This window comes from Pseudidiomarina atlantica, assembly GCF_000753735.1.
In the GTDB taxonomy this organism is placed as follows: Bacteria; Pseudomonadota; Gammaproteobacteria; order Enterobacterales; family Alteromonadaceae; genus Pseudidiomarina; species Pseudidiomarina atlantica.
In genome coordinates this window covers 57672-115342 of sequence record NZ_JPIN01000005.1, presented here as the reverse complement: position 1 = coordinate 115342, position 57671 = coordinate 57672, and the positions used below count along the sequence as shown (strand labels likewise).

The 57671-nt window shown below is 51.2% G+C and carries 57 protein-coding genes, 1 other RNA gene and 1 riboswitch (2 of these 59 cut by a window edge); of the genes, 16 read left to right on the top strand and 42 right to left on the bottom strand.

All coding sequences use genetic code 11. The features are described 5' to 3' along the window. The 7 genes from IDAT_RS05110 to ampD form a co-directional block, all read right to left on the bottom strand. On the bottom strand, positions 1-49 hold the 5' end (the start) of the coding sequence (locus IDAT_RS05110) for an encapsulin-associated ferritin-like protein (RefSeq protein ID WP_034731402.1). The gene continues 236 nt to the left of window position 1, outside the view; the window shows 49 of its 285 coding nt (coding positions 1-49); the start codon lies at positions 47-49; the stop codon falls past the left edge of the window. A 213-nt stretch (positions 50-262) separates the two neighbouring features. Beyond that, positions 263-1690 carry a dihydrolipoyl dehydrogenase gene (lpdA, locus tag IDAT_RS05105; protein WP_034731399.1) on the bottom strand — a complete coding sequence of 476 codons (1428 nt, stop codon included), beginning with the start codon at positions 1688-1690 and terminating at the stop codon, positions 263-265. Positions 1691-1779: 89 nt separating this feature from the next. After that, positions 1780-3549: a dihydrolipoyllysine-residue acetyltransferase gene (gene aceF / locus IDAT_RS05100; RefSeq protein ID WP_034731396.1), complete on the bottom strand. Its 1770-nt coding sequence runs from the start codon at positions 3547-3549 to the stop codon at positions 1780-1782. A 21-nt stretch (positions 3550-3570) separates the two neighbouring features. Then, positions 3571-6240, bottom strand: a complete 2670-nt coding sequence (aceE, locus tag IDAT_RS05095; RefSeq protein ID WP_034731394.1) for a pyruvate dehydrogenase (acetyl-transferring), homodimeric type — start codon at positions 6238-6240, stop codon at positions 3571-3573. 9 nt (positions 6241-6249) lie between these two features. Next, entirely contained in the window at positions 6250-7005 is a 756-nt protein-coding gene (gene pdhR / locus IDAT_RS05090) for a pyruvate dehydrogenase complex transcriptional repressor PdhR (protein WP_034731392.1), read from the bottom strand. 146 nt (positions 7006-7151) lie between these two features. Then, positions 7152-7988, bottom strand: coding sequence for a regulatory signaling modulator protein AmpE (gene ampE / locus IDAT_RS05085; protein ID WP_034731389.1), 837 nt, complete (start codon positions 7986-7988; stop codon positions 7152-7154). Beyond that, positions 7989-8540: a 1,6-anhydro-N-acetylmuramyl-L-alanine amidase AmpD gene (gene ampD, locus IDAT_RS05080; RefSeq protein ID WP_034731822.1), complete on the bottom strand. Its 552-nt coding sequence runs from the start codon at positions 8538-8540 to the stop codon at positions 7989-7991. 100 nt (positions 8541-8640) lie between these two features. Between ampD and nadC the strand changes: the two genes are divergently transcribed. From nadC to zapD, 7 genes are all read left to right on the top strand, one after another. Then, positions 8641-9507, top strand: coding sequence for a carboxylating nicotinate-nucleotide diphosphorylase (gene nadC, locus IDAT_RS05075; protein ID WP_034731386.1), 867 nt, complete (start codon positions 8641-8643; stop codon positions 9505-9507). Positions 9508-9598: 91 nt separating this feature from the next. Then, positions 9599-9708, top strand: a riboswitch (cyclic di-GMP riboswitch). Between the two features lie 169 nt (positions 9709-9877). Next, positions 9878-10360, top strand: a complete 483-nt coding sequence (locus IDAT_RS05070; protein ID WP_034731384.1) for a pilin — start codon at positions 9878-9880, stop codon at positions 10358-10360. 93 nt (positions 10361-10453) lie between these two features. Further along, complete coding sequence (gene pilB / locus IDAT_RS05065) at positions 10454-12163, top strand: type IV-A pilus assembly ATPase PilB (RefSeq protein WP_034731819.1); 1710 nt, start codon at positions 10454-10456, stop codon at positions 12161-12163. Positions 12164-12174: 11 nt separating this feature from the next. Continuing rightward, entirely contained in the window at positions 12175-13410 is a 1236-nt protein-coding gene (locus IDAT_RS05060) for a type II secretion system F family protein (protein WP_034731383.1), read from the top strand. Position 13411: 1 nt separating this feature from the next. Further along, positions 13412-14299, top strand: coding sequence for a prepilin peptidase (locus tag IDAT_RS05055; RefSeq protein ID WP_034731377.1), 888 nt, complete (start codon positions 13412-13414; stop codon positions 14297-14299). Next, complete coding sequence (gene coaE / locus IDAT_RS05050) at positions 14299-14922, top strand: dephospho-CoA kinase (RefSeq protein ID WP_034731375.1); 624 nt, start codon at positions 14299-14301, stop codon at positions 14920-14922. The genes IDAT_RS05055 and coaE overlap by 1 nt, the downstream gene beginning before the upstream one ends. Position 14923: 1 nt before the next feature. Then, on the top strand, positions 14924-15766 hold the full coding sequence (gene zapD, locus IDAT_RS05045; protein WP_051986594.1) for a cell division protein ZapD: 843 nt from the start codon (positions 14924-14926) through the stop codon (positions 15764-15766). 3 nt (positions 15767-15769) lie between these two features. On the opposite strand, the gene mutT is transcribed toward zapD, so the two are convergent. Genes mutT through IDAT_RS05030 form a run of 3 tightly spaced genes read right to left on the bottom strand, consistent with a single transcriptional unit; the run spans position 15770 to position 19836 of the window. After that, positions 15770-16168: an 8-oxo-dGTP diphosphatase MutT gene (gene mutT, locus IDAT_RS05040; RefSeq protein WP_034731372.1), complete on the bottom strand. Its 399-nt coding sequence runs from the start codon at positions 16166-16168 to the stop codon at positions 15770-15772. Continuing rightward, the gene (gene secA, locus IDAT_RS05035; RefSeq protein ID WP_034731370.1) at positions 16152-18866 is read right to left on the bottom strand and encodes a preprotein translocase subunit SecA; all 2715 of its coding nucleotides are present in this window, start codon (positions 18864-18866) and stop codon (positions 16152-16154) included. Before secA ends, mutT begins: the two co-directional genes overlap by 17 nt. Positions 18867-18903: 37 nt before the next feature. Next, positions 18904-19836 carry a M23 family metallopeptidase gene (locus IDAT_RS05030; protein ID WP_034731368.1) on the bottom strand — a complete coding sequence of 311 codons (933 nt, stop codon included), beginning with the start codon at positions 19834-19836 and terminating at the stop codon, positions 18904-18906. 68 nt (positions 19837-19904) lie between these two features. On the opposite strand from IDAT_RS05030, the gene IDAT_RS05025 reads away from it, so the two are divergent. Next, positions 19905-20378: a DciA family protein gene (locus tag IDAT_RS05025; RefSeq protein WP_034731357.1), complete on the top strand. Its 474-nt coding sequence runs from the start codon at positions 19905-19907 to the stop codon at positions 20376-20378. Positions 20379-20389: 11 nt separating this feature from the next. On the opposite strand, the gene lpxC is transcribed toward IDAT_RS05025, so the two are convergent. The 16 genes from lpxC to mraZ form a co-directional block, all read right to left on the bottom strand. After that, entirely contained in the window at positions 20390-21304 is a 915-nt protein-coding gene (lpxC, locus tag IDAT_RS05020) for a UDP-3-O-acyl-N-acetylglucosamine deacetylase (RefSeq protein ID WP_034731354.1), read from the bottom strand. A gap of 133 nt (positions 21305-21437) precedes the next feature. Beyond that, positions 21438-22652 carry a cell division protein FtsZ gene (gene ftsZ / locus IDAT_RS05015; protein WP_034731352.1) on the bottom strand — a complete coding sequence of 405 codons (1215 nt, stop codon included), beginning with the start codon at positions 22650-22652 and terminating at the stop codon, positions 21438-21440. A gap of 64 nt (positions 22653-22716) precedes the next feature. Then, the gene (gene ftsA / locus IDAT_RS05010; RefSeq protein WP_034731349.1) at positions 22717-23949 is read right to left on the bottom strand and encodes a cell division protein FtsA; all 1233 of its coding nucleotides are present in this window, start codon (positions 23947-23949) and stop codon (positions 22717-22719) included. Positions 23950-23954: 5 nt separating this feature from the next. Beyond that, the gene (locus tag IDAT_RS05005; RefSeq protein ID WP_034731346.1) at positions 23955-24725 is read right to left on the bottom strand and encodes a cell division protein FtsQ/DivIB; all 771 of its coding nucleotides are present in this window, start codon (positions 24723-24725) and stop codon (positions 23955-23957) included. 3 nt (positions 24726-24728) lie between these two features. Then, positions 24729-25643 carry a D-alanine--D-alanine ligase gene (locus IDAT_RS05000; RefSeq protein ID WP_034731344.1) on the bottom strand — a complete coding sequence of 305 codons (915 nt, stop codon included), beginning with the start codon at positions 25641-25643 and terminating at the stop codon, positions 24729-24731. Next, complete coding sequence (murC, locus tag IDAT_RS04995; protein WP_034731814.1) at positions 25640-27121, bottom strand: UDP-N-acetylmuramate--L-alanine ligase; 1482 nt, start codon at positions 27119-27121, stop codon at positions 25640-25642. The genes IDAT_RS05000 and murC overlap by 4 nt, the downstream gene beginning before the upstream one ends. A gap of 11 nt (positions 27122-27132) precedes the next feature. Next, a complete protein-coding gene (gene murG, locus IDAT_RS04990; protein ID WP_034731342.1) occupies positions 27133-28197 on the bottom strand; it encodes an undecaprenyldiphospho-muramoylpentapeptide beta-N-acetylglucosaminyltransferase in 1065 nt (354 codons plus the stop codon). Then, positions 28194-29447, bottom strand: a complete 1254-nt coding sequence (ftsW, locus tag IDAT_RS04985; RefSeq protein ID WP_034731340.1) for a cell division protein FtsW — start codon at positions 29445-29447, stop codon at positions 28194-28196. The genes murG and ftsW overlap by 4 nt, the downstream gene beginning before the upstream one ends. Beyond that, entirely contained in the window at positions 29440-30813 is a 1374-nt protein-coding gene (gene murD, locus IDAT_RS04980) for a UDP-N-acetylmuramoyl-L-alanine--D-glutamate ligase (protein ID WP_034731338.1), read from the bottom strand. Before murD ends, ftsW begins: the two co-directional genes overlap by 8 nt. 21 nt (positions 30814-30834) lie before the next feature. After that, positions 30835-31917 carry a phospho-N-acetylmuramoyl-pentapeptide-transferase gene (gene mraY, locus IDAT_RS04975; protein ID WP_034731337.1) on the bottom strand — a complete coding sequence of 361 codons (1083 nt, stop codon included), beginning with the start codon at positions 31915-31917 and terminating at the stop codon, positions 30835-30837. Continuing rightward, entirely contained in the window at positions 31911-33347 is a 1437-nt protein-coding gene (locus IDAT_RS04970; RefSeq protein WP_034731334.1) for a UDP-N-acetylmuramoyl-tripeptide--D-alanyl-D-alanine ligase, read from the bottom strand. Before IDAT_RS04970 ends, mraY begins: the two co-directional genes overlap by 7 nt. Continuing rightward, positions 33340-34842: a UDP-N-acetylmuramoyl-L-alanyl-D-glutamate--2,6-diaminopimelate ligase gene (gene murE / locus IDAT_RS04965; protein WP_244441603.1), complete on the bottom strand. Its 1503-nt coding sequence runs from the start codon at positions 34840-34842 to the stop codon at positions 33340-33342. The genes IDAT_RS04970 and murE overlap by 8 nt, the downstream gene beginning before the upstream one ends. Continuing rightward, complete coding sequence (locus IDAT_RS04960) at positions 34839-36587, bottom strand: peptidoglycan D,D-transpeptidase FtsI family protein (protein ID WP_034731332.1); 1749 nt, start codon at positions 36585-36587, stop codon at positions 34839-34841. The genes murE and IDAT_RS04960 overlap by 4 nt, the downstream gene beginning before the upstream one ends. Beyond that, entirely contained in the window at positions 36578-36895 is a 318-nt protein-coding gene (ftsL, locus tag IDAT_RS04955; protein WP_034731329.1) for a cell division protein FtsL, read from the bottom strand. Before ftsL ends, IDAT_RS04960 begins: the two co-directional genes overlap by 10 nt. Continuing rightward, on the bottom strand, positions 36885-37835 hold the full coding sequence (gene rsmH / locus IDAT_RS04950) for a 16S rRNA (cytosine(1402)-N(4))-methyltransferase RsmH (protein ID WP_211250585.1): 951 nt from the start codon (positions 37833-37835) through the stop codon (positions 36885-36887). Before rsmH ends, ftsL begins: the two co-directional genes overlap by 11 nt. Next, positions 37832-38290: a division/cell wall cluster transcriptional repressor MraZ gene (gene mraZ, locus IDAT_RS04945; RefSeq protein ID WP_034731323.1), complete on the bottom strand. Its 459-nt coding sequence runs from the start codon at positions 38288-38290 to the stop codon at positions 37832-37834. The genes rsmH and mraZ overlap by 4 nt, the downstream gene beginning before the upstream one ends. A gap of 173 nt (positions 38291-38463) precedes the next feature. Here mraZ and IDAT_RS04940 point away from each other — a divergent pair, with 173 nt between their 5' ends. Further along, positions 38464-40716, top strand: a complete 2253-nt coding sequence (locus IDAT_RS04940) for a putative bifunctional diguanylate cyclase/phosphodiesterase (protein ID WP_162178388.1) — start codon at positions 38464-38466, stop codon at positions 40714-40716. Here the strand turns inward: IDAT_RS04940 and rnpB are convergent. After that, an RNA gene (rnpB, locus tag IDAT_RS12995) (RNase P RNA component class A) lies at positions 40715-41072 on the bottom strand. The genes IDAT_RS04940 and rnpB overlap by 2 nt on opposite strands. A 10-nt stretch (positions 41073-41082) precedes the next feature. After that, a complete protein-coding gene (gene rsmI, locus IDAT_RS04935) occupies positions 41083-41937 on the bottom strand; it encodes a 16S rRNA (cytidine(1402)-2'-O)-methyltransferase (RefSeq protein WP_034731321.1) in 855 nt (284 codons plus the stop codon). A 95-nt stretch (positions 41938-42032) separates the two neighbouring features. On the opposite strand from rsmI, the gene IDAT_RS04930 reads away from it, so the two are divergent. The 4 genes from IDAT_RS04930 to dolP are packed head-to-tail and all read left to right on the top strand — an operon-like array spanning position 42033 to position 45375. Continuing rightward, complete coding sequence (locus IDAT_RS04930; RefSeq protein WP_034731318.1) at positions 42033-43847, top strand: penicillin-binding protein activator; 1815 nt, start codon at positions 42033-42035, stop codon at positions 43845-43847. 29 nt (positions 43848-43876) lie between these two features. Then, positions 43877-44227: a YraN family protein gene (locus IDAT_RS04925; protein WP_034731315.1), complete on the top strand. Its 351-nt coding sequence runs from the start codon at positions 43877-43879 to the stop codon at positions 44225-44227. 9 nt (positions 44228-44236) lie between these two features. After that, on the top strand, positions 44237-44809 hold the full coding sequence (locus IDAT_RS04920) for an SIS domain-containing protein (RefSeq protein ID WP_034731312.1): 573 nt from the start codon (positions 44237-44239) through the stop codon (positions 44807-44809). Then, a complete protein-coding gene (gene dolP / locus IDAT_RS04915) occupies positions 44809-45375 on the top strand; it encodes a division/outer membrane stress-associated lipid-binding lipoprotein (RefSeq protein WP_034731310.1) in 567 nt (188 codons plus the stop codon). Before IDAT_RS04920 ends, dolP begins: the two co-directional genes overlap by 1 nt. A 92-nt stretch (positions 45376-45467) precedes the next feature. Here dolP and IDAT_RS04910 read toward each other — a convergent pair whose 3' ends face one another. The 8 genes from IDAT_RS04910 to zapE form a co-directional block, all read right to left on the bottom strand. Continuing rightward, complete coding sequence (locus tag IDAT_RS04910) at positions 45468-45875, bottom strand: ClpXP protease specificity-enhancing factor (protein WP_034731807.1); 408 nt, start codon at positions 45873-45875, stop codon at positions 45468-45470. A gap of 5 nt (positions 45876-45880) precedes the next feature. Then, a complete protein-coding gene (sspA, locus tag IDAT_RS04905) occupies positions 45881-46510 on the bottom strand; it encodes a stringent starvation protein SspA (protein ID WP_034731804.1) in 630 nt (209 codons plus the stop codon). Between the two features lie 14 nt (positions 46511-46524). Next, positions 46525-47271 (bottom strand): cytochrome c1, encoded by a 747-nt coding sequence (locus IDAT_RS04900; protein ID WP_034731308.1) that lies wholly within the window; start codon positions 47269-47271, stop codon positions 46525-46527. Next, positions 47271-48533 carry a cytochrome b gene (locus tag IDAT_RS04895; protein ID WP_034731305.1) on the bottom strand — a complete coding sequence of 421 codons (1263 nt, stop codon included), beginning with the start codon at positions 48531-48533 and terminating at the stop codon, positions 47271-47273. The genes IDAT_RS04900 and IDAT_RS04895 overlap by 1 nt, the downstream gene beginning before the upstream one ends. After that, a complete protein-coding gene (gene petA / locus IDAT_RS04890; protein WP_034731303.1) occupies positions 48533-49123 on the bottom strand; it encodes a ubiquinol-cytochrome c reductase iron-sulfur subunit in 591 nt (196 codons plus the stop codon). Before petA ends, IDAT_RS04895 begins: the two co-directional genes overlap by 1 nt. A 218-nt stretch (positions 49124-49341) precedes the next feature. Beyond that, on the bottom strand, positions 49342-49734 hold the full coding sequence (gene rpsI / locus IDAT_RS04885; protein WP_034731302.1) for a 30S ribosomal protein S9: 393 nt from the start codon (positions 49732-49734) through the stop codon (positions 49342-49344). A 17-nt stretch (positions 49735-49751) separates the two neighbouring features. Continuing rightward, the gene (rplM, locus tag IDAT_RS04880) at positions 49752-50180 is read right to left on the bottom strand and encodes a 50S ribosomal protein L13 (protein WP_034731300.1); all 429 of its coding nucleotides are present in this window, start codon (positions 50178-50180) and stop codon (positions 49752-49754) included. Positions 50181-50406: 226 nt separating this feature from the next. After that, a complete protein-coding gene (gene zapE, locus IDAT_RS04875) occupies positions 50407-51510 on the bottom strand; it encodes a cell division protein ZapE (protein ID WP_034731797.1) in 1104 nt (367 codons plus the stop codon). Between the two features lie 93 nt (positions 51511-51603). Between zapE and IDAT_RS04870 the strand changes: the two genes are divergently transcribed. The 3 genes from IDAT_RS04870 (at position 51604) to IDAT_RS04860 (ending at position 54660) form a co-directional block, all read left to right on the top strand. Then, positions 51604-52041, top strand: coding sequence for a Z-ring associated ZapG family protein (locus IDAT_RS04870; RefSeq protein WP_034731298.1), 438 nt, complete (start codon positions 51604-51606; stop codon positions 52039-52041). Positions 52042-52124: 83 nt separating this feature from the next. After that, positions 52125-53471, top strand: coding sequence for a DegQ family serine endoprotease (locus tag IDAT_RS04865; RefSeq protein WP_034731296.1), 1347 nt, complete (start codon positions 52125-52127; stop codon positions 53469-53471). 127 nt (positions 53472-53598) lie between these two features. Further along, the gene (locus IDAT_RS04860) at positions 53599-54660 is read left to right on the top strand and encodes a trypsin-like peptidase domain-containing protein (protein ID WP_034731292.1); all 1062 of its coding nucleotides are present in this window, start codon (positions 53599-53601) and stop codon (positions 54658-54660) included. A gap of 9 nt (positions 54661-54669) precedes the next feature. On the opposite strand, the gene murA is transcribed toward IDAT_RS04860, so the two are convergent. The 6 genes in view from murA to mlaE are tightly spaced (at most 16 nt apart) and all read right to left on the bottom strand, a layout consistent with a single transcriptional unit that may run on beyond the window. Next, positions 54670-55926, bottom strand: coding sequence for a UDP-N-acetylglucosamine 1-carboxyvinyltransferase (gene murA, locus IDAT_RS04855; RefSeq protein WP_034731290.1), 1257 nt, complete (start codon positions 55924-55926; stop codon positions 54670-54672). Positions 55927-55941: 15 nt separating this feature from the next. Further along, the gene (locus IDAT_RS04850; RefSeq protein WP_034731285.1) at positions 55942-56199 is read right to left on the bottom strand and encodes a BolA family protein; all 258 of its coding nucleotides are present in this window, start codon (positions 56197-56199) and stop codon (positions 55942-55944) included. Positions 56200-56215: 16 nt separating this feature from the next. Next, on the bottom strand, positions 56216-56515 hold the full coding sequence (locus IDAT_RS04845) for an STAS domain-containing protein (protein WP_051986590.1): 300 nt from the start codon (positions 56513-56515) through the stop codon (positions 56216-56218). Between the two features lie 3 nt (positions 56516-56518). Continuing rightward, positions 56519-57178 carry an MlaC/ttg2D family ABC transporter substrate-binding protein gene (locus IDAT_RS04840; RefSeq protein ID WP_034731284.1) on the bottom strand — a complete coding sequence of 220 codons (660 nt, stop codon included), beginning with the start codon at positions 57176-57178 and terminating at the stop codon, positions 56519-56521. 11 nt (positions 57179-57189) lie between these two features. Next, on the bottom strand, positions 57190-57657 hold the full coding sequence (gene mlaD, locus IDAT_RS04835; protein WP_034731282.1) for an outer membrane lipid asymmetry maintenance protein MlaD: 468 nt from the start codon (positions 57655-57657) through the stop codon (positions 57190-57192). 6 nt (positions 57658-57663) lie between these two features. After that, on the bottom strand, positions 57664-57671 hold the end of the coding sequence (gene mlaE, locus IDAT_RS04830; protein WP_034731280.1) for a lipid asymmetry maintenance ABC transporter permease subunit MlaE. Its footprint extends 769 nt past the window's final position; 8 of the gene's 777 nt are visible here — the last part of the coding sequence; the start codon falls outside the window, past its right edge; it ends in the stop codon at positions 57664-57666.

The window sequence follows — 57671 nt, the reverse complement described above, 5'->3', positions numbered from 1 at the left end:
TATCGTCCGACAGCAGTTCGTAGGGTTCATGATAACCTTCGTTTGCCATAACACGCTCCTTTTTGGGTAAAAAGTTTGTCGTTGAGTGCTTCTTTACCTTACGGGATGCGGCGTACTTGTACAACTCAAATGCGCTGTCTCATATCGATTTGATTGGGTGATTGGTCGCAAACAAAAACACCGCGAGGCCGAGGCGCTCGCGGTGTTTTGTTATTCGACCATCGAAGGTGATGGTGATTTAGACCCTTGGCAGAACCACGGGCTACTTTTTCTTGGCTTTTTTGTTCGGTAAGTCGGTGATCGAGCCTTCGAACACTTCTGCCGCCAAGCCTACTGATTCATGCAGGGTTGGGTGGGCGTGGATAGTGAGCGCGATGTCTTCGGCGTCACAACCCATTTCGATGGCCAAACAGATTTCGCCGAGCAACTCACCGGCGTTTGAACCTACGGTCGCACCACCGATGATACGGTTGTTTTTATCGAACAGCAGCTTGGTCATACCGTCAGTTGCGCCCTGCGCGATCGCACGGCCAGAGGCTGACCATGGGAAGACGGCTGCTTCGTACTCGATACCTTGCTCTTTCGCTTCTTTTTCGGTCAAACCAGCCCATGCTACTTCTGGGTCGGTGTAAGCGATTGAAGGAATCACTTTCGGATCGAAGTAGTGTTTCTTACCAGCGATAACTTCAGCGGCAACGTGGCCTTCGTGCACAGCTTTGTGCGCCAGCATCGGCTGACCTACTAAGTCACCGATGGCGAAGATATTCTTCACGTTGGTGCGCATTTGCTTATCAACTTCAATGAAACCGCGGTCGGTAACTTTTACGCCGGCTTTGTCTGCGCCAACTTTAGCACCGTTTGGTGCACGGCCAACGGCAACGAGCACGGCGTCGTACTTGACTGGCTTATCTGGCGCGTTGTCACCTTCGAAGGTCACGTAAATACCGTCTTTCTTCGCTTCAACTTTGGCGGCTTTGGTGTTCAACATGATGTTGTCGAACTTGCCTTTGATGCTCTTCATGAACGGCTTGATGATGTCTTTATCGGCTGGTGGGATGAGCTGGTCGGTCATCTCAACCACGTCGATTTTCGAGCCTAATGCGCTGTACACACAGCCCATTTCTAGACCGATGATACCGCCACCTAAAACGAGCATGCGGTCAGGTACGAAACGCAGTTCAAGGGCTGCAGTTGAGTCCCAAATGCGCTCGTCATCATGCGGTACGAATGGCAATTTAATTGACTGTGAGCCAACTGCGATAATCGCGTGTTCAAAATTGATAACCGTTTCGTTACCGTCGCTGTCTTTGACTTTCAACTGTTTGTCGCTGGCAAATTCGCCGTTACCCGTTACGACTTTGACTTTGCGCATTTTCGACATTTGGCCCAAGCCGCCGGTCAATTGACCGATGACTTTTTCTTTATGCTTGCGAATTTTGTCGAGGTCGATTTTTGGCTCGCCGAAAGCCACACCTTCGTCGGCCATATGCTTCGCATCTTCGATGTGCTTGGCAAGGTGCAATAACGCTTTTGATGGAATACAACCCACGTTCAAGCATACCCCACCAAGGGTGCTGTAACGCTCAACTAAGACGGTTTCTAAACCTAAGTCAGCGGCACGGAAGGCTGCTGAGTAACCACCAGGGCCAGCACCGAGTACGACTACTTGGGCATTGATTTCTTTGCTCATGACGACCTCTTACTTTCGTAGAATCTTTGAGAATTCGGTTAAAATTCGCGCGGGGCGGATTATAACAGCCCCGGCGCGATTTGTTTAATTTAAAGAACCAGTTTGCGAATATCTGACAACAGGTTGCACAGATACACACTAAAGCGTGCAGCAACCGCACCGTCAATGACACGATGGTCGTACGACAGGCTGGTCGGTAGCATCAAGCGTGGCTCAAAGTCTTTACCGTTCCATTTCGGTTTCATTTCACTTTTCGACACACCCAAAATCGCGACATCTGGCGCATTCACAATCGGCGTGAAGGCGGTACCGCCAATGCCACCAAGACTAGAAATTGAGAAACAACCGCCTTGCATATCTTGTGCTTTTAACTTGCTGTCGCGCGCACGCGTGCTAACGTCTACCAGCTCTTCCGAAAGTTCGTAAATGCCTTTCTTGTCGACATCGCGAATCACTGGCACTACAAGGCCTCCAGGAGTATCGACGGCAATCCCGATATGAATGTATTTTTTCATGATCAGGTGCTCGCCGTCTTCGTGCAGTGACGAATTAAACACTGGGTATTCTTGTAGTGCTTTGGCGACGGCCTTCATGATGAACACCAACGGGGTGATCTTCACGCCATCTTTTTTCTTGGCTTGTAGTTCGTTTTCTTGCTTACGGAACTGCTCAAGCTCAGTGATATCCGCTTCGTCGAATTGCGTCACATGTGGGATGGTGACCCAGTTGCGATGCAGGTTTGGACCCGAAATTTTCTGAATGCGGGTCAACGGCACTTCTTCGATTTCGCCAAACTTGCTGAAGTCGACTTTCGGTGGCGCAATCACTTGCAAGCCACCACCGCCTTGTGCGGTACCGGCTGACGCGGTCGCTTTCGGGCGTGACAGTTCGTACTTGACGAATTCTTGCACGTCTTCTTTAAGGATGCGGTCTTTGCGGCCTGAGCCTTTGACTTGGTTCAGATCAACGCCGAATTCACGGGCCAATCGACGCACCGCTGGTGATGCATAGGCGAGGCCTTCAGCTTTGCCTTTGCGATCCAATGGGTGATCGGGCACCGGTGGTGCTTTGCGATCGCCGCTGGCGGTAGGACGACCGCTATCGGTGGACTGTGCATCCTCCTGGGCTGACCCGGACGGGGCTGCCCGTTCTGCATCGTCGCCAGACGATGCATCGGCGTCTGCCGACGAAGATGACGAGGCTCCCTCCGACGAGGTGATTTCCAGTTCGATGACCAACGAGCCTTCTTTAACTTTATCACCGGTTTTCACGGCCACGGATTTAACCGTACCAGCTTCTGGCGATGGTACATCCATGGTGGCTTTGTCGGTTTCGAGGGTGATCAAGCCATCTTCTTTGGCGATGCTGTCGCCTTCGCTAACAAGTACATCGATGACGTCGACTTCACCATCGGTGCCGATGTCTGGCACGTGAACTTCGATGGTTTTGGTCTCTGCGCCGGATTTGGTATCGGTGTCGTCTGCCTGTTGCCCCGTACTAGAAGTACGGGCTACGTCATCAGACGATGCGTCGGCGTCAGCCGACGAATCAGTGTCAGTGTCAGAATCGTCATCGGCGTCAGCATCATCGGCCGCGTTATCGTCGTCAGACGATGCGTCGCCCGCGGCTTCGAGCATGGCGATAAGGTCGCCTTCGCTGATTTTGTCGCCGACGCTGACTTTGATCTCGCTGACTTTGCCGGCAAATGGCGCAGGAATATCCATCGAGGCTTTGTCGCTCTCGACGGTGATGAGGCCGTCTTCGGCCTCAACGCTGTCACCCTTGCTGACAAGAATTTCAATGACTTCGACTTCGTCACCGCCAACGTCGGGTGCGAGTACTTCTTTTAAATCTGCCATAGTGGTCTCCGCTCCCGTTGCTTATGCGTACAGTGGATTGACTTTGTCGGTGTCGATACCAAAGTCTTTAATCGCTTGCGCAACAACTTTAGTGTCGATATCACCGGCTTTCGCCAATTCCGCGAGGGCCGCAACAACAATGTACTCAGCGTTCACTTCGAAGTGACGACGCAAGTTTTCACGGCTGTCTGAACGACCGAAACCGTCAGTACCTAGCACACGATACGGTGTTGGTACCCAAGCGCGAATTTGGTCCGCGTACAGTTTCATATAATCGGTAGCCGCAATAGTTGGGCCTTTGGCTTTTTCCAACAACTTGGTGACGTAAGCCACTTTCGCTTTCTTAGTTGGATTCAGCATATTGTAACGGTCGACATCGAGACCTTCACGCGCCAGCTCGTTGAACGAGGTTGCGCTAAATACCGTGGCGTTGACGTCATACTTGTCAGCCAAAATTTCAGCGGCTTGACGCACTTGCTGCAAGATGGTGCCTGAACCCAAGAGTTGCACTTCGCCCACTGCTTTCTTGGCTTTATGCGTTTCCAGCTCATACATACCTTTGACGATGCCTTCTTCGACACCTTCTGGCATTTCTGGCTGCTGGTAGTTTTCGTTCATCACCGTCAAGTAGTAGAACACGTTTTCTTGTTCACCGAACATGCGACGCATACCGTCTTGCACGATAACCGCAACTTCGTAACCGAACGTTGGGTCATAGGTCACACAGTTTGGCACCGTGTTGAACAAGATGTGGCTGCTACCGTCTTGGTGCTGCAGACCTTCGCCGTTCAAGGTAGTACGACCAGCGGTACCGCCGACCAAGAAGCCACGGGCTTGACTATCGCCAGCTGCCCAAACCAAATCGCCCACACGTTGGAAACCGAACATCGAGTAGTAGATGTAAAACGGAATCATCGGCTCGTTGTTGGTCGAGTAGCTGGTCGCTGCCGCCACCCACGATGCCATGGCACCTAGCTCATTGATACCTTCTTGCAAGACCTGACCTTGCTTGTCTTCGCGGTAGTAAGCTACTTGGTCAGCATCTTGTGGTTCGTACTTCTGGCCTTGGCTCGAGTAAATACCCACTTGACGGAACAAGCCTTCCATACCAAAGGTACGGGCTTCGTCAGGAATGATCGGCACGATACGCTTGCCGATTTTCTTGTCTTTCAACAAGGCGGTCAGTACGCGTACAAACGCCATAGTGGTCGAGATTTGACGGTCACCAGAGCCTTTCAATACCGCATCGAAGGCTTTCAATGGGGGGACTTCGATTTCGACATCGGTGTTGGCGCGGCGCACTGGCATATAGCCTTTGAGTGCTTCACGGCGCTCGCGCATGTACTTCATTTCCGGACTATCGTCTGGGAATTTGTACAACGGGATGTCTTCCAACTCGCTGTCTTTAATTGGAATGTTGAAACGGTCACGGAAATGCTTGATGGCGTCCATGTCCATTTTCTTCACTTGGTGCGCGATGTTTTTACCTTCACCGGCCGCACCCATGCCATAGCCTTTCACGGTTTTTGCCAAAATCACCTGTGGGCGACCTTTGGTGTTCACCGCTTTGTGATAGGCCGCGTAAACTTTCACCGGATCGTGGCCACCACGGTTCAAACGCCAGATGTCTTCGTCTGACAAGTTGGCCACCATGGCTTTGGTTTCTTCAGTTTTACCGAAGAAGTGTTCACGGGTGTAAGCGCCACCTTTCGCTTTGTAGTTTTGGTACTCACCATCGACACTGTCTTGCATGATTTGCGCCAGCTTGCCTTCGGTGTCCGCGTACAACAGCGGATCCCAGTAGCGCCCCCAAATCACTTTGATGACTTCCCAGCCAGCGCCACGGAAAGTGCCTTCGAGCTCTTGAATGATCTTGCCGTTACCGCGTACTGGGCCGTCCAAACGCTGCAAGTTACAGTTGACGATAAAGGTCAGGTTGTCGAGACCTTCACGAGTCGCCAAGCTGATAGCGCCGAGTGTTTCTGGCTCATCAACTTCGCCATCGCCCAAGAATGCATAAACGCGCTGGTTCGAGCAGTCTTTAATGCCGCGGTCGGTCAAATACTTCAAATAACGGGCTTGATAGATGGCCTGAATCGGACCTAAGCCCATAGATACCGTTGGGAATTGCCAAAAATCTGGCATCAATTTCGGGTGCGGGTACGAGCTCACACCTTTGCCGTCAACTTCTTGACGGAAGTTATTCAGTTGCTCTTCGCTAATGCGGCCTTCAAGGTAAGCGCGAGCATAAATACCTGGTGACGCGTGACCTTGAATAAACAGGAAGTCACCACCGTCTTGCTCATTAGGCGCACGGAAGAAGTGATTAAAGCCAATGTCGTACAACATGGCTGATGAAGCGAAACTCGAGATGTGGCCGCCGAGCTCCAATTCTTTTTTCGACGCCCGCAACACCATTGCCAACGCGTTCCAGCGGATGGCGGCACGGATGCGCGCTTCCATGCTCTGGTCGCCAGGCATGGTCGGCTCTTGACTGGCCGGAATGGTGTTCAAGTAAGCAGTGGTCGCCGCATACGGCAAATAAGCGCCGCTACGACGTGCTTTCTCAATCAATGATTCCAACAGGAAATGGCCACGCTCAGGACCATCTTCTTCTAACACGACTTCGAGGGCGTCGAGCCACTCGCGTGTTTCCTGTGGATCAAGGTCGTCTTTCAAATGGTCAGTCATACTTTATCCTTACCCAGTTTGCGTTCGACGTAATGACCGCTGTAACCGCGACTGTTCACGGTTCGAAGCCAATAACGCTTGTTCAATAAAGGCTAGCAGCTGATGACACATTTCGCGTGCCTGATCAGGGTCGCCGGCCTCGATAGCAGCGACTACCTGCTGCCGATGTTCATGTAATTGCTGCATGACCCCAGGCTTGTGCGCGAGGTCTTGCAGGTTTTGCAGAATATTTTTCATTAACAGTGGCTGCATACAGCGCACTAGATGTAACAGGATCACATTATGCGATGCCTCGGCAATGCGCAGGTTAAATTCGGTGAGTGCTTGCGCTTGCGCGGCAAGCTCCGCTCCTGGGTCCTGCTGAATGCCTTGGAAACTTTCTTTGATTTGTTCAAGGTCGAGCGGCGTACCACGCATCGCCGCGTAATACGCAGAAATGCCCTCAAGCGCATGGCGAAACTCTAGTAAGTCGAATTGTGACTCCGGATGCTGGGTCAGCAAATCAAGTAGCGGTTCCGCCACCCGTTGCTGCATGTTATCGCAAACGTAGGTGCCACCACCTTGACGGCGCTCAAGTAAACCGCGTGCTTCGAGCTTTTGAATGGCTTCGCGCAGACTCGGACGCGACACTGAAAATTGATGCGCAAGATCACGCTCCGACGGCAGGCGCTCGCCAGCTTGCAGGGTACCGTCGACGATCATGGCTTCAATTCGCTGCATGATGACGTCGGACAGTTTGGTCGGCTGTATGCGGTCAAATGACATCGTAATTCGTTACTCGTTATTCGTTATTCAGCAAACATGCACCCCTAACCAATAACGATTAACGACTAACGCTTTTCGCTTTTGGTTCATTGGTCTTACCAACGGTATTTTAGACTAAACATTGGCTGAACCCAAACTTTTCTTTGTTAGAACCAGCCGATGATCGTTAAAACAGCAAGTAAGACGATGAAAAACAGTAGGTTACGCTTAACCAACGCAACTGTGGTCAGAGCAGTTGAGGTAATATCATCCTCGTGGCGCTGTTCTAGATCATCAGCCGCTGCCGCAACCTTACCAAGCGCTTCAAGGTTATGCTGGGGCTTATTACCGATGCTGTTGAGCCACACCGGTAAGGCCTTGCTGAAGTTGCCCACCATCAAGAAACCAGCGGTCATCACTCGGGTTGGTAACCAGTGCAGCACAAACTGTAATTTGCGCCAACTGGCGTTGTGATGATGGCGCATATCGCGCAGCGTGGCATAAATTAGCACGCCAAAAATGCCAAACAATACGTAATACAGCAGCGGTGCAAAGTAATAGCGTAAATGAATCCACAGTAGCAATTCATGCACTGGCGCGGCGTCGTGGCGTCCCGCCGCACGACGTAACTGGCGCAGTTGTTCCGCGGCACCTGCGGTATCGCCATCGCTAGCAGCAGCTAGATAAGCCCGATACGCTTGCCGAGCTTGACCGCATTGCATGGTCGCGAGGAGTGCCAACACACCCACGGCGAAACTTAACAGCAGCGAATCGAACAAGGCGACGACAAACACAATGATCAGCGCCGGCAGCACTGCCCAAACGACATCGCCCAATAAATGTTGGCGCCATTCGGCAATCTTACCTTGGCCGTCGCGACCCATTTGGGTTTGTTTGCTCTGCCATTGCTGCCAGCGCAACACGATGCGCCGCCAATGGAAATTGCGACTTAGCGTCACCGAACGTTCGAGCGAATAAGCGAGCAAAATCGCCAATAATGACATTTACAGTTCCTCGTTCAATAAGTTGCGGAAACGCTGCCAATCAAAGGCTGGACCCGGATCCGTTTTGCGCACTGGCGCAATGTGCTGATGCCCAACAATGCGCTGCCGCGTCAATAATGGATAGGTACGCACCAAAGCTGCGGCAACTTTTGCCAATTGTTGATACTGTTCCTTAGTGTAGGGCTCGGTGTCGGTTCCCTCAAGTTCAATGCCAATGGCAAAATCGTTACAACGGCGCCGCCCAGCATAATGAGACACTCCAGCATGCCAGGCACGCTTATGGAACGGCACATATTGCACCATGCGCCCGTCGCGATGAATCACCAAATGCGCTGATACTTTTAAGCCTTCGAGCACGTCAAAAGTCGGATGGGCGTTAATATCGAGGGTGCCCATAAATAGCTGGTCTATGTAAGGCTGACCAAACTCGCCCGCGGGCAAACTGATACCGTGCACCACCAGCACGCTGATGTCGTTGGGATCGCTGCGCTCATCGTGATGGGGCGACAGTTTCTGCTCCGCTGCATCTAATTGTCCATTTTCGATTTTCATCGGCATTGTCGGTTTTCGTTGCTAAAAACAGTGGCATCATTGTCACCCCCTTCGCCAGCCATTACAATACGCCCTCATCACGATGCTAAGGAAGTTGCTCATGGATACTCGCGTACAACCCGCCCTGCTTGCCGCCGACCGTAAACATATGGTCATGCGCGCACTCGAGGAGGACCTCAATGGCCTCAGCGGCGATTTGGACATTACCGCGCAGTTGATTCCCCCCGAGCAACAAGCCCATGGCCGCATCATTACCCGCGAGCCTGCGGTGATTTGTGGGGTTGACTGGGTGAACGAAGTATTTCTGCAGCTCGGCAACGAAGTCAGCTTGCAGTGGCATGTTGCCGATGGTGATCGCGTCGAACCTAACCAGTTATTGTGCGAACTGCGCGGTCCAGCGCGCGCGGTGTTAACGGGCGAGCGCACCGCGCTGAATTTTCTGCAGACGCTCTCTGGCGTTGCCACGCTTACCGCTTCTTATGTGAAACACCTCGAAGGCTCGCACACCAAGTTGCTGGATACCCGCAAGACCATTCCCGGCCTGCGCACCGCATTAAAATATGCGGTTGTTTGTGGTGGCGGCAGTAATCATCGCGTCGGCCTTTATGACGCCTATTTGATTAAAGAAAATCATATTATGGCGTGCGGCTCGATTGCGGCAGCGGTCAGCGAAGCGCGTCGGTTACATGCCGACAAAACCGTCGAAGTTGAAGTCGAAAACCTCGAAGAGTACCAAGCAGCCTTGTCTGCAGGCGCAGATATTATCATGCTAGACAACTTCAGCTATGAGGATATTCGTACCGCTGTTAATTCCAGGTCAAAAAATGTGCGATTAGAAGTATCTGGAAACGTTACACTAGAACATTTGCAAGAGCTGGTAAGTACTGGAATTGATTACATTTCTTCCGGCGCCTTAACAAAACACGTGCAAGCTATTGATCTTTCCCTTCGAATTTCAGATGTATAAGTATTGACGAAACCCTTACATCTGCTATGTTTAATCTGCAGTGCGCAAACCGCAGACGTGGTCTATTCTGCGTTTGAGGGATGCCAGGCAATGCTTTAAAAGGCAAAACCACTGGAAAGTGGTGACGCAAAACCTCCGGTCCTAGCGGTGTCTATTTCAGATTTTTCTGAAATTGTGCTGGCGGATAGCGGGGCTGCAAGCTAAAGTCTGGTGAATGGCGTGGCTTTTTTGACTACTCGGTCGCAAGCGCATTCACTGTCTTTCGGCTGGTGCAGAGTAATAGGTTGTTGGTGTGATAACCAACACGGAAGTCACCCATACAACAACAATAATGTTTATTTTTACTTACGTTACTTTCGGGAGATTGACAATGAAAGCGCAAGTACAACGAGTTAAAACTCAGATTCAACGAGGCTTTACCCTTATCGAATTGATGATCGTAGTTGCGATCATTGGTATTTTGGCGGCGGTTGCAATTCCGCTTTATTCTGACTACACGCAGCGTGCGTTGGCTAGTAATGGTATTTCAGCACTTAGCTCATACAAGACAGCTGTTGCCCTGTGTTACCAAAAGCTCGGTACGCTGACGGGCTGCGACCACAATACCAACGGTATTCCGAACACCATCGCAGCAGCTAACGTAGTTGAAGGTGTTAGTTCAGTTACTGTGGCTACCGGTGTAATCACAGCCACGTTGGAAGCAAAAGATGAAGCAAACTCTGCAGCTATCACTGTGAAGCTTACTCCGACCATTCCAGCTAACCAAGGTAATCTACAATGGGCGATAGCGTGTTCTGATTACACAGCTACAAACGGAGATTCCCGCGTAGATGGTTGCCAGCTAAACACCTAACACACCAGATTGAAGTGTTAACTTGCAATCACATGCATCCAGATAGTCTTAAGACATTTGGATGCATGTTTTTTTAGTACACAAAGTAAGAGTATCCCGACTCAAATGCTACATCACTCCCTTGCGGCGCTGCTGCTGCGTGACAGACGGATTCCTGAAGCGCAACTGAAAAGTTGTAGCGAATACGCATGGGAAACTAAATTACCTTTCACCAGCGTTGTCCTTGAACGCAAGTTAATTAAAGCCGATGAACTGGCTGCATTTTGTTATCAAGAATCAAACTGCCCCTGGCTTGATCTTGATACCTTCAATCAAGAACTGATTCCCCCACAATTTATCAATGAGCGGTTGATTCGCAAGAACCATGCGGTGCCTCTGTACCAGCGTGGCAATGTGCTTTATATCGCGGTGTCTGACCCGACGCGGATTGAAACCCTTGATGAGTTTCAGTTCCGTACACGCTTGCAAGCTGAAGCGGTATTAGTTGAGGAAGATAAGCTTCAACGCCTCATTGATAAGTTGTTGGAAAATGAAACCTCTATGCTTGGCGTTACTGCCGAGGATGAGCAGGAGTTACGTGAAATTGATGCCGATGGTGAAGTTCGCGATGACAGCGGTGCTGTTAGCGTTGACGGCAAAAACGACGCGCCGATTGTTATCTACATCAACAAAATGCTGCTTGATGCGATTAAACGCGGCGCTTCGGATCTACACTTCGAACCCTACGAAGGCGAATATCGGATTCGTTTTCGGATTGACGGCGTGTTGCATGAAATTGCGCGCCCACCCTATGCATTATCAAACCGTATCGCTGCGCGTTTGAAAGTGATGTCGCAGCTCGACATTGCCGAGCGGCGCTTACCACAAGATGGCCGGATTAAACTGCGTTTATCCAAGCATAAAGCTATCGACTTTCGGGTCAGTTCGTTGCCGACCATGTATGGTGAAAAAATCGTGCTGCGGATTCTCGATGCCTCATCGGCGATGTTGGGTATCGAAGCCTTGGGTTATGAACCGGAGCAACAAAAGCTCTATGAAGAGGCGCTACAACGCCCGCAAGGCATGATTCTAGTGACCGGTCCTACGGGTTCGGGTAAAACCGTCTCACTCTATACGGGTCTGAATATTCTCAACACGCCCGAGGTGAATATTTCAACGGCGGAAGACCCGGTTGAGATTAACTTGTACGGTATCAACCAAGTGCAGATTAACGTCAAAGCCGGCTTAACCTTTGCCGATGCGTTGCGCTCGTTTTTGCGACAAGACCCTGACATCGTCATGGTGGGTGAGATACGAGATCTCGAAACTGCAGAAATCGCCATTAAGGCGGCACAAACGGGTCACTTGGTGCTTTCGACCTTGCACACCAATTCCGCTGCTGAAACCCTCACACGTTTGATGAACATGGGGGTTGCTACCTATAACATCGCCAGTTCGGTGTCGTTGATCATCGCCCAGCGCTTGGCGCGCCGCTTGTGTAATGAGTGCAAGGAAGAAGAAGAGATTCCGCATGAAGAATTGATTCGTCAGGGCTTTACCGAAGACCAGATTCCTGGTTTAAAAATCTATAAAGCCGTGGGTTGTGATCAGTGCACCAGTGGCTTCAAAGGTCGTACGGGTGTTTACGAAGTTATGCCAGTGACAGAATCCATCCAAGAGCTTATTATGAATAACGCAGGCTCGTTGCAAATTGCTCGACAAGCCCATAAAGACGGCTATCCTTCATTAAGACATTCGGCCCTGAAAAAGGTGGCCGACGGCATTATCAGTCTGGCGGAGGCGAACCGCGTCACTAATAACTAAGGCTTAGCGCTATGGCTACTGCAGCAAAAAAATCAAAAAAAGTAGACGACTTCAGTGAGTTTCAATGGCAAGGGCTGAATAAACGCGGCCAAAAGGTCAAGGGTATTATTCGCGGCGACAGCGAAAAGGAAGTTCGTACCAAACTTCGCGACCAAGGCATCAACCCGCGCTCAGTTAAGAAAAAAGCTAAACCTCTCCTTGGCCATAAAAAAATCAAAGGCGCCGATATTGCGCTGTTCACGCGACAAATCGCCACTATGCTTGAGGCCGGCGTACCTTTATTGCAAAGCCTCGAGATGGTCGCACGCGGCACCGACCACGTTAAAGTACGTAACCTCATGCTGACCATTGCCGACGATGTCGGTTCAGGTTCACCTCTAGCCGCTTCTCTGCGCAAACATCCTGGCGTATTCGACCAGCTCTACTGTGACTTGGTCGATTCAGGTGAACAGTCGGGCTCGCTCGAGTCAATTTATGATCGTATCGCGACCTACCGAGAAAAATCCGAAGCACTGAAAGCGAAAATCAAAAAGGCGCTGGTTTATCCGTCAGCAGTCATAGTAGTTGCGATTGTCGTCACCATGATTTTGCTCGTGTATGTGGTACCGCAGTTCGAGTCTGTGTTTGCCGATTTCGGTGCCGAATTGCCGGCAATGACGCAGTTTGTGGTGAACCTATCTGAGTTGGTACAAGCGTATGCGATTTACATTATCGCCGGCTTTATTGCTGCAATTTTCTTGTTCCTGCGTAGTATGACCTACAACGAAAAATTTAGGGATAGAGTCCAAGCCTTTTCTCTAAAAATCCCGGTCATCGGCATGATCCTCAACAAAGCGGCGGTAGCGCGTTTCGCTCGTACCCTGTCGACGACTTTTGCCGCCGGTGTACCGCTGATTAGCGCACTGGATTCTGCGGCAGGCGCCTCGGGGAACTCGGTGTATCGCGATGCCATTTTACGTGTGCGCGACGACGTTACCTCGGGTATGCAGATGAACACGGCGATGATCAACGCTGACGTCTTCCCGACCATGGCCACGCAAATGGTCTATATAGGTGAGGAATCCGGTTCACTCGATGAAATGCTGGCTAAAGTGGCCGATGTGTTTGAGCGCGAAGTCGATGACTTAGTCGACAACCTCACCGCCTTGCTCGAACCTATGATCATGGTGGTCATTGGCATCTTAGTCGGTGGCCTTATCGTCGCCATGTACTTGCCTATCTTCAACCTCGGCGCCGTGGTGGGATAAAATGTTAGACACAATTTACGAACTGTACCCAGCGTACAGCGCCCTTACTTTGTCGCTCGCTTTGGTGCTAGGGCTAGTGGTGGGTAGCTTTTTGAATGTGGTGATTGGCCGCTTGCCGGTGATGCTCCAACAGCAATGGCGACGCGATTGCGCGGTTTACACCGAAGATACCAAAGCACAAAAAGAGCTCGACCAGCAGCCGGTGTTTAACATCGCTACGCCCGGTTCACACTGTCCCAAGTGCAAACACGCGATTAAATGGTACGACAATATTCCGGTGGTCAGTTGGCTCCTGCTTAGGGCCAAGTGTCGGAACTGTCAGCAACCGATTTCTGGGCGCTATCCGGCGATTGAAATACTTACCGGCGTGACCTTCGCGAGTATTGCTTGGTTCTTCGGGTTTGGCTTCCCGACCCTATACTACATGGTGTTTGCGGCACTTCTCATTGTGCTGTTTTTCATTGATTATGACCACATGCTGCTGCCCGATAACCTCAACTATGTGGTGCTCTGGCTTGGCCTTTTTGTAGCTTGGTATGGTGGCCCTGTCAGCCTGCATGATGCCGTCATTGGCGCCATTGGTGGGTATTTGTTCTTATGGTCGGTATATTGGGCTTTCAAATTGCTGACCGGCAAAGAAGGCATGGGCTATGGTGACTTCAAGTTGTTGGCAGCGCTGGCGGCCTGGACCGGTTACCAGCAATTGCCGACTATCGTCATTGCCTCGGCGTTCAGTGGCGCAGTTATTGGTATTGCACTACAACTCATTCAACGCAACAAGCGCGGCCAACCGATTCCCTTCGGTCCGTTTTTGATTTGTGGTGGCGTGATTGCGCTGATTTGGGGCGAACAACTGCTGAACTGGTATTGGGGGCTGGTGCGCATCTAATGTGGGTGTTGGGCTTAACAGGTGGCATAGGTTCGGGCAAAACAACCGTCTCTGATCTCTTCGCAGCGCATGGTATCACTGTGGTCGATGCCGATGTGATAGCGCGTCATATTATGGATCCTGGCTCGGCAGCCCTTGATGCTGTCAAAGCGCACTTCGGCCAAGCCGCCTTACAAGCCGACGGTACGCTCAATCGCGCGTGGTTGCGCGCTAGAGTATTTAGTGACCCTGCTGAGAAACAATGGTTGAATCAGCTGACACATCCTCTCATTCGCCAAGAAATTCTCGCCCAACTGCACAGTGCCCAGTCTCCTTATGTGATTTTGTCGGCGCCTTTACTCGTTGAGAACAAACTTACGGAACTATGTGACCGTGTGCTAGTCGTAGATGTAAGTGAAGACACACAGCGCACGCGAACTCTACAACGCGATAAGGTAACTAGGCACACCACTAAGGACCAAGTAGAGCAAATTATGGCAGCCCAAGCGACCCGCCAACAGCGGTTAGATGCAGCAGACGATGTCATCAATAATGACGGTGACATCGCGCTGTTGCCTGCGCAAGTCGCCGCCTTGCACGCTCGTTATCTGACGCTCGCGCACGACCAACGGCGGGATGCATGAGATGAGCTATCAAGCGGATATGTTCGCAAGCGTTGCAACCGTTGAAGAAGCCGCTATGATAGAGCCAATGAGCGCGCCTATGAGGGCAACAAGCCCAAATGAAACAATCGATTACGAATACCCGTTACATGAACGGGTACGTACTTACCTGCGCCTTGAACACCTCAAGCAATTACTCAAACCCAACAACGAGGTCGATGCCACTAACTATTCGCGTTATTTCGATGCACTGTTCGCGATTCTAGAGCTGTGCGAGCGCAGTGATGTACGCACCGATGTACAAAAAGACCTCGACCGCCGTCGTGCCCAGTTGAAAGTGTGGGCGCAGCACCCTGATGTCAATCAGCAACAGGTGGCTGAGTTAAACGAGCGCGTACAACAGGCTTACACCGCGATTCAAGCAATGACGCGAATTGGTAGTGCGTTAAAACAAGACCGCTTGTTAAGCGTCACTCGGCAGCGCTTTGGTATGCCCGGCGGCACCTGTAATTTCGACGTGCCGCAACTGCATTTTTGGCTGCACCAGTCGCAGCAAAAGCGCAGTGCCGACTGCGATCGTTGGTGGAGCGAGTTTTCGGCGTTATTCAACGGTTTAGAGTTAGAACTTGAGTTACTGCGCGGCCAAGCCCCATTTCAGTGGGTGGTCGCCGAAGGTGGTTTGCTGCAAGAAAGCACCGAGCCACTGAGCCTACTGAGAATTCGCGTGCCTGCCACGGTTCCCGCCTACCCTGTCATTAGTGGCCATAAGCAGCGCTTCAGCATTCGTTTTCTGAGTAATGCCCCACAACAGGGTAAAGCAAGTTACGAAAGCGATGTCGAGTTTGAAGTGGCGTTGTGCCCGTGATGCTCAATCAACCAGTAAGTCAATAATGGCTTCGTTAGCTTCGGGGAATTGGTAGGCTTGTAACGCGTAAACGGGTACCCAGCGCCACTCTTGGCCTTCACGCTGGGCAATCTCGCCACTAAACGAAATAACCCGCCAGACGTCCAATACGACACGCTTATCGCCATAATTGTGGTGGATAACGGTCAACGGCGAAGCTGATTGCACCTGTATATTGCATTCTTCGCGCAATTCACGCACCAAAGCATCGTAAACAGTTTCTTCAGCTTCAACTTTGCCGCCGGGAAACTCCCACTTGTCACCTTGATGTAAATCTTTGTGGCGTTTGCTGATAAAAATCTCGCCGTTGGCGTTATTGATCACGCCAACGGCGACATGCACAGCTTTAGGCGAGTTTGCCATGGCAATGCTTATATTTTTTACCAGAGCCACATGGGCAGGGTTCATTGCGGCCAACACGCGCGGTATCGGCGGCAGCGGCTGACGCTGCGGTGGCATTGGTGCCACTGGTGCTTGCGCCTTCGTGCTGATACTGCTGACGTTGGGCTAAACGCTCGGCTTCTTCACGACGCTTGCGTTCCACCGCTTCGACGTCTTCTTCAGCGCGCACACGCACTTTGCTGAGAATGGTCACAACATCGAGCTTCAAGGCTTCGAGCATATCGGCAAACAACTCAAATGCTTCGCGCTTATACTCTTGACGCGGGTTTTTCTGCGCATAGCTACGCAGGTTAATACCTTGACGCAGGTGGTCCATCGCGGCCAAGTGCTCTTTCCAGTGCTGGTCAAGACTTTGCAACATGATGGCTTTTTCAAACTGGCGCAGCACTTGTTCACCGACCTGCTCTTCTTTCGCCGCATAAGCTTTTTCGAGCTCTTCTTGGATCCGCTCGCGCAGGATCTCTTCGTGCAGCTTGTCGTCCTCATCCAACCACTTCTGAATCGGTAATGGCAAATCGAAGTCCGAGCGTAAACGCTCTTCAAGACCTTCAATGTTCCACATCTCAACCAGAGATTGTGGCGGAATATACTCGTTGAGTACGGTTTCAATCACATCGCCACGAATGACTTTAATGGTTTCGGAAATATCGCCTTCATCAAGCAATTCATTGCGCTGCTCATACACAACTTTGCGCTGGTCGTTGGCAACGTCATCGAATTCAAGCAAGGCTTTACGCACGTCAAAGTTACGTCCTTCGACCTTACGCTGCGCGTTTTCGATGGCGCGCGTCACCCAAGGGTGTTCAATTGCTTCACCGCGCTTCATACCCAGGCGCTTCATCAAGCCAGCCATGCGGTCTGAGGCAAAGATGCGCATCAAGCTGTCTTCTAGTGACAAATAGAAACGCGACGAGCCTGGGTCACCTTGACGACCCGAACGACCCCGTAACTGATTGTCGATACGACGCGACTCGTGGCGTTCAGTACCGATAATGTGCAAGCCGCCAGCCGCAATGACCTCATCGTGACGCTTCTGCCATGCTGCTTTCACTTGCTCGATCACTGCTGGTGATGGGTCTTCGAGCTTCTCAATTTCACTTTGTAAGTTACCACCAAGCACGATGTCGGTACCACGACCAGCCATGTTGGTGGCAATGGTAACTGCACCTGGCAGACCAGCTTGCGCAACGATGTCGGCTTCTTTAGCGTGGAACTTGGCGTTCAAAACATTGTGCGGGATCTTTTTCTTCTTCAAGAAATTCGATAGCAACTCGGAACTTTCAATCGAAATAGTACCCACCAACACTGGCTGCATTTTGGCGCGACACTCTTCAATGTCGGCAACAATGGCTTCATATTTCTCTTGCGCGGTAATGAAAATCAAGTCTGGACGGTCATCCCGGATCATTGGCTTATTGGTCGGAATGACCACAGTTTCCAAGCCATAAATGGACTGGAACTCGAACGCTTCGGTGTCCGCAGTACCCGTCATACCGGCGAGCTTGTTGTACAGACGGAAGTAGTTCTGGAAAGTGATCGACGCCAAAGTTTGGTTTTCGTTTTGAATCTTCACACCTTCTTTGGCTTCCATGGCTTGGTGCAAGCCTTCCGACCAACGACGGCCTTCCATAGTCCGGCCGGTGTGTTCGTCAACGATGATGATTTGGTTATCTTTGACAATGTAATCAACGTCTTTGGTAAACAGGTGATGGGCGCGTAACGCCGCATTGACGTGGTGCAACAAGGTGATGTTCGCTGCAGAATACAACGAATCATCTTCACCTAGCATGCCGCGCTCTTTCAAAATGGCTTCGACATGTTCTTGGCCATCTTCAGTTAAGTGCAATTGTTTGGCTTTTTCATCAATGGTGAAATCGCCTTCACCGCGTTTTTCTTCGGTGTCTTCTTCTTCGGCGCGCGTCAACAACGGTACGATTTCATTCATTTTCATGTACAGCTCAGAGCTGTCTTCAGCCGCACCCGAAATGATCAACGGGGTACGCGCTTCATCAATCAAAATCGAGTCGACTTCATCGACAATCGCATAAGCGAGTTTGCGCTGCACCCGCTCTTTTGGTGAGAACGCCATGTTGTCACGCAGGTAATCAAAGCCAAACTCGTTATTGGTACCGTAAGTGATATCGGCAGCATATGCTTCTTGCTTAGCTGCATGCGGCATGCCAGGAATATTGAAGGCAACCGTCATACCCAAAAATTCAAACAATGGACGATTGGTCTCGGCATCACGGCGCGCCAAATAATCGTTCACCGTTACGATGTGCACGCCATCACCGGTCAACGCATTCAAATAAGCCGGTAAGGTCGCCGTTAGTGTTTTACCTTCACCGGTACGCATTTCGGCAATGCGGTTGTCGTTGAGGATCATACCGCCCACCAACTGCACATCAAAGTGGCGCATATTGAACACGCGCTTACTTGCTTCACGCACAGTGGCAAAAGCTTCTACCAAAATGTCATCTAATGTTTCGCCATTCGCTAACCTTTGTTTGAACTCGACTGTTTTTTGTTGGAGTTCGCTGTCGCTGAGTGCTTCAAACTCGGGCTCGAGGGCGTTAATCGCGTGGACCTTTTTTTGCAAGCCTTTCAGGATGCGGTCATTGCGACTACCGAATACTTTGCGGAAAAGACTACCTAACATGAGATTATTTTACCTGTTTTAGAATGACTACGAAGCGCTACTGCGCTTCGCGATACACATATTTGCGCGGGTCAATCTGGCGCCCATTGCGTAATACTTCATAATGCACGTGCGGCCCGGTGGAGCGTCCCGTGCTACCTAGAATGGCAATTTTTTGCCCACGAGTGACCACATCACCCGCTTCAACTAATAACTTTTCACTGTGCCCATAACGGGTTTTCAGGCCGCCGCCGTGGTCAATTTCGACCAATAAACCGTAACCATAGCGCTCGCCGGCCCAAGTGACGACACCAGCACCTGTCGCTATCACCGCGGCATTTTCTTCTAAGTTGGCAAAGTCGATACCGTGGTGCATGGTCGGTGAGCCGTTAAACGGGTCTTTGCGCACACCGTAGTGTGAACTTAACCAACCACCTTCAACCGGGCGCCCAGCAACGTAGCTCTCTGCTGAGATATGATGACTCATCAGCACAGATTCAAGTACGGTCAGTTGATTTTGTTTCTCTTCGAGTTGCGCAAGTAAAGCATCAAGCTCACCGACAACATCACCAGCAGCAACTTCTGGCGCCTCTAAAATGGAAGCTTCAGGGCCACCGATATACTCGAGTTCAGGATCACTGGTGAATTCATCAGCTGGGATATCTGCGACACCGGCGAGACGTTCACTGATTTGATCGAGTTGACGCAATTTCGCGCGCATCTCACCCAACTGCATGGTCATTGCCGTGAGCTTTTTTTCGGTTTCAACTTTAATCGCTTTGACCGCTTCAGTTTGCGCGGCTAACTGCACTTGTTCGGCGCTAATTTTGGCGCGTACTTGGCCAGCATCGAGCCCCATCAACCCTTGCCAGGGCTGCAAAAATAGCAACACCGACGCTAGCGTAATACCCATCAAAGTAAAGGTACGACGGCGACTCAAGCGTAGTGCAAATTTGACTTTGGAGCCTTTGTAGAAGACTGTTAAACTCATGCAACCTCTCGTTGCTCGTTACCGATAAAAGGTACGAATTTAGCTAAAAGGAACTTTGGTAGAGCATCATGGCGCGCCGTCGACCGAAACACTTACAACAGCTCTTTGGCAGTCAGCAATTACAACAATTTGCTGACTTTACCGAGCAATATCAGCTCTGGCAACAGCTACTTAGCGACTGTTTACAAGAAACATCGTTAGCTGAGCTCGCAGCGAGCTGCGAGGTGATTGCGGTTCGCGCACCGTCCCTTATTATTCAGGTTTCTTCGGCTGCCATTGGGCAGCGGATAAAAACCGAGCAAGGGCGCATTATAACGCATTTTCAAACTCATGCTACGCCTGCGGTTGCTTCTCTTGAAGTGCGCATTCGCCCTAGTCGCCAAGCAGTCGCCCCAGAACCACGTAAAGCGCCACAAAAAAACACGCCAAAAGAGTTAGTTACCGAGTCAGAAACGGTGAAGAAGCTACGCGAACAAGCGGCTCTTTGTGAAGAGCCGCTGCGGTCGCAATTATTAGCTTTAGCAGATAAGTACAGCGGCTAACGCCGAGAGCGTTACGCCGTTGCAGTGTTGGTGAACGCGATAGGAGCTTCAGTGGCTTCGTCTTCGAAGGTGACGAATTCCCAAGCTTCTTGATTTTGCAGAACTGCACGCAACAACTGATTGTTCAAAGCGTGACCTGATTTAAAGGCGCGTAAATGCCCTAAAATCGCATGACCACCCATATACAAATCGCCTACAGCATCTAAGATCTTGTGCTTGACGAACTCATCGTCATAACGCAAACCATCGCTGTTCAAAATGCGGAACTCATCTAACACCACCGCGTTATCGAAGCTGCCGCCTAAGGCTAAATTGTTGGCGCGCAAGAATTCGATGTCTTTCATGAAACCAAAAGTACGCGCACGGCTGATTTCTTTCATAAAGCTGTGCGTACTAAAGTCCATGCTTACCACTTGGTTAGTGTCCGCAATCGCCGGATGGTCGAAGTCGATGGCAAAGTCGATGCGGAACCCATTATGGGGTAGTAGTTCCGCCCACTTGTCATCTTCTTCGACACGAATCGGCTGTTTGATTCGGATAAACTTTTTCGCTGCGCCCTGTTCTTCAATGCCCGCACTCTGGAGCAGGTAAATAAACGGATGCGAGCTACCGTCCATGATTGGAATCTCATGGCTGTCAACTTCGATAATGAGATTGTCGATACCCATTGCGGCAATCGCAGCAAGCAAATGCTCTACCGTCGAAACACGCACGTTATCTTCATTGATCAAACACGTACACATACGGGTATCGCGCACCAACTCAGCGTCGGCACGAATATCAACCGCAGGTTTCAGATCGACACGACGAAACACCAAGCCGGTATTCGCCGGCGCAGGGCGCAATGTCAACTTCACCTTATTACCCTTATGCAAACCCACACCTGTGGTCGCAATAGGTTGTTTAATAGTGCGTTGTTTCATCATTTGGTCTCGTTCTCACTATCTTGTCTGACCAGTAAAAGGCGCAATAGTTTACCGAAAATTCGCGAAAACTGCAATTTTGTACAGTTGCTTACGAATAATTTACGCTTTTACACCCACTTTTTGAGCCGCTAAGTTAGTCTACTTGGCGGCGCAAAAAAGCTGGAATGTCTAGATAGTCCATATCTTTATTACTGCTCGATTGCGGCTTACTTGCCGGTTTTTCCAGCTGTACTTCGTACTCTTCTTGTTCCTGCTCGTCTGGTTCGTTATCAAGTACACGCGCTGTCGCTGCACCGCCACCTTGATAACCAGAACTACGACCGTAGCTGGTTTCACGCGCTTTGTCGCGGCTGTTGTTAACCAGCGAGATGTCTGGCTTGCGCTCAGCACCAATACCGGTGGCAACTACGGTGACGCGCATCTCTTCAGACATATCTGGGTCGATAACGGTACCGACGATAACGGTCGCGTTTTCAGCGGCAAAAGCTTTCACGGTACTACCAACGGTTTCAAACTCGTCGATGCTCATGTCCATACCAGCGGTAATGTTCACTAGTACGCCACGGGCGCCAGAAAGATCGATGTCTTCCAACAGTGGACTGTTGATTGCCATCTCTGCGGCTTCTTGCGCTCGTTCTTCACCGCGCGCAACACCGGTACCCATCATCGCGGTACCCATTTCACGCATGACCGCACGCACGTCGGCAAAGTCGACGTTGATCAAACCAGTACGGGTGATCAAATCGGCAATACCTTGCACCGCGCCAAGCAATACGTTATTGGCAGCACTAAAGGCGTCCAGCAAGCTGGTGCCCTTGCCTAAGACCTTCAACAGTTTTTCGTTTGGAATGGTGATCAGCGAGTCAACGAAACGCCCCAATTGCGCGATACCTTCGTCGGCAACTGCCATCCGCTTGCGCCCTTCAAATGGGAACGGCTTGGTGACCACGGCCACGGTTAAGATGCCGAGTTCACGCGCAACTTCCGCAACCACTGGCGCAGCACCGGTACCGGTACCACCGCCCATACCTGCAGCGATGAAAATCATATCCGCACCTTCTAGGTGCTTCTTGATCTCTTCGCGCGACTCTTCTGCGGCTTGACGACCGATATCAGGATTCGCGCCAGCACCGAGTCCTTTGGTGATGTCGTTGCCTAATTGAATGGTCACGTGGGCACCATGGTTACGCAATGACTGCGCATCGGTGTTGGCAGCCAAAAACTGCACACCCTCAATAGATTCGCTGATCATGTGCTTCACGGCGTTACCACCGCCACCACCTACACCGATCACTTTAATGACTGCATCGCTGTCAAAATTGTCAAGTACTTCGAATACTTCAGACATGTTGTTTCTCCTTTTACCTGCTTATTGTACTACCCCAAAAAACTTTTCCAAAGCGTTGATTTACTTAGAATTCACCTTTAAACCAACCGTGCACGCGTTTCCACATACCGATGACGTTATTGTCTCGCGCTTCTTCTTGGCGCGATTGTATGTCTTGCTGGCCGTAGCGCAGCAAACCGACCGCCGTGGCATAGGTTGGATCTTGCACGTAATCACTCAAACCGTGCATACCCAACGGCTCGCCTAAGCGAACTGGCATCTGAAAAATTTCTTCGGCAAATTCAATGGCACCTTCCATGCGACCACAACCACCGGTTAACACGATACCTGCGGCAATTTGCTCATCTAAGCCACTTTGCTGGATTTCTTCACGAATCAATTCGAACAATTCTTGGTAGCGTGGCTCTACCACCTCAGCCAAGATATGCCGCTGCATCACCCGCGATGGACGCCCACCTACCGATGGCACTTCGATGTTGTCGTCTTTACTGACCAATTGGCACAGCGCGCAGGCATACTTGGTTTTAATTTCTTCAGCGTGATTCAGCGGGGTACGGAAGATCTTCGCAATATCACTGGTCACTTGGTTACCCGCCGCTGGAATCACCGCGGTGTGGCGTAGTACCCCACCGGTATAAATACAAATATCAATGGTGCCGGCGCCCATATCGACCAACGCCACACCTAAGTCTTTCTCATCATCAGTCAGCACCGAGTGGCTCGAAGCCAGTGCGGAGAAAATCAAACGGTCGACACTCAAGCCACAACGCTCAACGGCCTTCTCGATATTTTTAGCCATGTCATTAGCGCAGGTGACGATGTGTACTTTGGCTTCCATGCGCACGCCAGACATGCCAATCGGACTTTTGATGCTTTCTTGCGAGTCGATGACAAATTCTTGCGGTAACACATGTAAAATGCGGCGTTCTTGCGCAATAGGTACCGATTTAGCGGCATGAATCACGCTATCAACATCGTCTTGCGTCACTTCTGCTTCGTTGATCGGCACCATGCCACTTTCGTTTTGACAGGCGATATGACGACCAGAAATATTCAAATAAACCGAAGCGATGCGACAGTCGGCCATCAACTCGGCTTCTTCTACCGCGCGTTGAATTGACTGCACCACCAGGTTCAAGTCATTCACGCCGCCTTTGTCCATGCCACGCGCTGCGGCTGCGCCAACGCCAATTACGCTAATCTCGCCGTCAGGCATGAGCTCGCCAATCAGCGCCACCACTTTGCTGGTGCCGATATCCAAGCCAACGACCATATTCCGCTCTGTTGCTTTTGACATGCCTTTTAACTCTCTTGTTGTTGTTCTGCTGCAACTTCTTCTTTACTGCGCCAGCGCACCGCAACACCGGTGTCGTAACGCAAATCCACTGACTCCAGCGGCAACTCTTTGTGCTTTTCTAACTGCGGATACAAATCAATAAATCGCTGTATCCGTTCTAATAAGGCTTCGCGCCCTAACCGCAGTTGCAAACCATTTTGCAAAACCAGCTCCACCGCAAAACGTTCGCTTAACTCCAACTGCTGTACCTGAAAACCATTCAAACCAAGTAGCTCGCTGGTGTTGCGGTATTGCTGCACCACTTCAGCTATGGCGTGTTCGGGGCCCGACAAGTACGGCAAACTCTGTTCCAGTACTGACTTGTCGGCGTAAAACACCTCACCTGCTTGGTTCACCAACGCGTCATCGCGCTGGTTCGCATTCCAATGGGCAAGCGGCTTCTGCTCGACCAAAAACACTTTCAAAATATCCGGCCATTCCTTGCGCACCGACGCTTGTGCGACCCAAGGCATAGCTTCTATGCGTGCCCGTATTTCATTCACGTCGGCTGAGAAAAAACTCCCCAGCGGTTCGCCTAACAAGGTGGTGCGCACATCTGCTGGCGTTACATACTGCAACTCGCCTTGCACCACCAGTCGCTTTAACGGTACTTCCTGAGCGTCCATGGCGGTGTAGTACAACCACCCAATGCCCGCTAAGGTGCCGATCACCACGACTGCGAAAAAACTCAACCCCGCCCAAAACTGCCATGTAATTGTGCGTTCGCTCGCAGCCATACATCAGCTCTCACAACGACGTAAAATCTCAACCACTAACTCGGCAAAACTCATACCAGCCGCCTTGGCTGCCATGGGTACTAAACTTTTTTCGGTCATGCCTGGCACCATGTTTGCTTCGAGCAAACGAAAATTGCCAAATTTGTCGCACATCACATCTATGCGTCCCCAGCCTTTGCCGCTTAAACAAGCAAACGCTTCTTCTGCAAGTTGACGCAGGGCCATTTCTTCCAGATCTGACAAGCCCGCAGGACAATGATATTGCGTGTCATTGGCTTGGTACTTGGCATCGTAATCGTAAAATTCATGGGTGGTTTGCAAACGAATCGCTGGCAATGCTTGGTCACCCAAAATGGCCACCGTATATTCCGGTCCCGCCAACCAACTCTCGACCAAAGCTTCGGCGTCAAATTCATGTGCCAAGGCAATCGCCTTATTTAAGCCCGCAGCATCTGCCGCCGAGCTCATGCCAATGCTTGAACCTTCTTGCGCTGGCTTCACCATTACTTTGCCGCCGAGTTCTTCTAACAGGTGCTTAGCATCGTAAGCTTGACCCTTGCGGATCACGCGACTGGTCGCCACTGGCAACCCAGCCGCTTGCCAAATTTGTTTGGTTTTCACTTTGTCCATTGCCAAAGCACAGGCCAATACCCCACTGCCGGTGTACGGAATCCCCAAATAATGCAGCGCGCCTTGAATGGTGCCGTCTTCGCCGCCACGCCCGTGCAAAACATTAAAAGCTCGCTGAAAACCTTGTTCTTTTAGCTCGGCGAGCGGGTTATGCGCTGGGTCAAACGGATGTGCATCAACGCCGGCTTCGCGCAACGCTTTGGTCACGGCGTGACCGGAACGCAGACTCACTTCGCGCTCGGCCGAATCACCGCCCATCAATACTGCTACTTTGCCAAATTCACTCATGCCTGCGCCTCCTTGAATGCAGCACCTGCGGCTCTCAACGCCTCAGGTTGCAGTGCGGTCGCTGCGAGATCTTTGGCAATGGCACCAATGTTGCCGGCACCTTGTGCGAGCACGATATCCTGCGGTTGCAGTAAGTCCGCAAGTACCTTCATCAATTCGCCGCGGTCACCGACATAAATCGGTTCAACTTTGCCGCGCAAGCGCAACGATTTTGCTAACGAACGGCTGTCTGCGCCTTGCACTGGTGCTTCGCCAGCACTGTAGACATCTAGCAACAGGAGCACATCAACTTCCGATAGCACCGAGACAAAATCGTCGTATAGGTCGCGTGTCCGCGAGTAGCGATGCGGCTGGAATGCCATCACTAAGCGATGCTCGGGCCAACCGGCACGCGCCGCAGCAATGGTTGCCGCGACCTCGGTCGGGTGATGACCATAATCATCAATCAACATCACCTCGCCTGCTTTACCCTCACGGGCGCAGGCGAAGTGACCCAAATTCTGGAACCGTCGACCGATACCGCCAAACTGTACTAAAGCTCGCTGGATAGCGGCATCGTCAATGCCCTCATCGGTAGCGACCGCAATCGCCGCCAAGGCATTCAGTGCGTTGTGATGCCCTGGCAGATTCAAGGTCACCTCAAGCGGTTGCCGACCATCGCGTAACACCGTGAAGTGGCTCTGACCACCCTGCTGGCGATAATCGCTGCCGCGTACATCAGCATCATTATTAAAACCGTAAGTGGTGATGTGACGACCAATGCGCGCGCGTAACTCGCGAATCACTGGGTCATCAATACACATTACTGCTAGGCCGTAAAACGGGAGGTTGTGCAAAAACTCGAGATAGGTGTCGAGCAAGCGGTTAAAGTCACCGCCGTAGGTATCCATGTGATCCGCTTCGATGTTGGTAACCACCGCCACCATCGGTTGCAGATGCAAGAACGAAGCGTCGGATTCATCAGCTTCGGCAATCAGGTACTTACTACTGCCCAAGCGTGCGTTGCTGCCAGCGCTATTAAGCAAGCCACCGATAACGAACGTCGGATCCAGCTCAGCCTCGGCGAAAATGCTAGCGATTAAACTGGTAGTCGTGGTTTTGCCGTGGGTACCGGCCACCGCGATACCATGACGGAAGCGCATCAGTTCAGCCAACATCTCGGCGCGTCGCACTTGCGGAATACCCGCTGCCTTGGCGGCTTGCAATTCGACATTGTCGGCGCGAATTGCCGAACTCACTACCACTACGTCTGCCTGTGCGACATTTTCTGTCGCATGACCAATCGCAATACACGCACCTAGATTACGTAACCGCTCGGTATTGGCATTCTCCGCCATGTCCGAGCCGCTGATGCTGTAGCCTTGGTTCAGCAACACTTCGGCAATACCGCCCATGCCGGCACCACCGATGCCAACAAAATGAATACGCTTCACGCGCCGCATTTCCGGCACGCTCACCACGGTGAAAGGCGTTTTCATTGCGTTGCTACTCATAACCATTGCTCACATCGCTCCACTACTACTTGCGTTGCTTGTGGACGCGCCGCTGCTTGCGCATTCCGCCGCATCTCACTTAATTTTTCGGGATGTGCCAACCAGTCACGCAACAGCGCCACCAATGGCTCAATTTGTTCTAATTGCGGTTGGGGTAACACCACGCCAGCCCCAACTCGCTCGAGCTCCTGTGCATTGGCAGTCTGATGATCATCGACAGCATGTGGCAATGGCACAAAAATCGCTGGGGTACCGACAACGGCTAACTCACTTACCGTTAGGGCGCCAGCGCGACAAATCACAACATCAGCTTCGGCATAGGCAGCATGCATAGCATCGATAAACTCCAGCACGGTCACCGCAGCAATACCGCTTGCCGCATAGGCCGTTTCGACTTCAGCGACACGCCCTTTACCGCACTGATGCACGACTTGCAGCCGCTCAGCTTGGTCTAACTGGTGAAGCGCAGCCGGTACTGCTTGATTCAACGCTTGGGCGCCGAGGCTACCGCCGACCACCAATACTCGCAGTTTGTCACTCGCAGCTGGCGCACTTGCCGCGGCCCACTCGGCGCGCAACGGATTTCCTGTCACTTCGGCACCAGGTAACTGCTGTTGTGCCGCAGCAAAGCCGACCATCACATGGCTGGCAAAGCGCGCCAGCATTTTATTGGTCATGCCCGCCACGGCGTTTTGTTCATGCACCAACAACGGGATCCCTGCAGCTTTCGCCGTTAATCCCGCGGGACCGCAAACATAGCCACCAAAACTCACGACCAACTGGGTGTTGTTGCGGCGATAAATTTTACGACATTGACCAATGGCTTTAAGCATGCGCAATGGCATTGCTAATTTGCGCAGCAAGCCATGGCCGCGCAGCCCTTGCATGCTAATTTGCTCTAGCGCAAAACCAGCGGCCGGTACCACGCGCGCTTCTAAGCGCTGCTCAGTGGTGCCTAACCAAGTGATGTTGTGGCCTTTGGCGCGCAATTGCTCAGCGACTGCCAGTGCCGGAAACACGTGACCGCCGGTTCCGGCGGCAGCGATGACGATGTGACTCATACGCTATTCCTCCGCCGTCTGATACCCGAACGTGGCGCTGCTTTCACGGTTCTCTTGCGCTGCTCGTAATCGATGCGCAATAACAATCCCAGCGCAATACAGCTGACTAGCAAGCTGGTGCCACCGTAGGATACAAACGGCAAAGTTAGGCCCTTGGTCGGCAGCATGCCTGCTGCCGCGCCGATATTGACCAGCGCTTGGAAGGCAAACCAAATGCCGATGCCATAGGCGACGAAGGCGCCAAAGCGCTCATCGAGACGTAAGCCGCGACGGCCAATTAATAATGCCCGAATGACCATGGCAAACACCGCCACTAAAACGCCCACTAAACCGAGAAAGCCAAGCTCTTCGCCGACCACCGCCATAATAAAGTCGGTGTGCGCTTCTGGCAGGTACTGCAATTTTTGAATACTGTTGCCAAGTCCTTGCCCCAGCCAATCACCGCGGCCAAATGCCATGAGCGACTGGGTCAACTGATAGCCGCTGCCAAAGGGGTCTTCCCAAGGATCTAGAAACGAGGTGACGCGCTTCATCCGATAGGGTTCTTTGATGATCAGTAAAGTAACGCCCAGTGCTAGCACAATCGAGATCGCAAAGAACTGCCACAAGCGCGCGCCAGCTAAAAACAACATGCCGACCACGATGGCGATCATCACTGCTAGTGAACCGAAGTCTGGCTGCATCAGCAGCAATACCGCAAAAAAGAACAGCACCACCAGTGGCTTAATAAATTCGCGCAAATTCTCTTGCACCAAGTCAATGCGCCGCGCCAAATAACTACTCAGATAAATCACGAAAAAGAATTTCGCGAGTTCGGCGACCTGCAGCGTCATAGGTCCGATTTTGATCCAGCGGCGCGCACCGTTCACTTCATGACCGACTACCAACACCACAATCAATGAGGCTAATGCTGTAAGGAGCAAGCCAGCACTGCCTTTGAACCACCAGTCCGAAGGAATCTGTACGGTAATAGCTAGTAGTCCCAAGCCCAAGGCAACATAAAGGCTGTGGCGAATAACGAAATGGAATGGATTGCCGGTCAGACGCTCAGCAATCGGAAACGACGCCGAACTCACCATGATAAAGCCGAATGCCATCAACCCTAGCGCTAGCCATAACAGCGCGCGGTCGTAGAGTACGCTCTCTTCAGGGAGCCACCACTCTTGCAACCGCTGCCATAAACTTGGCTCGATTGCACCTTGCTGAATGCCTAATTCAAGTTGCTGTTCAGTGCGCGCTGTTTCAGCCATGCGTCACCTCCGCAACCTGTGCAAGCACCGCCGCTTTAAACATTTCGCCGCGTTGTTCATAGTTTTTGTACATATCGAGACTGGCGCAGGCCGGTGCCAACAATACCGTGCTGTGTTCGATGGCCTGTTGTGCCGCTGCCGCAACCGCTTGGCTCATATCGCTAACGCGAATGGCTGTACCGGCATAATGTTGCGCTACGCGCTCGGCATCGCGGCCAAGTACAATCAATTCATCGACTTGTTTCAAGGCGGTACGGAACACACTAAAATCAGCGCCTTTTCCGTCGCCACCAGCGATCAAAATCAACTTGCCCTGCACTAATGGGCGGAGTCCTTGAATAGCCGCTTCTGCTGCTCCAATGTTAGTCGCCTTGGAATCATTCACCCAACGCACACCAGCGGCTTCAGCCACCAATTCGCAACGGTGCGGTAAACCAGTGAAGTTACGCACGGCGTCAAGTACGGTCTGCGGTTCAATACCAAGGGTCTGCACTAAAGCCAGTGCCGCTTGGATATTCAATAAGTTGTGCACGCCACTGAGCTTTAACTCAGAAGCCCGCAATAGCGCTTGATCGCGGTAGTACAAAGTGGCTTCACTATCGTCAAACTCTAGGCCAAATAAGCCTGGCACTTCGAGTTCCGCACTATCACTACCAAAGCTAAGTTGTTGCTCAAACGCTAAATGGTCGGGTGCGGTTAAGCGCTGATCACGATTCCAGATACCGGTGCTAGCGTTGTTGTAGATCCGATGCTTGGATTGCACGTAGTGCGCACGACTTGCGTAGCGATCCAGATGATCATCGCTAATATTCAATAAGGCCGCTGCGTGTAACCGTAAGTCATGCATCGTGTCGAGCTGAAAACTTGACAGCTCGAGTACATAGACGTCGACATCGGCAGCCAGCACGTCGAGCATCGGAATACCGATATTACCACCCATGGCAACCTTTTTGCCGGCAGCACTGAGTAACTCAGCCGTCAGCTTAGTGACCGTTGATTTGCCATTCGAGCCGGTAATACCCAGCACTGGCGCCTGTGCGTACTGGGCAAAAATATCTGCATCACCTACCAGTGGGATATCAGCATCTGCAGCCATCTGTAACGCCGGATTGCGCAGGTCTAAACCTGGACTCACTACCAATAGGTCACAGGCCAACACTTCAGCAATATCGAGCACCCCTGTGAATAACTTCAAGCCAGCTTCTTGCACCAGTTGTAACGCCGGCGCTGGTGGCTGCTCACGCGTATCAAAAACGACTGGACGCAACCCTTGTTGCAGCAAAAAGCGCACACACGACAGCCCTGACTGGCCGAGACCAACCACGCCAATGCTGTCATAATTGTCGAGTGCTGCTAAATAGCTCATTGCTGCGTCTGCATCCCGTTGTTAACGTAGTTTTAAGGTGGCCAAGCCGATCAACACAAAGACCACCGACAAAATCCAAAAACGCACGATGACGCGCGGCTCTGGCCAACCCTTAAGTTCATAATGATGATGAATCGGCGCCATACGAAACACGCGTTTACCGCGCAGTTTGTAGGAGCCAACTTGGAGCATCACCGATACGGTTTCCATCACGAACACACCGCCCATGATGAAAAGAATCAACTCTTGGCGCACCATCACAGCGATAATGCCCAAGGTGGCGCCCAGCGTAAGTGAGCCGACATCTCCCATGAATACTTGAGCTGGATAGGTGTTAAACCACAAAAAGCCGAGACCAGCTCCGCAAATGGCGGTACACACTACCAGCAGTTCGCCTGATAACGGCAAGTGAGGAATATTCAAGTATTCGGCAAAGTTCATGTTGCCTGAGGCATATGCAAAAATGCCTAACGCACCAGCGACCATAATGGTTGGCACAATAGCGAGACCATCGAGACCGTCGGTTAGATTCACTGCGTTACTGGTGCCGACCACGACAAAATAAGCTAGAACCACATAAAACAATCCCAGTTGTGGCATCACATCTTTGAAAAATGGCACAAGCAACTGGGTTTCGGCGCCAACGGTCGCATTGGCATACAAGAATACTGCCGCCCCAGTTGCCACCACGGATTGCCAAAAGTACTTCCACTTCGCCGGCAAGCCACGTGAGTTTTTCTGGACTACTTTGCGATAGTCGTCGATAAAACCGATGAGGCCAAATCCGATAACGACTCCAAGGACAGTTTGCACATAGCGGTTGGACAAATCTGCCCACAGCACCGTTGAAATCACAATCGAGGCAATGATCAACACCCCACCCATGGTTGGGGTGCCTGACTTACTTAAGTGGCTTTGCGGGCCATCATCTCGAACCGACTGACCAATCTGTAGACGCTGCAAATAGCGGATCAACCGCGGACCCAGAATGAGTGCCATCAGTAACGCCGTCAGCACACTGAGAATCGCGCGCATGGTCAAGTACGAGACGACATTAAAGCCCGTAGCAAACTGGGTTAAATAATCCGCTAGCCAAACTAGCATGGTTGCTTTCCTTCTTCGTGCAAGCTTGGGTGGAGTTCGTTGGCACGTTGTTGCAGCGCTTCAATCACGCGTTCCATGTGTGCGCTACGCGAGCCTTTCACCAAAATCGTGATCGGTAGCTGTGCCTGCTGAGTCGTCGTTAATATGCCCTCGACCAGTGCTGCAAGGTCACTAAAGTGCTTACCGCCACGGCCGTTGAATACTTCACTCGCGCTTTGACTCAACACACCCAAAGTAAATAAGTTGTCGATACCAGCCGCAATCGCATAGGCGCCAATTTCTTCATGATATTGCCGTGCCTGCTCACCTAGCTCGCCCATATCGCCGAGCACCATAATGCGTAAGCCGGGATAAACCGCGAGCATATCGAGCGCAGCTTTTACCGACCCAACATTGGCGTTATAGCTGTCGTCAATCAGTTTGATTTGGGCACTCAGTGGCAGCACATGCATGCGACCGGGAACTGGCGTTAAAGCCGCTAACGCAGCTTGTGCATCAGCGAGCGGACAACCTATCGCAACTGTTGCTGCAATAGCTACCAGAGCATTGTCAACGTTGTGTAAACCCGGCAGGTTTAGCTTAATTTTTGCACTTTGCTCAGTGCCCGCTAGGCTCGCCGGTAAATGTGCGGTAAAACTAGCACAGCCTTGTTCGTCGACGGTCACGTCGGTAGCACGAATTGCTGCGTCTTCGTCTTGACCAAAGGTCAGATGCTTACAATGAGTGATTTGCTTAGCCCAGCAGGGCGCAAACTCTGAACGCAACGGCGTCAGGGCTAAACCATCAGCGTTCAGGCCTTTAAAAATTTCTGATTTGGCACGAAATACGCCATGTACGCTGCCAAAGCCTTCGACATGCGCCGGCGCAACATTGTTGATAATGGCAACATCAGGTTGGGTTAAACGCGTGGTGTAACCGATCTCACCTTGGTGATTAGCGCCGAGCTCGACAATAGCAATATCGTGCTGTGGCTCAAGGCGCAGCAAGGTAAGTGGTACGCCGATGTCGTTGTTAAAGTTGCCGGCTGTGGCAAGCACCTTGCCTTGACTCGACATAATCGCGGCCATCATCTCTTTGACTGTGGTTTTGCCGCTACTTCCGGTAATCGCAATGGTCTTCGGCTGCACGCTGGCTTTCACTGCGGCACCGAGCTGACCCAATGCGTAACGCGTGTCCTTGACGACGATTTGCGGTACATCAGGATACTCAGCAAGCTCTACTCGACGCTCAACTAGCAACGCCTTTGCGCCCTTCTGCATTGCGTCAGCGACAAACTCATGCGCATCAAAATTGTGCCCTTTGAGCGCAATAAACAAGCAATCTTTTGGCAAGTTGCGGGTATCGGTACTCACCGCATCAATGCTGATGTTGGCGCCGAATAACTGACCATCTACTGCACGACAAATCCACTGCATGTCTGTTTTAATCATGCTCGCCTCCACTCACCGCCTTTGCAGTGCCTTGTGTCGCTAAACAAGCAGCCGCCCACGCGCGCTCATCATAAGCGACACGTTCGCGACCTATCACTTGATAATCTTCATGCCCTTTTCCAGCTAGTACCACCACATCCTGCGCGGCAGCTTGCGTAATCGTTTGCGCCACGGCCTGCTTGCGGCCCGGCAGGGTGATGACACGATTGCTTTGCGGAATACCGGCCAGAATGTCACTGATAATCTGTTGCGGGTCTTCGGTACGTGGATTGTCGTCAGTCACCACCACTCGGTCGGCGTACTGTGCTGCGACGCTGCCCATTTGCGGGCGTTTGCCTCGATCGCGATCACCGCCACAGCCAAACACGCACCAAAGTTCGCCATGACAATGCCGACGCACGGCCTGCAAAACCTGTTGTAACGCATCTGGTGTGTGAGCGTAGTCGACAATCACTAACGGCTTGTTTGCCGCACTGAAGGCTTCCATCCGACCTGGCACCGTATGTAAGTGCGGCACCGCTTTAACGATGGCTTCCCAAGCATGGCCTAATTGCGCAACCGCAACCAAAGCCGCAAGTAAGTTGTAAACATTAAAAGTACCGAGGAGCGGTGACTGCACGCTAAACTCAGTACGACCACCGGCGCTAGGAACGTTAAGAGTAAACTGTGTGCCACTATCGGTATAAACGACGTCGTGGGCAAACACACAACGGCCATGATCTTGTGGCTGCAAGCTATAGCGCCAAGCGTCTGGACGATCTGGCAACCACGCGGTTAAAGCGCCGTCGTCGACATTGAGGACCGCCGCTTGACTGTCTAATTCGGTAAATAAGCGGCGTTTCGCCCCGGCATAGTTCGCCATGGTGCCATGGTAATCCAAGTGATCGCGGCTGATGTTGGTAGCGACCGCAACGGCAAAGGGAATCGCCTCGGCACGACGCTGCACCAAGGCATGCGATGATACTTCCATCGCGACCGCTTGTGCGCCTTCTGCGCGGAGCATTGCCAAGCGTTGCTGTACCGCAATCGGGTCGGGCGTCGTATGACTTTCAGGTAATAGAGCACCTGGGAAGCCGCTGCCGGTGGTGCCAATGACACCTGCTTTTACGCCGAGCTCTTGCAAGAGCTGGGCAACTAAGTAGGTCACTGACGTTTTGCCATTGGTGCCAGTAACGCCTATGACTTGCAGCTGGCGCGCTGGTTCACCGAAAAAGCGTGCGGCGATAAAGGATAAATCTGACTTTAACTGCGGCACTTCAATAATATAGGTTTGGTCACGCTGTTCGATACCAACGCCATCTGACTCGCACAACACCACTTTGGCGCCTGCAGCAATCGCAGCGTCAATAAAGTCGCGACCATCGACCTGATAGCCCGGCACGGCCACGAACGCATCACCAGCGGCAACTTGGCGGCTATCCAATTTCAAGCCGCCGACGCTGACGTTTGGCAACGGTAATGGATAATTCGGTAACAACTGACTGAGCTGCATCATTCTGCACCTCCAAACCCAGCAACCCGTAACTGCGTATCTTCCAAGTGGTCAGGTGCAACGTTCATCGCGCGTAAAGCATCACCAACGATTTCGGCAAAAATGGGTGCCGACACGGTGCTACCGTAATAATCGTCGCCACTCGGTTCGTTAATGGTGACCACTACCGCAATGCGTGGGTCACTTACCGGCGCAACACCGGCAAATAAGGTTACATATTCGTCACCGTAGCCACCGGCAATCGCTTTACGGGCAGTGCCGGTTTTGCCCGCCACGCGATAACCTGGAACCCGTGCATTTTTGGCACTGCCATCGGCGACTACTTGCTCGAGCATCAGTAACACGGCTTCCGCATTGCCTGCGTCCACCACGCGTTCACCCGGCGGCAATTGTCCCTCTTCGCGCCGTATGATGGTCAGCGGTCGATACACGCCGCCATTAGCAATCACACTGTACGCTTGAGCTAACTGCAAAGTGGTCGCGGTCAAGCCGTAACCAAATGATAAAGTCGCTATTTCAAAATCTGACCAACGTGTGCGATGCTGCAACACGCCATAACTCTCACCCACCATGCTAATTCCTGTGTCGTTACCAAGACCGACTGCGGCATAGGTTGCCAGCAGTTTCTCTACGCCCGTTGCGAGCGCAATCTTGGACGACCCCATGTTGCTGGAGTTCTGTAAAATCTCGGTAATGCTTTGCTCACCGCGGTTGATCGGATCGCTGACGCGCCGCCCCCCCAGGCGCATCCAACCTGGACTGGTATCGATAACGGTATCTTTTTCAATGACGCCCGCTTCAAGTCCGGCCAACACCACCAATGGCTTCATGGTTGAACCCGGCTCGTAGGCGTCGGTAATCGCCCGATTACGCATCCGGTGTGGTTGCAAATCAGCGCGATTATTTGGGTTAAAGGACGGGCTGTTGACCATCGCCAGCACTTCGCCAGTATCAACGTCAACAATCACTACTGAGCCCGAGGTTGCCTGATGATAGCGCACGGCTTTTTTTAACTCGGCATAGGCTAGAGATTGCAAACGTTGATCAATACTGAGCGTTAATTGTTGTGGTTGTTCAGCAGCGGTGACTCGCACTTCTTCAACAACCCGTCCTTGTGCATCCTTGCGGTATAGCCGCTCTCCCGGCTTCCCTGTAAGAACCTCGTTAAAAGCAGCTTCAAGACCTTCAATGCCCTTGCCATCGATGTCAGTGAAGCCAACTAAATGAGCTGCGATTTCACCCACTGGGTAAAACCGCCGTGATTCGGTTTTCAAGTACACACCTGGAATGCCCAACTGGCGCACGTATTCGGCGACCGCTGGAGTGACCTTGCGCTCGAGATAGACGAACCGACGACTCGGATCTTCAACCCGCGCCATCAAGCTTTCAGCGTCAGTACGGAAGACTTCAGCGAGCGCTAACCAACGCTCACGGTTGGCAAGACCATTGCCCTCGTGCACCCGCTGCGGATCGGCCCAGACGGTTTGTACCGGCACACTCACCGCCAGCTCACGACCATGTCGATCAGTGATGGTGCCGCGCTGCACCGTGGTTGGGTCAGCACGCAATGAGCGGCGGTCCCCCTCATATATCAATTGTTCAGGTTCAATCACCTGAATGTAAGCTGCGCGCGCGACCAGACTGCCGAACACCAGGCCGACCACCAACAAGGCGAAATAGAAGCGGCCATTGCCCAAGTGCGGCTGGGCCACTTTTTTGTTGCCGCGTTTACGAGGTGTTATTGCCATGGCACTAGCACCTCCTGTTCGCCTTCTGGACGGACCATGTCCAAGCGTTGACTGGCAATGCGCTCGACCCGACTGTGCTCGGTGAGCGCCGTCTGTTCGATTTGCAAGTGACGCCATTCGATGTCGATTTCGTCGCGCTCTGACAACAACGTATCGCGTTCAATAGTTAACAAACGATTGCTGTGGGCGATATAAATCACGCTAAAGGCGGTTGCTAAACTGACGAGCAGTAGCAATAGCAGCAACTTTTGCTGCCGCAGATCAGCGAACAACACCGAGATGAGGTTGGGCACACGACTAGTTGTCATAGGCTAACCTCTCTGCCACGCGCAACACTGAGCTGCGCGCGCGCGGATTCAACTTGGTTTCTTCAGCACTAGGTTTATGCGCCTTGCCAATCAGCTTCAAGGTCTGCCCACGGTCGATTTGATCATCGCGCAGCGGCAATCCTGCAGGAATGTCTTTGCCCTTGCTTTGAGCGCGCATAAAGCGTTTCACCAAGCGGTCTTCAAGACTATGGAAGCTAATCACCGCCAACCGACCACCAGCTTTTAAGCCAGCTACAGCAGCTTGCAATGCTTGCTCGATTTCCTCCAGCTCACCATTTACATGGATGCGAATCGCTTGGAAACTGCGGGTTGCTGGATGTTTGTGTTTATCTTTGAACGGCACCGCTTGATCAATCAGTGTCGCCAACTCTTTGGTGGTGCTGAGCGGCTGTACTTCACGCTGTTTCAAGATTGCTTGGGCAATGCGCCAGGCGAAGCGCTCCTCACCGTATTCGCGCAAGACAAAAGCAATATCATCGGCGCTTGCGGTATTAACAAAGTCTGCCGCGGTCATGCCGCGGCTGGTATCCATGCGCATATCCAACGGCCCTTCGCGCATAAAGCTAAAGCCACGTTCAGCGTCATCTAGTTGTGGGGATGAGACACCGAGATCAAATAGGATACCGTCAATGGCACCACGCAGTTGCTGCGCGTCTAGCACCTCTTCGAGGCGTGAAAATGGGGTGTGGACTATGGTAAAACGCGGGTCATCTGCCAACGCCTCTGCGGCTGCGATCGCGGTGGGGTCGCGATCCAGAGCAATAAGTCGGCCTTGGTCATTGAGTTGCGCCAGAATCGCACGCGAATGCCCACCTCTACCAAAGGTAGCATCGAGATAAATTCCGTTCGGTCTGATGGCAAGAGCCTCAATGGACTCCTGTAACAGCACCGATACATGTTGCGGCGCTTGATTCATTATAATGAGAAGTCTTGTAGTCGATCACTGAGTGCCAAGTCGTCTTGTTGCTCCGCTGCCATATCGGTAGCGATTTGCTCATGCCATGCCGCTTCTGACCAAAGTTCGAACTTGTTCAACTGACCGATGATCATGATTTTCTTGTCCAAATCTGCGTGTTGACGCAGCGTTGGCGCAATCAAGATACGGCCGTTTTTGTCCATTTGGCAGTCTTCGGCATGACCCAAGAGCAAACGCTGGAGACGACGCTCCGCGGGGTTCATGCTTGATAAGGTGGTAAGTTTTTGCTCGATGATTTGCCATTCTGGCAAGGGATACAGCAATAGGCACGGCTGCTTGATATCGATGGTACATACCATTTGACCATCGCAATCAAGCAACAGGCTCTTCCGATACTTGGTTGGTATCGCAAGTCGGCCTTTGTCATCAAGACTAAGTGCTGCTGCTCCACGAAACATAGTTTTTGATCCACTATTACCCACAAATCCCCACAATGTGACAGTCTAGGTGCCGATCTTTCCCACTGTCAAGGAAAAAAACGGTAGTTTGCGGTGTGCGACACATCTTGACGCAGGTGGTTTTGTACTAGATGATGGAGTTGCGAATCATAATTATTAAAAAAGCCCGAACATTGCGTAAATTAATCAGTAAGTTAATCTTCTCTGACAGTTTAGTAACGCCGCGCCAAGCGAAATTTCGGTTGGTACGAGACTTTGTCGGTCTCTTATTGATTGCTCTTGGTTTGATATATGCCCTGTACGCTATTGTCGATAATCAGCGTAATCAAATCATTGAAGGTGAAAAACGCCGCGCCTACGAACAAATGAGCGCGATTCGCGCCAGTATCGAACAACGCATCCAAGCCAATGTGCTAGTTCTACGTGCCTTGAAACCAGAAATTCTATGGCAGGACACACCAGATCGCGAACGCTTGCAGCGCATGATAGACGAGTTTATGGATCTTGAACTCGATATCAGTCACCTCGCCTTGGCACCGGATCTCGTTGTTTCTTATGTTTACCCCGAAGAAAAGAATGTTGACGCCTTAGGCTTAGATTATCGTACCGTAACAGGGCAATACCACGAGGTGCTGTTAGCGATTGCCAGCCAAGACATTATGCTCGCCGGACCCGTCAATTTGGTGCAAGGTGGCGTTGCTTTAATTGCGCGACTGCCGATTTTTGATGAGCAAGACAAATTATGGGGCATTGTCTCGCTGGTGATAGATCATCAAGCAATGTTTGACAAAATAGGACTGCATCGTTACCCAGAATATCAAGTTGTGTTGACACGCCAGTCAGCAGATTCAAAGCAAACCACTCTCATTTCCGGCAAACAACAATTGCTGACGGACGATTATATTTCGATGCCCATTAACGTGCCGGGAGATACTTGGCAAATCACCCTTGCACCGCGCGATGGTCAATGGCTACCGGCGGATCGTGACTTCACTTGGCTGTGGTTCGTCGGTGGCGGTGTTATTGCCCTTATCGTCACGGCGTTTAGTATTTTGATCGTGACACAAAGTCGCTTACGCCGTGCTTTTTATACGATCAGTTACCAATCGCGCTTTGACCCACTCACGGACTTGCCGAATCGGCAATTTTTTAATCACAAACTGTTGCAATGCATTGAAAATGCAGAAATAAACAATAACGGCTTTGCGATTTTATTGCTTGATCTTGATCATTTGCGCGATATCAACGATGCCTTAGGCCACGAAATTGGTGATGCGTTGCTGAAAAAAGTGGTTGAGCGTCTAGCAGCAATGCTGCCACCAGAGGATATCTTGGGGCGTATTGGCGGCGACGAGTTTGCTATCATCAGTCAGCAGTCGATAGATAGTGTCGAAGTTGAAGCAATGGCGCGACGCTGTTTATCGGAAATCATGAACACCACTGAAATAGCACACAATCAGATTAATATCACTGCGAGTATGGGAATTGCCTTGTTCCCGCGTGATGCAACTGAGGCGCAAGCGCTCATCAAGTGTGCAGAATTGGCCTTGTACGCGGCCAAGTCGACGGGCTCTATGAGTGTGTCATTTTTTGACGAACATCTACGCCAAGCCACTGAGCAGCACATTGCTTTGCATCACCAAATGATAACCGCATTGGATACCCAACAGTTTCATGTCGAGTATCAACCAGTGATTGATACGCAGTCTGGCTTGTTAAGCCGCTGTGAGGCTCTCATTCGCTGGGACCACCCGACACGGGGCGCGATTTCACCTGCTGAGTTCATCCCGATTGCAGAAAAAACTGGAGCTATTATTTGGCTCGGTGAGTACGTGTTACAGCAAGTCATCAAAGACTGGCAAAAAATGCGAGATAACGGCCTCGCTTTGACCATTGCGGTGAACCGCTCGCCACGGGAGTTTAACGACAAAGATGCCGCGGACAATTGGCTTGCTGCACTTGAGCAAGCCGGCATGCCTGCTGATTGTCTGATGCTGGAAATTACTGAGTCGATGTTGATGCGCAACAAAGAACGGCAACTCGACAACCTCAAAAAATTACGTAGTGCCGGCGTACACCTTGCAATAGACGACTTTGGTACTGGCTACTCGAGCCTGAATTATTTGCGTTCCTACCCGATTGATGTAATCAAGATCGATCGCGGCTTCCTCGCCAATGTGCCGGTGAACCCGACCCAAACAGCTTTGGTCGAAGTGCTGCTAAGAATTGCCTTTACGTTGAATATGCAGGTGATTGCCGAAGGTGTGGAAGAACGTTCGCAAGTTGAGTTCTTGCGCGACAAAGGCTGTCATTTCCAACAAGGCTTTTTTTACGGGCGCAGTATGCGCTTGGACGCCTTTATGAAGTTTGCGCATTTACATAACGAGCAGGTGCGCCTGAGCGCGACACCTGCTAATAAGGAATAAGGTGAGCTGGCCGATAAGCCGGGTTCTGTCGTGGACAATCATTCGTCTAGCCGCTAAATCACTCTAGCGTTCAAGCAGTCTACCCGGGTTCAACGCGGGCCGCGCCAATGAACCCCTATTTGACCTTGCTCCGGGTGGAGTTTACCGTGCCACGAACTGTTACCAGCCGCGCGGTGCGCTCTTACCGCACCCTTTCACCCTTACCTGATCCTGCTTGCGCAGGCCATCGGCGGTTTGCTCTCTGTTGCACTAGTCGTCGGCTTGCGCCGCCCAGACGTTATCTGGCACCCTGCCCTGTGGAGCCCGGACTTTCCTCCCCCTATGCAAGCATAGGCAGCGATTGTCTGGCCAACTCAGCGGCGCATTCTACGTGTTATCGGCGTCGAGCGCCAGTTGATACAGCTGGTTTTTGCGCACACCATGAATTTCAGCGGCACAAGCGGCGGCTTTCTTTAGCGGTAGGTGTTGACGCAGCAGCTGCACCGTGCGTAGCGCCTGTGCGTTGACTTCATCGGTATCTTGCTGCACCGCAGCACCGCCTATGATGAGTACCATCTCACCGCGTTGTTGGTTGCTATCGGCCAAAACCTGTGCACGAACTTCTGCGATACTGCCGTGCAAGAAGGTCTCAAACTGTTTGCTCAGTTCACGCGCCATCACCATTTCCCGCTCCGCCCCAAAAACGCTCTGCAAATCTTCGAGGGCATGCACTATCCGATGCGGCGATTCATAAAACACCATAGTGCGCGGTTCGGTCAGCAGGGCTTCGAGCGTCTTGCGCCGTTGTTGGGGCTTGGCCGGCAAAAAGCCTTCAAAAGTAAAGCGGTCGGTGGCTAAACCGGCACCGGAAAGTGCGGTGGTAATTGCACAGGGGCCGGGCAACGCCACAACCTTTATTCCAGCCTGCCGCGCTTGCTGCACCAAGACATAACCAGGATCGCTGATCAGTGGCGTGCCGGCATCGCTAATCAGCGCTAAGTCCTCACCCCGTTGCAGCCGCTCAATCACTCGCGCGGCGCGCTCACGTTCGTTATGCTCATGCAACGCGAACACTTCGTTATCAATCGCAAATTGCTGCAAAAGCTGCCGACTATGGCGGGTATCTTCCGCGGCAATTGCCGCCACTTGTTGTAGCACTTGCTGTGCACGCGGCGACAAATCGCCCAGATTACCAATCGGCGTTGGGACGATGTAGAGTATGCCGGGCTGTGGTTGCGTCATGTTAACCCCTTGTAAGATTTGCCCCGTTACGTTGTTTCGCTGGGTGGCTAGGTTTATAGTATGACTACATTTCTGGATAATGTGAGCAGCCACTGGTGAGTTTGTCTATTGTGCCAAAGAAATTATTCCTCTGCATACTGGTTTGTACCCTAACAGCCTGTGCAAGCTCAGATCGCACGCAACCCTCAGCATCAGACGATCGCGTTGCATCGGACATCGACACGGTCACAGTGCCAGAGGTCAACACCGATGCGCAGGATTTGGCTGAAATCTTAGCGGAAGTAGCAGCCGAATCATCGCAAACACGGCAGCTAAGTATCCTAATCGAGGCCTTAGCCACAAAGCAGGAGCAGGGTGAATGGCAAACCAGTGCTTTGCTCCTGAGTGAATTGCGACGGTTTACGCACCGATTGAGCGAGAGCCAACAACGACAGATCCGATTTGCTGAAGCGCAGTGGTTTGCCAGTCAAAAGCAGTGGCAAGCCGCCGAACAGTCATTAGCCCCACTATTAGCTTCTGCCGACGTAGCACCGGCAACCTTGCGTCTGGCGCGAGATCTTGCCGTGCAAATGCGCCAACCGCAACAAGCAGCTCAGTATCAATTAGATTATCTCGCAGCCGCCGCTGAAGCCGAATCCAGTGACGTTGTTTGGTCGGTCCTACGCGACGCGCATCAACCGCAACAACTTACCGCCACAGGTGACTTAGCCCGCGGCTGGTTAGCGTTGTTACAAGCCGCACATGAACAAGCGAAAAATGAGGATGTGTCGGCAATTCAGGGCTGGCAGTTACGTTATCGTTCACATCCTGCACAAGCGGTCGCTCAAGTTTTGCAGCAGAATCTACAGCCTTTGACGAGCCAAGTTGCGTTAGTCCTGCTGCCTCTTTCAGGACAATTTGCTGAGCAAGGGCAAGCGGTGCTGGATGGCATGATTTTGGCGCTGGGCGAGTTACCACAATTGCAAATCGTGGTCCGTGATACGGCAAACTTCGACTTCATCACGCTCAGCGAAGAAGTGCAACGCACGCAAGCCGATATCGTTATCGGTCCATTGCTGAAAGATAATGTCAGCAAAGTCGATGGTGCGGCGCTCGAGCAGACCGCAACCCCTTGGTTTGCCCTCAATAATGCCAGTGAATTAGGTACCTCACCAACCATGTGGTTTGCGTTAGAGCCGGAATGGGAAATTGCGCAAATTGCCCACACCTTAGTTGAACGAGGCTATCAAAAGCCACTGGTGCTAGCGGCAGATAGTAATAGTGGTCGTAGCGCGGTCAATAACTTCACTGAGGCCTTTCGAGCTTTGCAACCAGAGGCAACTATCGAAAGTGGTTATTACCGCACTCCAGAAGACATGAAAACTATCGTGCAAGAGAAGTTGGGAGTCAGTGCCAGTGATGCACGCATTTGGCAGGTCAAAATCGCCGCCGGCAAAATTCTTGTCGATGCCGAGCCACGTAGCCGGGAAGATTTCGATGTTATCTTTTTGCCCGGCAATATTGAGCAGACTCGACTGCTAAAACCCTTCATTGATGTCAATATTTCACCGTTCAATCAGCGCATCCCAGTATACGCCACGTCCGCTAGCCATATCTTGCGTGACCAACTGAGCGAAAATGATTTGAACGAAGTGCATTTTACCGAAGCACCATGGTTAGTCCCCGGCCACCCTCGTTCTAACGAGTTGAATGATCTCTTGGCGCTACGCAAGAGCTGGGGTTATTCATTGGCGCGACTTGCCGCCTTTGGTCATGATGCCATCCTGTTAAGTCGTCATCGCCACGTACTTGCGGCGCTGCCGGGTTTTCGGCTTGCTGGCTTAACTGGAGAGCTTTACGGTAGCCCTACAGCGCTGCAACGCGAATTAGACTGGGCACAATACGACGGACATAAAGTGGTCGCTGAATAACCGCTTAACCATGAATAGGAGCCGCAAGGATGCTGGCACATGATTTGGGCAATGAAGGTGAAGCTGCTGCCCTAGTTTACTTAGAGGCGCGCGGGTTAAAACTAGTCGAGCAGAATTTTCGCTGCGAATTGGGCGAAATCGATATCATTATGCGTGATGGTGCCACTTGGGTGTTTGTAGAAGTCAAAACTCGCAGAAACGAAGACTTTGCCACCGTGGTCGAACAAATCACACCCGATCAGTGTCTACGTGTTAGACGTAGTGCGCAATTTTATTTACTATCGCGCCGACTTGACGAACATGTAACGCCCATGCGTTTCGATGTAATCGCCATTTGCCAACAGCCCGAGCAGCTCTATTGGTTGCCTGATGCATTTTAACGAGGACTTATGCAAGAGCCGGTCAAAGCCATCTTTACTGAGTGTATTCAAACTCAAATCGCCAGTGCAGATTTGCTGCAAGAGCCTGTCATGGCAGCAGCGGAGCTACTAGTTGACTCATTATTACGCGGCCAAAAAATTTATTGTTGTGGCGAAAGTATGGCCCATGCCAGCGCCCGCCATTTTGCCCATATTATGCTGACAGGTTTGCAATTTGAACGCCCGCCGTTCCCGGTGCATGCGCTCCATGCAGATTACGGGGCGAACGAGCACGAAGCAATCTTCTCGCAGCAAATTCTTGCCGTTGGGCAACCCAACGATGTCTTGGTTGTTTTGAGTGCTGGCAATCGTGCTCCACGCGTCAGCCGTGCGATGGAAGCCGCATTGAGCCGCGACATGCTAATCATCGCCCTGACCAACGATGGCGATCAGGATGTCGCCGGTTTACTCGGTCCAGATGATGTTGAAATTCGCATTCCATCGCGTAATTCAGCGCGTGTTACCGAACATTTGCTGCAACTCGTTAATATGCTCTGCAGCCTTGCTGAGCAACAGATTTTTCCACAGGAGGAGAGTTACTAATGCGCAGTTCACTTGCATTTCCTGCACTGGCACTCACCGCCGTTTTGAGTCTTTCGGGTTGCACCGCTGCTCTCGTTGGCGCGACCGCAGTCGGTATTTCGTCAGCTACCGACTCGCGCACCATAGGCACACAAGTTGATGATCAAGCGATTGAGATTCGGGTGATAGCAGCACTTAAAGGTGAAGAACGCCTTAGCGAAAGTCGCATCCAGGTCGTTTCGTTCAACCGTTCAGTCTTGCTGCTTGGACAAGTTCCGAACGCCGGGCTAGCTGAATTTGCCGCCCGCATCGCACGCGATGAAAACGGCGTGCAACGTGTGCACAATGAACTGCGCGTGCAAGAGGTGATTCCTTTGTCACGCATCAGCAAAGACAGTTGGCTCACCAGTAAGATCAAAGCCAAAATGGTCACTGATGAAGAAGTGGATGCGAATAAAATCAAAGTTGTCACGGAAAACGGTGAGGTTTTTTTGATGGGACTTATCGATCGTACGATGGCGCAGAGGGCAATTGAGATTTCGCGTAATACCAATGGCGTCACCCGCGTCATCGACGCCTTCGAATAAACCGTTATTCGTTATTCGTTATTCGTTATTCGTGAGAGGGATATGACTTAGCGCACCCCTAACCAATAACGATTAACGAGTAACGGGTTTGGTTATTTGATGACCTTGAGGTTGGGGCGCTTTTTCGCTGGCTTGTCAGCAGACGCATCGGCTGGTGGTTCAGGCTGCGGTTCATGTAACTGCGGCTCGTCTTCGAAGATAGTTCCCGCGCCGTTTTCGCGCGCATACAAAGCAACTACGGCTGCGATTGGCACATAGACGCGATGTGGCTTACCTGAAAACCGTGCATTAAACTGCACACTGTCATTCAATAGTTGCAAATTACCTACCGCAGAGGGTGCAATATTGAGCACAATTTGACCGTCTTTGACGAACTCGAAAGGCACTTGGCAATGCGGCTGCGTGGCGTCAACCACCAGGTGAGGTGTTAGCTGGTTATCGACGAGCCAGTCATACACCGCCCGCAACATATACGGGCGGCGTGCTGACATCGCACTCATATCACTCACTTACCCAGCTCTCGCTCGATATCAGTGAGTGATTCTTGGAATGAATCACGTTCGAAAACGCGCAGCATGTAAGCCTTGACAGCTTTCGCTGCTGCCCCTTCAAGCTGAATTCCATAACTCGGTAGACGCCACAATAATGGCGCCAGATAGCAATCAACTAAGGTGAATTCTTCGCTCATGAAGAACGGAGTATCAGCAAAAATTGGCGCTAGCGCTAAGATGCCCTCACGCAATTCTTGACGTGCCGCTTCAACACCTTTGCCACCTTTTGCGATTGCTTCCGCTAGCGCATACCAATCGCGCTCAATACGATACATCATCAAACGGCTGGTACCACGAGCTACCGGGTAAACCGGCATCAATGGCGGATGCGGGAAACGTTCATCAAGATATTCCATGATGATATGAGCGTTATACAGAACCAGTTCGCGATCCACCAGCGTTGGCAATGCATCCGCGTACGGATTTAATTGCAACAAGTCTTCTGGCTTGTTGTCGCCGTCAACGTAGGTGATTTCTACGCTCACGCCTTTTTCTGCTAACACAATTCGTACCTGATGACTGCGTAAGTCATTTCGGCCCGAATAGAGGGTCATCACTGACCGTTTGTTTGCCGCAACCGACATGTCTTTCTCCATCATTACTTCACGTCTCTGAAAAATTCGCGTTTCAACAACCACGCAAAAATTGTGAAGACTAATAAGAAACCGAATACATACCAGCCCATCCGACGCTGTTCAAGCAGCATAGGTTCACCGGTGTAAACCAAGAAGTTGGTCAAATCCAACATCGCTTGGTCGTATTCAGCTTCCGTAAGCATACCGCTGCCATCGGCTTTGATACCCACGTAAACGTCTTGCATCTCGCCATCAACCATACGCTTTTCGGTGGTTTTACGCGGCACGCCTTGCAATTCTTGCAGTACGTGCGGCATACCAACGTTCGGGAATACGGCGTTGTTCACGCCAAATGGGCGTGATTCATCGACATAGAACGAACGGAAATAGGTGTAAAGCCAATCGGCCCCACGCACTCGCGCAACCAGAGTGAGGTCTGGTGCAGCTGTACCGAACCAAGCATTCGCTGATTCAGTCGGCATGGCGTTGGTGATCAAGTCGCCCACTTTCTCGCCGGTAAACTGTAAGTTTGCCGTGCCGAGCTCTTCAGGAATACCGATATCATTGAAGGTGCGCTGATAGCGCTGATATTCCATTGAGTGACAACCTAAGCAGTAGTTCATAAACAACTGCGCACCGCGTTGCAATGACGCTTTGTCATGCAAGTCGATTTTAGCTTCATCAAGCGGTACCGTAGGGTCAGCTGCAAAACCTGCAACTGACCATAGCGTAGCGGCTACCAGTAGAGTCGTTTTAAGAAACTGTTTCATCACTTAGTAATCCTCTCTGGAACTGGCTTCGTGTTCTCATTTTTACTGTAGAAGAACAGCAAAATGAAGAAAGCGAAGTACAAGAATGTGAACACACGCGCAAAGAAGGTGTAGACCTCAGTTGCTGGTTTCAGACCCAAGTAGCCAAGCGCCACAAAGCTGATACAGAACACCGTCAAATTCAGCTTATGCAGGCCGCAACGATAGCGAATCGAGCGCACTTTACCGCGATCCAACCATGGCAACACAAATAGCGCCGCAATCGAGCCGAACATCAAAATGACACCCAACAATTTGTCTGGAACCGCACGCAAAATTGCGTAGAACGGTGTGAAATACCAAACAGGTGCAATGTGGTTAGGCGTCTTCAGCGGATTTGCTGGTTCAAAGTTTGGTGGCTCAAGGAACAAGCCGCCCATTGCCGGAGCAAAGAAGATCACGTAACAGAACAGGAACAGGAAGATACCGATACCAATAAGATCTTTCACCACGTAATACGGGAAGAACGGAATCGCATCGACGATATCGTACTTCTTGGTGAAGCGCTCATGGAATTCGAACTTCGGCTTTTCTGAATCAGGTACAGAGCCCTTCGGTTTCTTAATCGCGATACCTTCTGGGTTGTTCGAACCCACTTCATGCAAGGCGATAATGTGTAAGAACACCAAAATGACCAATACCAATGGCAACGCGATGACATGCAAGGCGAAGAAACGGTTCAAGGTCGCGCCAGAGATAACGTAATCACCACGAATCCACAGCGTCAAATCATCACCAATGATCGGAATCGCACCGAACAAGGAGATGATAACCTGCGCACCCCAGTAGGACATTTGTCCCCAAGGCAACAAGTAACCCATGAAGGCTTCAGCCATCAGCACTAGGAAGATGAGCATGCCGAACACCCACAGCAACTCGCGCGGCTTCTGGTACGAGCCATACATCATGCCGCGTAGCATGTGCAAATAGACCACCACAAAGAAGGCCGAGGCACCCGTCGAGTGCATGTAGCGCAGCAACCAACCGTAATCGACATCACGCATGATGTACTCAACAGAGGCGAATGCGCCTTCTGCCGACGGCACGTAGTTCATCGTCAACCAGATACCGGTAAGGATTTGGTTCACCAGTACCAACATGGCTAGAACGCCAAACAGATACCAGAAGTTAAAGTTTTTCGGAGCTGGATATTGTGCAAGGTGGATATTCCACGTCTTGGTCATCGGAATGCGTTCGTCAAACCAGGCGATTAATTTCTTCATTAGGCTTGCTCCCCGTCTTCACCCACCAAAATGGTGTTGTCGTCAACGTAGTAATGCGGTGGCACCACTAGGTTGTAAGGTGCAGGTACACCCGAGAATACACGACCGGCGATGTCAAAACGTGAACCGTGACACGGACAGAAGAACCCGGCACTCACGCCTTCAACTTGCTCACCAAATGAATCTTCAAGATACTGCGGTGAACAGCCTAAGTGCGTACAAATACCCACTGCGACAAAGTATTCTTCTTTGCGCGAGCGGTACAAGTTAGATGCATACTCAGGTTGCTGAGGTTGTTCAGAGTTCGGATCACGAAGTTGATCCGCAAGACCCTCGAGGCTTGCTAGCATTTCAGGGGTACGACGTACCACCCAAACAGGCTGTCCTCGCCACTCAACACGAATCAATTGACCCGGTTCGGCTTTTCCGATGTTCACTTCCACTGGGGCACCCGCGTTTTTCGCTTTCGCACTCGGGTTCCATGACGCAATGAAAGGAACAGCAACACCCACCGCGCCCGCTGCGCCAACCACTGAGGTTGCGACAGTCAGAAAACGACGGCGGCCTTTATCTACAGGCGCATTGCTCATCCACTTACTCTCCAGTTTGGACGCTCCGCGAGACGTTGCCGCGGAGTCAGTAATTAGCTGCTGCGTTAGAACTGCCTGTGCTCACATCGCACAGACAATCGGCAAAAAAATGCTTTCAGATGATAAAGAAATACCCTGATTTTTACAAGGACAAAGACAAAAAACCCGGCACATTGGCCGGGTTTTGTTTGTGCTGAAACGTACAGTTTCGTAAACGATTAACGTTTTGAGAACTGTGGACGCTTACGAGCTTTGTGCAAGCCGACTTTCTTACGTTCAACTTGACGCGCGTCACGAGTAACGTAACCAGCGCGACGCAAGTCACCACGAAGGGCTTCGTCGTATTGCATAAGTGCACGAGTGATACCGTGACGCACCGCGCCAGCTTGACCACTTGAACCACCACCTTTAACGGTGATGTACAAATCGAACTTCTCAACCATGTCAACTAACTCAAGTGGCTGACGAACAACCATTTGCGCAGTTTCACGACCGAAGTATTCTTCTAGGGTGCGGTTATTGATGCTGATGTTGCCGCTGCCTGGACGCAAGAAAACGCGTGCAGTTGAGCTTTTGCGACGACCAGTACCGTAGTATTGATTCTCTGCCATTTTCTTAGTGCTCCGTCTTAAATTTCAAGTTGTTTAGGCTGTTGAGCAACATGATTGTGCTCGGTGCCTGCATATACTTTCAGTTTACGGAACATGGCACGACCCAGTGGACCACGAGGTAACATACCCTTCACCGCTTTCTGAATGACCATTTCTGGTTTCTTGGCGATCAACTTCTCGAAGCTGATTTCCTTGATACCACCTGGATACCCAGAGTGTGAATAGTAGATCTTGTTCTGTGCCTTACGGCCAGTAACCGCCACTTTCTCAGCGTTAACGATGATGATGTAATCACCAGTGTCGACGTGAGGCGTGTACTCAGGCTTATGCTTACCGCGTAAACGGCGAGCGACTTCAGTCGCTAAGCGACCTAAAGTTTTACCTTCGGCGTCAATAACATACCAGTCACGTTGTACAGTTTCTGGTTTTGCAACAAATGTACTCATTGAAACTTACTCTTTATTAAAGGTTCACGACAGTAGTTCCGGGCTTCCCCGCGAACCACAACAACCGTTGTGGCTTCACCACACACTGGTTAGTTGTACCTGTAACGTGGGCTGCGCGGATTATAGGGAAAACCGATCAAAAGATCAACGGCGTTGTTCGCTGTTTGCTATTTGCTGTTTGATTAAACCAACAGCGAACAGCCAATAGCCAACAGCGCTCTTGGATTTAGGGTTTGTGCTCTTGCGCTAGGTATTCTTGGCTTTGCATTTCTTGTAAGCGCGAAATACAGCGCTGGTACTCGAACTTCAGCTTGCCGTCCGTGTAAATTTGCTCAAGCGGTACTGCGGCTGAAAGAATCAGCTTTACGCGGCGCTCATAAAATTCATCGACTAAGGCCAAGAATCGGCGCGCAGCATCGTCAGAGTTGCCCCCAAGCTGCGGCACATTGCTGATGAGTACAGCGTGATACAGTTGGGCCAGCTCGATGTAGTCGTTTTGCGAACGCGGGCCACCGCAAATCGCCTCAAAGTCAAACAACACAACGTCGTCACATTCTAAGCGTACGGGAATATCACGACCATTGATGCGAATGGTACCATCGGTGTTGCGGCTGCAGTGGTCCGGAGCCAATTCAGTGAAGTAGCGCTGTAAGTTCTTATCTGCCTCGGCATCGAGCGGTGAGTGATAGATTTCCGCTTTAGTGAGTGTGCGTAAGCGATAGTCGATACCACTATCGACATTGATCACTTCACAATGCTGCTTAATCAGCTCAATAGCAGGTAAAAAACGCGCGCGCTGCAAGCCATTCTTGTACAGATCGTCGGGCACGATATTCGACGTCGCCACCAAGACCACATTGCGTTTGAACAACTCTTGCATCAGCGTGCCAAGGATCATGGCATCGGTAATATCTTGCACGAAAAACTCATCGAAGCAGACGATTTGCGCCTCACTGGCAAGTTTGTCAGCAATAATGGGCAGCGGATCGCTTTTGCCTTTGAGTTCTTTTAACTCTTTGTGTACGCGATGCATAAAGCGATGAAAGTGCACGCGTAATTTTTGCTCGAATGGCAGCGTTTCGTAAAAAGTATCGACTAAATAAGTCTTGCCACGCCCTACTCCGCCCCAAAAATAAATACCTTGAGGGGCCTTTGGAGTACTTCCGAACCATGTTTTGATGCGATTCAGCAAGCCGCCTTGCTGCTGCTGGCGAAACCTTAATAGGTCGTCGTATAACCTTTGTAATGCTTCTACAGCGCGGCGTTGTGCCGCATCCGGCGTAAAACCACCACTTGCTAAATCCGCCTCGTATTTTTGCAATGGGGTAATGTTTTGGTTTGTCACTACCACTTCGACCCTATTCTAGATTATGCTATGGGGGACTAGTTTATCATGTGAACCGCGTTTTTAAGGAGTTTTTCTATGAGTGCATTGATCGGCATTCTACTGGTATTAGCAGGAGCTATTGTTGGCTTTTTCATTGCCCGTTACTGGTTGAAGGAGCACTCAGATGAAGCGCGTTTGAACCAAGAAGTTCAACAAAGCCGCGAACAGCTGGCGCACTATCAACAAGAAGTTGCTGAACACTTTGCCACTGCTAGTGCATTAGTCGAGCAACTCGAAGAAACTCAAGAAAAGCTCAAAGCCTATTTGCAACACAGTTCTGAATTGCTGCAGCAAGAGCAAGCACAGCCAAGCTTGCCGTTTTTTGCTGAAGACACCATGCGTCAATTGCGAATGGCGAGCCAGTTGCAAAAGGACTCCAACGTGAAAGAAAAAGAAACCGCGCAAGAGCCACCGCGTGATTACTCTGACAAGAAAAGTGGACTTTTTTCGTCTTCCAATGAAAAAACATCTTGAAACAACTCGAAGCTGAACTTATTTCCATAGGGTAGGTCTTTACTTGAACGCAAGGGCGTGTTGATTAAAGGAGTCCGTACCCTATGAAATTAAAGCTATTTGCAGTCCTTACTTTAACGAGTTTGCTAACGCTGGGCACAGCGCAAGCAAATATCCCGTTCTTCAACAATAAAGATGAAACGCCAACTCTGGCGCCGATGTTGGAGGAAGTCACCCCTGCGGTTGTCAATATTTCGGTCAAAGGCAGCCGCGAAGTTCGTCAACGTATTCCCGATATGTTCCGCTTTTTCTTTGGCCCCAATGGTCCGCAAGAGCAAGTGCAAGAACGCCCATTCCGTGGCTTAGGCTCTGGTGTCATTATTGACGCTGAGAAAGGCTATGTGGTCACCAATAATCACGTTATCGATGGTGCCAGCGAAATTCTTGTCACCCTCAAAGACGGTGAACAGTTCGATGCTGAAGTCATTGGTACGGATGCAAATTCTGATATCGCCCTGCTCAAGATTAAAGACGGCGAAGGCCTGACCGATATCGAAATTGGCAGTTCTGCTGATTTACGTGTCGGTGATTTTGTCGTGGCGATTGGCAACCCCTTTGGTCTAGGTCAAACCGTTACTTCAGGGATTGTCAGTGCGCTGGGGCGCAGCGGTCTCGGCATCGAAGAAATCGAAAACTTTATTCAAACGGATGCCGCCATCAACAGCGGTAACTCCGGTGGAGCCTTGGTGACTTTGGATGGCAAACTCATCGGTATTAACACTGCTATTTTGGGCCCTAACGGCGGCAACATTGGTATCGGTTTTGCCATTCCATCTGACATGATGGAAGCGCTCGTACAGCAACTGATCGAATTTGGTGAAGTGCGCCGTGGCGTGCTTGGTGTCCGCGGTAATGATTTAACCGCCGATATTGCCGAAGCACTGAATCTAAAAGCGAACCAAGGTGCCTTTGTCGCCGAAGTAGTACCAGACAGTGCTGCAGCCGAAGCCGGTCTATTGTCAGGCGACGTGATTACCGCCGTTAACGGTGAAAAAATCCGTAACTTCGGTGATTTATCAGCTCGCATTAAAACCATGGGCGTTGGCAAACCTATTGAAATTACAGTCTTGCGTGATGGTGAAGAGCGTACTTTTGAGGTGACCTTGACTGCTGACGAGCAAGCAGTTGAAGCCGCGAATTTGCACCCAGCCTTGCAAGGTGCAACGCTAGCCCCAGCAAGTGAAGGTGGCTTGGCGATCACGGAACTGGAAGAAGGCTCTATGGCGGCTCGTTATGGCTTGCGTAAAGACGATGTTATCGTCGCAGTTAACCGCCAACCAGTGAGTACTGTAAGTGAATTACGCAACGTTTTAGATAGTGCACAAGGCGTTGTCGCGCTCAACATTCGCCGCGGTAATTCTTCACTGTATTTAGTATTGCGCGGCGGTTAGGCAGCCAACACTTACACACAGCGCACACTCTGAAGGCAGCCCCTAAAGGCTGCCTTCTTTTTACAAGAAGTGCTATGCTAGGGCAACAATAACAATCATAGACTGACACTACAGGGAACGACATTTCATGAATGCAGCAACTGCTAAGAGTTGGCTTAGTTATATTTTACGCTCGGTACTGCTTGGTATCGTCGTTGCTGCGTTAGTCATTTGGGCACTGCCCTTATTAGAAGCATGGCAAGCCAAACGCCAACAACCCGATGAAGCCTTCAGTTTTGCCACCGCCGTAAATCGTGCCGCACCAGCGGTAGTCAATATCTATAGCATGAGCGAACAGCGCGGCTCCTACTACAACCGTCGTAATAATTCAGTATTACGCTTAGGTTCTGGCGTCATCATGGACAACGTGGGACACATTATCACTGCTGCGCATGTGGTCGCCAACGTCAGTAGCGTGCAAATTGCCTTACAAGACGGCCGTCAAACCAGTGCCCAAGTGATTGGTATCGATAACGTAACTGACTTGGCGGTGTTACGCGTAGAACTTGATAACCTGCCGGTGATTCCGCAAAACGATGAACTCCGCACCCGGGTGGGTGACGTGGTACTCGCGATTGGTAATCCGCTCAATCTAGGACAAACCATCACCCAAGGCATTGTCAGTGCAACCGGTGGTCGTATGGGTGTGATCAATAGTCATGCGGATTTGCTGCAAATGGATGCAGTGATTAACGAAGGAGCGTCGGGCGGTGCCTTGGTTAATAGCCAAGGCTATTTGGTAGGCATCAATAACGCGCAATTCCGTGGCCCCGCGGGTCAGGGCGTCGAGGGTATCTATTTTGCAGTGCCCTATACCCTTGCCAAAAGTATTATGCGGACCTTAATTGAGGAAGGTGAGGTAGTGCGTGGCTATCTGGGCATACAAACCAGCGATTCGGTGCCCAACTCACGCAACTATCAACGCCCTGGTATTTTCCTAACGGGCGTTGACGACGGCAGCCCAGCTGCGCAAGCTGGTTTGCAACCCAACGATTACATCGTCGATATTGCCGGTGAACCTATTACCTCCGCCGCCGATGGACTCGCTTTGATTTCCAATACTAAGCCTGGCGTGGAGTTGACGGTAACCTTCTTCCGTGGTGATGAGGAACTCACCACCACGGTCACTATTGGCAAGCTGCCAAACTAAGCAATTATCTTAGTCGCGGCGCTCAATTTGAGCGCCAAGTGCGGTGAGCTTTTTCTCGATGGTTTCGTAACCACGGTCGATATGATAAATCCGTTGTACCGTGGTCTCACCTTCAGCAACCAAGCCCGCGATTACCAAAGACGCAGAAGCTCGTAAATCCGTGCACATCACTTGTGCACCCTCAAGCTTAGCGACACCTTTGCAAATTGCAGTGTTGCCTTCGAGTTCAATGTTCGCACCCATGCGCTGTAATTCAGGCACGTGCATAAACCGGTTTTCGAAAATGGTTTCACGTACCCAACCGGTGCCATCAGCAATGGCATTCAAGGCGCAGAACTGTGCTTGCATGTCGGTTGGAAACGCCGGGTGTGGCGCCGTAATGACATTAACCGGACGTGGACGTTCAGGCGCCTGCAAGCGAATCCAGTCATCACCTTTACTGATGATCGCGCCCGCTTCGGTGAGTTTTTTCATCACTGCATCAAGCATACTCGGATCAGTATTTTTACAGGTGACATCACCACCCGTGGCCAAAGCTGCCACTAAGAAGGTGCCGGTTTCAATGCGATCGGGTTGCACGCTGTAGTGACCTCCGTGCAATTTCTCTACCCCATGAATTTTAATGGTGTCGGTTCCCGCGCCCCGAATATCTGCACCTAAGGTATTGAGGAACTTCGCTAAGTCGACCACTTCGGGTTCGCGTGCAGCGTTCTCAATAGTGGTGACACCTTTCGCAAGCGTTGCGGCCATCATCAGGTTTTCGGTGCCGGTAACACTTACCGTATCCATGACAATTGTTGCGCCCTGCAAACGGTCTTCAACTTCGGCATGGATATAACCATTTTCGACCGTGATGTGGGCACCCATTTCACGCAACCCCTCAATATGCAAGTTGACTGGGCGTGCGCCGATGGCGCAGCCTCCAGGCAATGAGACTTGCGCTTTACGATGGCGAGCTAGTAACGGGCCGAGAATCAAGATCGATGCCCGCATCGTTTTCACTAGGTCATAGCTGGCGATATGGTTGGTCAGTTGCTGTGGATGAATCAGATAGCTATTGAGACTAAGTTGCTCGCTATTAACACCTAAATCCGCAAGCAACTTCATCGAGGTTTTTACGTCTTGCAACGCTGGCACGTTGTCGATTTGTACGTCTTCGGTGGCGAGGATACTTGCCATCAGAATCGGCAGCGCAGCATTTTTTGCGCCTGAGATCACGACTTCACCGCGCAGTGCACGGCCTCCAGTAATTACTAATTTTTGCATAGCGCACTACTCGTGTTAGCTGAGCATCGCGAGCTTCTTCTCGCGCTGCCATTCAGTCGGGGTGTAAGCTTTAATAGATACAGCGTGTAGTTCACCACTAGCAATCAAATCTTTCAATGGTGCATAAATAATTTGCTGTTTCTTTACGCGACTCAGGTCACTGAATTGTTCGCTAACTGCGGTGATGGAAGCATGACTACCATCGACCTTAACGATAAGTTCATCGAGTTCAAGTGCGGCTGAAAGAAGATCTTTTATATCGTCGGTTGTCATCAATTGGGTTCTATTGTTAGAGATTTAAAAGTTCAGTAGCGCCACTGACGTCGGCAATGGCTTTAAATTGCTGACTCGGTTGGGTCAGCGAAAGTTCCCGCTGTTGTGCTGCTAGCAGACGTTTTAATTGCAATAACATGGCGACGCCCGCGGAATCCACATGCTCAACGGCGGCCAGATCGACAACTAAGCGCTCTTTGGAGTCCGCCTGCCACTGTCCGCGCGCTGACCATACTTGCGGTACCGTAGCACGCGTCAACTCGCCTTTAAAGACGAGCTGACCGTTTTCTAATGACCAAGCTATCGAGGCCGACATGACTTAACCTTCTTCTGAATAAGGCTGGATCGGTTCATTTGCTTTTTCCTCGAGCAATTCGATAGTACCGTCAATACCGCGGCTACGAATCACCGACGAAATTTCTGCTGCTTTACTATTCAGCAAGCTGACGCCTTCAACGACTAAGTCATATGCTTTCCACAAACGCTCATCTTTGTCGTAGCGCAGTTTAAAGTCCATACGAATCGGCGGACGGCCATCTTCTTCGATAAGACGGGTATTGACCTCAACCATGCGGTCTTCTGGACCTAGTTCACGCGCTTGTTCAAACTGGAACTGATGTTTAGTTTCATCATACTGGGTAAAGGCACGACCATAGGTGGCGACCAAGTATTCACGAAAGACCGCATAAAACTGACGGCGCTGCTCTTCGGTCGTATCTTTAAGATTACGCCCAAGTACACGCTTTGCTGCATAGGTAGAGTCAACGTACGGCATCAACTCTTCGCGGATAATGACCCGCAAGTAATCCAAATCTTCGTTAATCTTGCTACGATCTGCACTGATCCGTTCAGCGGTTTTGTTCGCAACGCGTTCCAGCAATGCGTACGGATTTTCATCACGTATCACCTCGCTATTCGCATCGGCAGTTCCAGTGACCACCAACAACGCTGTCATCAAGATTGCATACAAGGTTTTCATACTACGACTCCTTAGTCATTACCTTGGCTAAATAGGAACTGACCGATGAGATCCTCCAACACCAAAGCTGATTTCGTATCGTGGATATAATCACCGTCCTCTAACATTTCAACTGTATCGTCAATAAATCCTGGGCTGAGGCCGATATACTGCTCACCCAACAACCCTGAGGTTAAAATTGAGACCGACGAAGTGTCAGAAAATTCATTGTATTCACTGCTGATCGTCATTTCGACCAATGGCTCATAGTAGTCGCCATCTAAGCTAATTTTGCTTACGCGTCCGACCACAACACCGCCAACTTTGACCGGTGAACGCTCTTTTAAACCACCAATGTTGTCGAACTTCGCGTACAGCTTATAGGTTTCACCATTGCCGCCTACGCTTGTATTTGCCGCTCTTAAGCCGAGGAATAGCACAGCGAGAACACCAATAATCACAAACAAACCAACAGCTAATTGCGTATTTCTTGATTCCATAATGAGTTACCCAA

Excerpts from the sequence above, each read along its gene's own strand:
- murG (WP_034731342.1), bottom strand. The coding sequence starts at position 28,197 with ATGAGTCACATCGTCATCGCTGCCGCCGGAACCGGCGGTCACGTGTTT.
- lpxC (WP_034731354.1), bottom strand. The coding sequence starts at position 21,304 with ATGATGAAACAACGCACTATTAAACAACCTATTGCGACCACAGGTGTG.
- IDAT_RS04870 (WP_034731298.1), top strand. The coding sequence starts at position 51,604 with ATGAGTGCATTGATCGGCATTCTACTGGTATTAGCAGGAGCTATTGTT.
- mraY (WP_034731337.1), bottom strand. The coding sequence starts at position 31,917 with ATGCTAGTTTGGCTAGCGGATTATTTAACCCAGTTTGCTACGGGCTTT.
- IDAT_RS05005 (WP_034731346.1), bottom strand. The coding sequence starts at position 24,725 with ATGGCTGCGAGCGAACGCACAATTACATGGCAGTTTTGGGCGGGGTTG.
- IDAT_RS05060 (WP_034731383.1), top strand. The coding sequence starts at position 12,175 with ATGGCTACTGCAGCAAAAAAATCAAAAAAAGTAGACGACTTCAGTGAG.
- IDAT_RS04960 (WP_034731332.1), bottom strand. The coding sequence starts at position 36,587 with ATGGCAATAACACCTCGTAAACGCGGCAACAAAAAAGTGGCCCAGCCG.
- murA (WP_034731290.1), bottom strand. The coding sequence starts at position 55,926 with ATGCAAAAATTAGTAATTACTGGAGGCCGTGCACTGCGCGGTGAAGTC.
- ftsA (WP_034731349.1), bottom strand. The coding sequence starts at position 23,949 with ATGTCAAAAGCAACAGAGCGGAATATGGTCGTTGGCTTGGATATCGGC.
- mlaD (WP_034731282.1), bottom strand. The coding sequence starts at position 57,657 with ATGGAATCAAGAAATACGCAATTAGCTGTTGGTTTGTTTGTGATTATT.
- IDAT_RS04865 (WP_034731296.1), top strand. The coding sequence starts at position 52,125 with ATGAAATTAAAGCTATTTGCAGTCCTTACTTTAACGAGTTTGCTAACG.
- sspA (WP_034731804.1), bottom strand. The coding sequence starts at position 46,510 with ATGTCGGTTGCGGCAAACAAACGGTCAGTGATGACCCTCTATTCGGGC.
- murD (WP_034731338.1), bottom strand. The coding sequence starts at position 30,813 with ATGAGCTATTTAGCAGCACTCGACAATTATGACAGCATTGGCGTGGTT.
- murE (WP_244441603.1), bottom strand. The coding sequence starts at position 34,842 with ATGATGCAGCTCAGTCAGTTGTTACCGAATTATCCATTACCGTTGCCA.
- IDAT_RS04910 (WP_034731807.1), bottom strand. The coding sequence starts at position 45,875 with ATGAGTGCGATGTCAGCACGCCGCCCGTATATGTTGCGGGCGGTGTAT.
- rplM (WP_034731300.1), bottom strand. The coding sequence starts at position 50,180 with ATGAGTACATTTGTTGCAAAACCAGAAACTGTACAACGTGACTGGTAT.
- dolP (WP_034731310.1), top strand. The coding sequence starts at position 44,809 with ATGCGCAGTTCACTTGCATTTCCTGCACTGGCACTCACCGCCGTTTTG.
- IDAT_RS04845 (WP_051986590.1), bottom strand. The coding sequence starts at position 56,515 with ATGTCGGCCTCGATAGCTTGGTCATTAGAAAACGGTCAGCTCGTCTTT.
- coaE (WP_034731375.1), top strand. The coding sequence starts at position 14,299 with ATGTGGGTGTTGGGCTTAACAGGTGGCATAGGTTCGGGCAAAACAACC.
- petA (WP_034731303.1), bottom strand. The coding sequence starts at position 49,123 with ATGAGCAATGCGCCTGTAGATAAAGGCCGCCGTCGTTTTCTGACTGTC.
- murC (WP_034731814.1), bottom strand. The coding sequence starts at position 27,121 with ATGAAAACGCCTTTCACCGTGGTGAGCGTGCCGGAAATGCGGCGCGTG.
- ampE (WP_034731389.1), bottom strand. The coding sequence starts at position 7,988 with ATGTCATTATTGGCGATTTTGCTCGCTTATTCGCTCGAACGTTCGGTG.
- ftsZ (WP_034731352.1), bottom strand. The coding sequence starts at position 22,652 with ATGTCTGAAGTATTCGAAGTACTTGACAATTTTGACAGCGATGCAGTC.
- lpdA (WP_034731399.1), bottom strand. The coding sequence starts at position 1,690 with ATGAGCAAAGAAATCAATGCCCAAGTAGTCGTACTCGGTGCTGGCCCT.
- nadC (WP_034731386.1), top strand. The coding sequence starts at position 8,641 with ATGGATACTCGCGTACAACCCGCCCTGCTTGCCGCCGACCGTAAACAT.
- IDAT_RS04970 (WP_034731334.1), bottom strand. The coding sequence starts at position 33,347 with ATGATTAAAACAGACATGCAGTGGATTTGTCGTGCAGTAGATGGTCAG.
- aceF (WP_034731396.1), bottom strand. The coding sequence starts at position 3,549 with ATGGCAGATTTAAAAGAAGTACTCGCACCCGACGTTGGCGGTGACGAA.
- ampD (WP_034731822.1), bottom strand. The coding sequence starts at position 8,540 with ATGAAAATCGAAAATGGACAATTAGATGCAGCGGAGCAGAAACTGTCG.
- rpsI (WP_034731302.1), bottom strand. The coding sequence starts at position 49,734 with ATGGCAGAGAATCAATACTACGGTACTGGTCGTCGCAAAAGCTCAACT.
- mraZ (WP_034731323.1), bottom strand. The coding sequence starts at position 38,290 with ATGTTTCGTGGAGCAGCAGCACTTAGTCTTGATGACAAAGGCCGACTT.
- rsmI (WP_034731321.1), bottom strand. The coding sequence starts at position 41,937 with ATGACGCAACCACAGCCCGGCATACTCTACATCGTCCCAACGCCGATT.
- ftsW (WP_034731340.1), bottom strand. The coding sequence starts at position 29,447 with ATGGCTGAAACAGCGCGCACTGAACAGCAACTTGAATTAGGCATTCAG.
- zapD (WP_051986594.1), top strand. The coding sequence starts at position 14,924 with ATGAGCTATCAAGCGGATATGTTCGCAAGCGTTGCAACCGTTGAAGAA.
- IDAT_RS04920 (WP_034731312.1), top strand. The coding sequence starts at position 44,237 with ATGCAAGAGCCGGTCAAAGCCATCTTTACTGAGTGTATTCAAACTCAA.
- pdhR (WP_034731392.1), bottom strand. The coding sequence starts at position 7,005 with ATGTCATTTGACCGCATACAGCCGACCAAACTGTCCGACGTCATCATG.
- IDAT_RS05055 (WP_034731377.1), top strand. The coding sequence starts at position 13,412 with ATGTTAGACACAATTTACGAACTGTACCCAGCGTACAGCGCCCTTACT.
- IDAT_RS05000 (WP_034731344.1), bottom strand. The coding sequence starts at position 25,643 with ATGAGTGAATTTGGCAAAGTAGCAGTATTGATGGGCGGTGATTCGGCC.
- IDAT_RS04860 (WP_034731292.1), top strand. The coding sequence starts at position 53,599 with ATGAATGCAGCAACTGCTAAGAGTTGGCTTAGTTATATTTTACGCTCG.
- IDAT_RS05025 (WP_034731357.1), top strand. The coding sequence starts at position 19,905 with ATGGCGCGCCGTCGACCGAAACACTTACAACAGCTCTTTGGCAGTCAG.
- IDAT_RS04850 (WP_034731285.1), bottom strand. The coding sequence starts at position 56,199 with ATGACAACCGACGATATAAAAGATCTTCTTTCAGCCGCACTTGAACTC.
- IDAT_RS04900 (WP_034731308.1), bottom strand. The coding sequence starts at position 47,271 with ATGAAACAGTTTCTTAAAACGACTCTACTGGTAGCCGCTACGCTATGG.
- IDAT_RS04840 (WP_034731284.1), bottom strand. The coding sequence starts at position 57,178 with ATGAAAACCTTGTATGCAATCTTGATGACAGCGTTGTTGGTGGTCACT.
- IDAT_RS04925 (WP_034731315.1), top strand. The coding sequence starts at position 43,877 with ATGCTGGCACATGATTTGGGCAATGAAGGTGAAGCTGCTGCCCTAGTT.
- aceE (WP_034731394.1), bottom strand. The coding sequence starts at position 6,240 with ATGACTGACCATTTGAAAGACGACCTTGATCCACAGGAAACACGCGAG.
- IDAT_RS04895 (WP_034731305.1), bottom strand. The coding sequence starts at position 48,533 with ATGAAGAAATTAATCGCCTGGTTTGACGAACGCATTCCGATGACCAAG.
- mutT (WP_034731372.1), bottom strand. The coding sequence starts at position 16,168 with ATGGCAAACTCGCCTAAAGCTGTGCATGTCGCCGTTGGCGTGATCAAT.
- ftsL (WP_034731329.1), bottom strand. The coding sequence starts at position 36,895 with ATGACAACTAGTCGTGTGCCCAACCTCATCTCGGTGTTGTTCGCTGAT.
- IDAT_RS05030 (WP_034731368.1), bottom strand. The coding sequence starts at position 19,836 with ATGAGTTTAACAGTCTTCTACAAAGGCTCCAAAGTCAAATTTGCACTA.
- secA (WP_034731370.1), bottom strand. The coding sequence starts at position 18,866 with ATGTTAGGTAGTCTTTTCCGCAAAGTATTCGGTAGTCGCAATGACCGC.
- IDAT_RS05070 (WP_034731384.1), top strand. The coding sequence starts at position 9,878 with ATGAAAGCGCAAGTACAACGAGTTAAAACTCAGATTCAACGAGGCTTT.